The sequence below is a fragment of the Escherichia sp. E13S3 genome, from assembly GCF_004212325.1.
Lineage (GTDB): Bacteria > Pseudomonadota > Gammaproteobacteria > Enterobacterales > Enterobacteriaceae > Escherichia.
Map to the genome: position 1 here is coordinate 57,672 of NZ_RHJR01000023.1, position 57,671 is coordinate 115,342.

The 57,671-nt window shown below is 43.5% G+C and carries 54 protein-coding genes (2 of these 54 cut by a window edge); 32 read left to right on the forward strand and 22 right to left on the reverse strand.

The features are described from left to right. The 4 genes in view from flgE to flgB are tightly spaced (at most 44 nt apart) and all read right to left on the reverse strand, a layout consistent with a single transcriptional unit that may run on beyond the window. Nucleotides 1-156 carry the 5' end (the start) of a flagellar hook protein FlgE gene (flgE, locus tag D9597_RS21020; protein WP_130224454.1) on the reverse strand. The gene continues 1,053 nt to the left of window position 1, outside the view, so only the first 156 of its 1,209 coding nucleotides appear in the window; the start codon lies at nt 154-156; its stop codon lies off the left edge, out of view. A gap of 44 nt (nt 157-200) precedes the next feature. Beyond that, nucleotides 201-914 (reverse strand): flagellar hook capping FlgD N-terminal domain-containing protein, encoded by a 714-nt coding sequence (locus D9597_RS21025; RefSeq protein ID WP_130224456.1) that lies wholly within the window; start codon nt 912-914, stop codon nt 201-203. 10 nt (nt 915-924) lie between these two features. Beyond that, entirely contained in the window at nt 925-1,329 is a 405-nt protein-coding gene (gene flgC / locus D9597_RS21030; RefSeq protein ID WP_130209545.1) for a flagellar basal body rod protein FlgC, read from the reverse strand. An 8-nt stretch (nt 1,330-1,337) separates the two neighbouring features. Beyond that, nucleotides 1,338-1,751, reverse strand: a complete 414-nt coding sequence (gene flgB / locus D9597_RS21035) for a flagellar basal body rod protein FlgB (RefSeq protein WP_130224617.1) — start codon at nt 1,749-1,751, stop codon at nt 1,338-1,340. A gap of 277 nt (nt 1,752-2,028) precedes the next feature. On the opposite strand from flgB, the gene flgA reads away from it, so the two are divergent. The 3 genes from flgA (at nt 2,029) to flgN (ending at nt 3,551) form a co-directional block, all read left to right on the forward strand. Continuing rightward, nucleotides 2,029-2,727 (forward strand): flagellar basal body P-ring formation chaperone FlgA, encoded by a 699-nt coding sequence (gene flgA, locus D9597_RS21040; protein ID WP_130224458.1) that lies wholly within the window; start codon nt 2,029-2,031, stop codon nt 2,725-2,727. A gap of 68 nt (nt 2,728-2,795) precedes the next feature. Continuing rightward, nucleotides 2,796-3,089: a flagellar biosynthesis anti-sigma factor FlgM gene (gene flgM, locus D9597_RS21045; protein WP_130224460.1), complete on the forward strand. Its 294-nt coding sequence runs from the start codon at nt 2,796-2,798 to the stop codon at nt 3,087-3,089. Nucleotides 3,090-3,104: 15 nt separating this feature from the next. Further along, nucleotides 3,105-3,551, forward strand: coding sequence for a flagellar export chaperone FlgN (gene flgN, locus D9597_RS21050; protein ID WP_130224462.1), 447 nt, complete (start codon nt 3,105-3,107; stop codon nt 3,549-3,551). 122 nt (nt 3,552-3,673) lie between these two features. Here the strand turns inward: flgN and flhC are convergent, their stop codons facing one another. The 3 genes from flhC to D9597_RS21065 form a co-directional block, all read right to left on the reverse strand. Next, entirely contained in the window at nt 3,674-4,225 is a 552-nt protein-coding gene (flhC, locus tag D9597_RS21055; protein WP_130224464.1) for a flagellar transcriptional regulator FlhC, read from the reverse strand. Nucleotides 4,226-4,235: 10 nt separating this feature from the next. Further along, a complete protein-coding gene (gene flhD / locus D9597_RS21060) occupies nt 4,236-4,583 on the reverse strand; it encodes a flagellar transcriptional regulator FlhD (protein WP_130209555.1) in 348 nt (115 codons plus the stop codon). Between the two features lie 1,146 nt (nt 4,584-5,729). Further along, nucleotides 5,730-6,362: a response regulator transcription factor gene (locus tag D9597_RS21065; protein ID WP_130224466.1), complete on the reverse strand. Its 633-nt coding sequence runs from the start codon at nt 6,360-6,362 to the stop codon at nt 5,730-5,732. A gap of 1,315 nt (nt 6,363-7,677) precedes the next feature. On the opposite strand from D9597_RS21065, the gene D9597_RS21070 reads away from it, so the two are divergent. The 4 genes from D9597_RS21070 to D9597_RS21085 all read left to right on the forward strand — a co-directional run bounded on the left by D9597_RS21070 (nt 7,678) and on the right by D9597_RS21085 (nt 13,610). Continuing rightward, nucleotides 7,678-8,649, forward strand: coding sequence for a RepB family plasmid replication initiator protein (locus tag D9597_RS21070; protein ID WP_130224619.1), 972 nt, complete (start codon nt 7,678-7,680; stop codon nt 8,647-8,649). A 2,335-nt stretch (nt 8,650-10,984) separates the two neighbouring features. Beyond that, nucleotides 10,985-12,424: a hypothetical protein gene (locus D9597_RS21075; protein ID WP_130224468.1), complete on the forward strand. Its 1,440-nt coding sequence runs from the start codon at nt 10,985-10,987 to the stop codon at nt 12,422-12,424. A gap of 296 nt (nt 12,425-12,720) precedes the next feature. Further along, nucleotides 12,721-12,903: a hypothetical protein gene (locus D9597_RS21080; protein WP_130224470.1), complete on the forward strand. Its 183-nt coding sequence runs from the start codon at nt 12,721-12,723 to the stop codon at nt 12,901-12,903. Between the two features lie 185 nt (nt 12,904-13,088). After that, nucleotides 13,089-13,610 (forward strand): polymer-forming cytoskeletal protein, encoded by a 522-nt coding sequence (locus D9597_RS21085; RefSeq protein WP_165383557.1) that lies wholly within the window; start codon nt 13,089-13,091, stop codon nt 13,608-13,610. 110 nt (nt 13,611-13,720) lie between these two features. Here D9597_RS21085 and D9597_RS21090 read toward each other — a convergent pair whose 3' ends face one another. Next, nucleotides 13,721-14,272 (reverse strand): C40 family peptidase, encoded by a 552-nt coding sequence (locus D9597_RS21090; protein WP_130224474.1) that lies wholly within the window; start codon nt 14,270-14,272, stop codon nt 13,721-13,723. Between the two features lie 843 nt (nt 14,273-15,115). Here D9597_RS21090 and D9597_RS21095 point away from each other — a divergent pair. Next, nucleotides 15,116-16,327: a conjugal transfer protein TraF gene (locus D9597_RS21095; RefSeq protein ID WP_130224476.1), complete on the forward strand. Its 1,212-nt coding sequence runs from the start codon at nt 15,116-15,118 to the stop codon at nt 16,325-16,327. 432 nt (nt 16,328-16,759) lie between these two features. Here D9597_RS21095 and D9597_RS21100 read toward each other — a convergent pair whose 3' ends face one another. The 3 genes from D9597_RS21100 to D9597_RS21110 form a co-directional block, all read right to left on the reverse strand. Then, the gene (locus D9597_RS21100; protein WP_130224478.1) at nt 16,760-17,104 is read right to left on the reverse strand and encodes a hypothetical protein; all 345 of its coding nucleotides are present in this window, start codon (nt 17,102-17,104) and stop codon (nt 16,760-16,762) included. Nucleotides 17,105-17,623: 519 nt separating this feature from the next. Beyond that, the gene (locus D9597_RS21105) at nt 17,624-18,067 is read right to left on the reverse strand and encodes a hypothetical protein (RefSeq protein ID WP_130224480.1); all 444 of its coding nucleotides are present in this window, start codon (nt 18,065-18,067) and stop codon (nt 17,624-17,626) included. Nucleotides 18,068-18,707: 640 nt separating this feature from the next. Continuing rightward, complete coding sequence (locus D9597_RS21110; protein WP_130224482.1) at nt 18,708-19,079, reverse strand: winged helix-turn-helix domain-containing protein; 372 nt, start codon at nt 19,077-19,079, stop codon at nt 18,708-18,710. Between the two features lie 1,116 nt (nt 19,080-20,195). On the opposite strand from D9597_RS21110, the gene D9597_RS21115 reads away from it, so the two are divergent. The 9 genes from D9597_RS21115 (at nt 20,196) to D9597_RS21155 (ending at nt 31,676) form a co-directional block, all read left to right on the forward strand. Beyond that, nucleotides 20,196-20,795: a type 1 fimbrial protein gene (locus D9597_RS21115; protein WP_130224484.1), complete on the forward strand. Its 600-nt coding sequence runs from the start codon at nt 20,196-20,198 to the stop codon at nt 20,793-20,795. Between the two features lie 20 nt (nt 20,796-20,815). Beyond that, the gene (locus D9597_RS21120; protein WP_130224486.1) at nt 20,816-21,541 is read left to right on the forward strand and encodes a molecular chaperone; all 726 of its coding nucleotides are present in this window, start codon (nt 20,816-20,818) and stop codon (nt 21,539-21,541) included. Further along, nucleotides 21,522-22,256: a molecular chaperone gene (locus D9597_RS21125; RefSeq protein ID WP_130224488.1), complete on the forward strand. Its 735-nt coding sequence runs from the start codon at nt 21,522-21,524 to the stop codon at nt 22,254-22,256. Before D9597_RS21120 ends, D9597_RS21125 begins: the two co-directional genes overlap by 20 nt. 12 nt (nt 22,257-22,268) lie before the next feature. Further along, nucleotides 22,269-22,997 carry a fimbria/pilus periplasmic chaperone gene (locus D9597_RS21130; RefSeq protein WP_130224490.1) on the forward strand — a complete coding sequence of 243 codons (729 nt, stop codon included), beginning with the start codon at nt 22,269-22,271 and terminating at the stop codon, nt 22,995-22,997. Nucleotides 22,998-23,008: 11 nt separating this feature from the next. Continuing rightward, nucleotides 23,009-23,635 (forward strand): hypothetical protein, encoded by a 627-nt coding sequence (locus tag D9597_RS21135; protein WP_130224492.1) that lies wholly within the window; start codon nt 23,009-23,011, stop codon nt 23,633-23,635. 77 nt (nt 23,636-23,712) lie between these two features. Then, nucleotides 23,713-26,241: a fimbria/pilus outer membrane usher protein gene (locus tag D9597_RS21140; protein WP_276320031.1), complete on the forward strand. Its 2,529-nt coding sequence runs from the start codon at nt 23,713-23,715 to the stop codon at nt 26,239-26,241. 4 nt (nt 26,242-26,245) lie between these two features. After that, nucleotides 26,246-27,181 carry a hypothetical protein gene (locus D9597_RS21145; protein WP_130224496.1) on the forward strand — a complete coding sequence of 312 codons (936 nt, stop codon included), beginning with the start codon at nt 26,246-26,248 and terminating at the stop codon, nt 27,179-27,181. Nucleotides 27,182-27,480: 299 nt separating this feature from the next. After that, nucleotides 27,481-29,874 carry a hypothetical protein gene (locus D9597_RS21150; protein ID WP_130224498.1) on the forward strand — a complete coding sequence of 798 codons (2,394 nt, stop codon included), beginning with the start codon at nt 27,481-27,483 and terminating at the stop codon, nt 29,872-29,874. Nucleotides 29,875-29,897: 23 nt separating this feature from the next. Further along, nucleotides 29,898-31,676, forward strand: a complete 1,779-nt coding sequence (locus D9597_RS21155; protein WP_130224500.1) for a hypothetical protein — start codon at nt 29,898-29,900, stop codon at nt 31,674-31,676. 332 nt (nt 31,677-32,008) lie between these two features. Here D9597_RS21155 and D9597_RS21160 read toward each other — a convergent pair whose 3' ends face one another. Both D9597_RS21160 and D9597_RS21165 read right to left on the reverse strand, forming a co-directional pair. Next, on the reverse strand, nt 32,009-32,722 hold the full coding sequence (locus tag D9597_RS21160) for a ZirU family protein (RefSeq protein WP_130224502.1): 714 nt from the start codon (nt 32,720-32,722) through the stop codon (nt 32,009-32,011). Between the two features lie 75 nt (nt 32,723-32,797). Further along, nucleotides 32,798-35,086 (reverse strand): inverse autotransporter beta domain-containing protein, encoded by a 2,289-nt coding sequence (locus tag D9597_RS21165; protein WP_130224504.1) that lies wholly within the window; start codon nt 35,084-35,086, stop codon nt 32,798-32,800. 1,334 nt (nt 35,087-36,420) lie between these two features. Between D9597_RS21165 and D9597_RS21170 the strand changes: the two genes are divergently transcribed. Next, nucleotides 36,421-37,764 (forward strand): hypothetical protein, encoded by a 1,344-nt coding sequence (locus D9597_RS21170; RefSeq protein WP_130224506.1) that lies wholly within the window; start codon nt 36,421-36,423, stop codon nt 37,762-37,764. Nucleotides 37,765-38,149: 385 nt separating this feature from the next. Then, on the forward strand, nt 38,150-38,773 hold the full coding sequence (locus D9597_RS21175) for a winged helix-turn-helix domain-containing protein (protein ID WP_130224508.1): 624 nt from the start codon (nt 38,150-38,152) through the stop codon (nt 38,771-38,773). 68 nt (nt 38,774-38,841) lie between these two features. Here the strand turns inward: D9597_RS21175 and D9597_RS21180 are convergent, their stop codons facing one another. The 8 genes from D9597_RS21180 to fliE all read right to left on the reverse strand — a co-directional run bounded on the left by D9597_RS21180 (nt 38,842) and on the right by fliE (nt 46,042). Next, nucleotides 38,842-39,258 carry a flagellar protein FlhE gene (locus D9597_RS21180; RefSeq protein ID WP_130224510.1) on the reverse strand — a complete coding sequence of 139 codons (417 nt, stop codon included), beginning with the start codon at nt 39,256-39,258 and terminating at the stop codon, nt 38,842-38,844. Continuing rightward, nucleotides 39,258-41,354, reverse strand: a complete 2,097-nt coding sequence (gene flhA, locus D9597_RS21185; protein WP_130224512.1) for a flagellar biosynthesis protein FlhA — start codon at nt 41,352-41,354, stop codon at nt 39,258-39,260. The genes D9597_RS21180 and flhA overlap by 1 nt, the downstream gene beginning before the upstream one ends. Continuing rightward, complete coding sequence (gene flhB / locus D9597_RS21190) at nt 41,347-42,495, reverse strand: flagellar biosynthesis protein FlhB (protein WP_130224514.1); 1,149 nt, start codon at nt 42,493-42,495, stop codon at nt 41,347-41,349. The genes flhA and flhB overlap by 8 nt, the downstream gene beginning before the upstream one ends. A 72-nt stretch (nt 42,496-42,567) precedes the next feature. Then, nucleotides 42,568-43,209, reverse strand: coding sequence for a protein phosphatase CheZ (gene cheZ / locus D9597_RS21195; protein WP_130224516.1), 642 nt, complete (start codon nt 43,207-43,209; stop codon nt 42,568-42,570). A 2-nt stretch (nt 43,210-43,211) separates the two neighbouring features. Continuing rightward, on the reverse strand, nt 43,212-43,601 hold the full coding sequence (gene cheY, locus D9597_RS21200; RefSeq protein ID WP_130209609.1) for a chemotaxis response regulator CheY: 390 nt from the start codon (nt 43,599-43,601) through the stop codon (nt 43,212-43,214). 38 nt (nt 43,602-43,639) lie between these two features. Continuing rightward, the gene (locus tag D9597_RS21205; RefSeq protein WP_130224518.1) at nt 43,640-44,677 is read right to left on the reverse strand and encodes a chemotaxis response regulator protein-glutamate methylesterase; all 1,038 of its coding nucleotides are present in this window, start codon (nt 44,675-44,677) and stop codon (nt 43,640-43,642) included. A 3-nt stretch (nt 44,678-44,680) separates the two neighbouring features. Continuing rightward, nucleotides 44,681-45,520 carry a CheR family methyltransferase gene (locus D9597_RS21210; protein ID WP_130224520.1) on the reverse strand — a complete coding sequence of 280 codons (840 nt, stop codon included), beginning with the start codon at nt 45,518-45,520 and terminating at the stop codon, nt 44,681-44,683. Nucleotides 45,521-45,706: 186 nt separating this feature from the next. Further along, nucleotides 45,707-46,042, reverse strand: coding sequence for a flagellar hook-basal body complex protein FliE (gene fliE, locus D9597_RS21215; RefSeq protein ID WP_130224522.1), 336 nt, complete (start codon nt 46,040-46,042; stop codon nt 45,707-45,709). Between the two features lie 301 nt (nt 46,043-46,343). On the opposite strand from fliE, the gene fliF reads away from it, so the two are divergent. The 13 genes from fliF to fliR all read left to right on the forward strand — a co-directional run bounded on the left by fliF (nt 46,344) and on the right by fliR (nt 57,290). Continuing rightward, on the forward strand, nt 46,344-48,026 hold the full coding sequence (gene fliF / locus D9597_RS21220; protein ID WP_130224524.1) for a flagellar basal-body MS-ring/collar protein FliF: 1,683 nt from the start codon (nt 46,344-46,346) through the stop codon (nt 48,024-48,026). Beyond that, nucleotides 48,023-49,009 carry a flagellar motor switch protein FliG gene (gene fliG, locus D9597_RS21225; protein WP_130224526.1) on the forward strand — a complete coding sequence of 329 codons (987 nt, stop codon included), beginning with the start codon at nt 48,023-48,025 and terminating at the stop codon, nt 49,007-49,009. The genes fliF and fliG overlap by 4 nt, the downstream gene beginning before the upstream one ends. After that, nucleotides 48,996-49,712: a flagellar assembly protein FliH gene (locus tag D9597_RS21230; protein WP_130224528.1), complete on the forward strand. Its 717-nt coding sequence runs from the start codon at nt 48,996-48,998 to the stop codon at nt 49,710-49,712. The genes fliG and D9597_RS21230 overlap by 14 nt, the downstream gene beginning before the upstream one ends. Then, nucleotides 49,709-51,097, forward strand: coding sequence for a flagellar protein export ATPase FliI (gene fliI, locus D9597_RS21235; RefSeq protein WP_130224530.1), 1,389 nt, complete (start codon nt 49,709-49,711; stop codon nt 51,095-51,097). Before D9597_RS21230 ends, fliI begins: the two co-directional genes overlap by 4 nt. Before the next feature lie 2 nt (nt 51,098-51,099). After that, a complete protein-coding gene (fliJ, locus tag D9597_RS21240; RefSeq protein WP_130224532.1) occupies nt 51,100-51,543 on the forward strand; it encodes a flagellar export protein FliJ in 444 nt (147 codons plus the stop codon). Between the two features lie 205 nt (nt 51,544-51,748). Continuing rightward, nucleotides 51,749-52,771, forward strand: coding sequence for a flagellar hook-length control protein FliK (locus D9597_RS21245; RefSeq protein ID WP_165383559.1), 1,023 nt, complete (start codon nt 51,749-51,751; stop codon nt 52,769-52,771). A 341-nt stretch (nt 52,772-53,112) separates the two neighbouring features. Continuing rightward, nucleotides 53,113-53,649: a flagellar basal body-associated protein FliL gene (gene fliL, locus D9597_RS21250; protein WP_240780453.1), complete on the forward strand. Its 537-nt coding sequence runs from the start codon at nt 53,113-53,115 to the stop codon at nt 53,647-53,649. A 5-nt stretch (nt 53,650-53,654) separates the two neighbouring features. Continuing rightward, nucleotides 53,655-54,671 (forward strand): flagellar motor switch protein FliM, encoded by a 1,017-nt coding sequence (gene fliM / locus D9597_RS21255; protein ID WP_130224536.1) that lies wholly within the window; start codon nt 53,655-53,657, stop codon nt 54,669-54,671. Further along, complete coding sequence (gene fliN / locus D9597_RS21260; RefSeq protein ID WP_130224538.1) at nt 54,658-55,044, forward strand: flagellar motor switch protein FliN; 387 nt, start codon at nt 54,658-54,660, stop codon at nt 55,042-55,044. Before fliM ends, fliN begins: the two co-directional genes overlap by 14 nt. Continuing rightward, complete coding sequence (gene fliO, locus D9597_RS21265; protein WP_130224540.1) at nt 55,044-55,463, forward strand: flagellar biosynthetic protein FliO; 420 nt, start codon at nt 55,044-55,046, stop codon at nt 55,461-55,463. The genes fliN and fliO overlap by 1 nt, the downstream gene beginning before the upstream one ends. A 49-nt stretch (nt 55,464-55,512) precedes the next feature. Then, complete coding sequence (fliP, locus tag D9597_RS21270; protein ID WP_130224623.1) at nt 55,513-56,226, forward strand: flagellar type III secretion system pore protein FliP; 714 nt, start codon at nt 55,513-55,515, stop codon at nt 56,224-56,226. A gap of 12 nt (nt 56,227-56,238) precedes the next feature. Continuing rightward, complete coding sequence (fliQ, locus tag D9597_RS21275) at nt 56,239-56,508, forward strand: flagellar biosynthesis protein FliQ (protein ID WP_130224542.1); 270 nt, start codon at nt 56,239-56,241, stop codon at nt 56,506-56,508. Nucleotides 56,509-56,510: 2 nt separating this feature from the next. Beyond that, the gene (gene fliR / locus D9597_RS21280) at nt 56,511-57,290 is read left to right on the forward strand and encodes a flagellar biosynthetic protein FliR (RefSeq protein WP_130224544.1); all 780 of its coding nucleotides are present in this window, start codon (nt 56,511-56,513) and stop codon (nt 57,288-57,290) included. A gap of 33 nt (nt 57,291-57,323) precedes the next feature. Here the strand turns inward: fliR and D9597_RS21285 are convergent, their stop codons facing one another. Then, on the reverse strand, nt 57,324-57,671 hold the 3' portion of the coding sequence (locus tag D9597_RS21285; protein ID WP_130224546.1) for a hypothetical protein. The gene runs 318 nt beyond the window's last position; 348 of the gene's 666 nt are visible here — the last part of the coding sequence; the start codon falls outside the window, past its right edge; it ends in the stop codon at nt 57,324-57,326.

Here is a 57,671-nt window from a genome sequence, read left to right on the forward strand (position 1 = left end):
AACGCCCATACCGATTTGCGAACCTGCAAACACATCGGCAAATGAAATAGAGCCGGACTTAAACCCGACAGTTTGCGAGTTGGCAATATTGTTGCCGACGACGTCCAGCGCCTGTGATGCGGCGTTTAACCCGCTAAGACCTTGTGAAAAACTCATTTTATTTCCCGAAAAACAACGTAGTAAAAGTTGTGTGAAATTGATTATTCAATGAGATAGACATTGGCCAGAGTGGCCGTCTCATCATTACCTAACTGCAGAACAGCCCCTGTCTGGGTGAAAGAAACACTGTCTACTTTTGATTTTTTCAGCGACACGATGTCAGGAGTACTGCCGTCCGGATTGGTCGCGGAATACGAAACGGTAAAATTCGTATCGCTTACTTTGCGTGGATCGGAAGGCTCGAAATCACTGAGATCGTCCAGGGTATATTCATGCACGCCGGCTTTAACATCTTTCAGTTTTCCGGTGTAAGCATTTCCTGCATCATCAGTCAGCGTGACAGTGACGTCGCTCGCATCCTGATTGACAGAGAGCGCAAACTGATTATTGCCACCCTGTGCGGTAGAAACAGTGGTATCACCTTCTACCAATACCTGGCGCCCTACCCATTCGGCAGCATTCATCTGCTGCATACTGGTAACCAGCATCCCGACACTATTCACAGTGCCATTCAACTGCTGTACACCCGCCGCCGTATTAAACTGCGCCAGTTGGGTCGTAAGCTGGTTGTTATCCATCGGATTGGTGGGGTCCTGATTCTGCATTTGCGCAACCAGCAACTGCATGAAGTTGTTCATAATATCTTCGGCGCTGCTGCCATTGGTGGCGGAGGCCGCGCTATTACTGGTTGCTGCTTCACTGGCTTTATTTGCTGCGGCAGAACTGCGTTGTGTCATGACGGGTAAAACCGACATTACTATTTCCTTACTGACCCAAAGTCAGTGTTTTGAGCATCATGGTTTTGGCGGTGTTCATTACGTCGACATTGGCCTGATAACTGCGGGAAGCTGAGATGGTATTAACCATTTCGCCCACCACATCGACATTCGGCATATGGAGATAGCCTTTGTTATCTGACTGAGGGTTGTCAGGGTCATAGACCAGACGATCCGGCGCATCGCTTTCCACCACATCACTGACTTTCACTCCACCGATCTCCTGATCCGCAGCATGATCAACGCTAAAAATGACCTGTTTGGCTTTATACGGTTTACCGTCCGGCCCCGCGATACTGTCGGCATTGGCCATATTACTGGCGCTGACGTTCAGACGCTGAGACTGAGCGGCCATCGCTGAACCGGAAATATCAAAAATACTTAGAAGTGACATAATTTTATTTATCCCTGACTAACAACAGTCATCATGTTTTTAATCTGTGATGTCAGAAACGTTAAACTGGACTGATATTTCACTGAGTTATCTGCAAAATTAACACGCTCGCGATCCATATCTACGGTATTACCATCAGCGCTGGGTTGATCGGGTATACGATAAAGAGGTCGCGGATCACTCATTAAATGCGTACTGTCAGCAATATGTCTTTCAGAGGTGACCGTCAGACTCATATTATTGTCAGCAGCCTGACTGCGGTTAACGGCTTCCTTTAACTGTTGCGAAAAATCGATATCCCGTGCGAGATATCCTGGTGTATCAGCATTCGCGATATTAGAAGCAAGGATGCCCTGGCGTTGCGTCAGCAGACTCAACGCATGCTGCTGAAACCGGAATTCACTGTCGAGTTTATCCAGCATGAGATAAAACCTTTCTTGTTTATTAACAATATTGCGGTGCATTTTATGGTGAGAGGTCGAAAAAACCATAACGCAAATATGCGACAGCAATGACGTCAATTAACCAGATTGTTCCCCAAAATCGCATACAAAAAACACTTTGATATATTTTGAAATGTCTATCCGGTAAACAAGCGCTTTTATGCCATCACATTAGCGAGTAAAAATTTTGTTTATCAGGATATATTATTGTGCATTTCTTAAGTCGAAAGCTTTTCTGACGAAAGGTCGATAACAAATGTTATTTAAACGTTTACCCCTGGTTTTATTACTTTTCCTGATCGTTTATCTTAATCTGACAATCCTGGCTCATGCCTCACAGTCAACCAATCAGTCGCTGCCGTCACGTATCGCATTGCTGCTGGCCCCCTATAGTCAGGGAATGCCACAATTACAGGTTACGATCCTGACGCCTGCCACTCAGATGGCATCATTGTGTGAGAATCCGGCATTGCGTTTGCCTGGCCATCCAACAAAACTAAGCGGTAATCACAGCGTTATTGCCTCTTGTGGAACACATCAGAAATTCATCCAGGTTTCTGTAAGCGCCACCGCGACATACTGGCTGGCAGCACATGAACTTACGCCAGGGCAAACGGTAAGTCAGAATGATATCCAGTCACAGCGAGGGAATATTGACCATCTTCCAGCCGATCTCATCCTCGACCCACAGAAGATTATTGGTGCGACACCAACCCGATGGATACAACCAAATCATCCTCTGACTTTCAGCGAACTACGCCAACAATGGGTGATCCACACAGGTGAAAAAGTTGATGTTATGACCAAAGGCGATGATTATGAGATTCATACCATCGGAAAAGCATTAGACAATGCAACCCTCAGAGAGTCATTTCGTGTACAAATGCACTCCGGGCAAACCCTGCTGGCGACAGCCGTAGGTAACGGTAAGGCATTTATCAGCCAGAACGACTGACTTCAGTTATTTCCCTGTACGCCGATATCCATAGTAACCATTCATTATTATTTCGAATCAGGATAACTATGAGTATCGAGCGTATTTGCCAGACCTCTCCTGTACAGGGAGCTGATATCCGACAATCAACGGATTCACGTCAGCCTCAACCGCAGGATGGATCACTGCGATCCGACGATCAAGATGCCAGTGTGCATGTTGAATTAAGTCATCTGTCTGACATGTTTACTTCAGATGATTCCAACGATGTAGACCACGCCCGCCTCGCCAAAATCTCTGCGCAAATAGCAGCCGGAGAATTAACCCTGGACAGTGATCATATCGCCGCCCGGTTGGTTGATGAGATTATTCGATTTTCATAAACCAGGAGCAACAAAGTGAAAGATCAGTTAGAAAAAAACCTTATTAAATTACAAACACTTCTTGATGAGCTGGAGGGGACCTTGCTGGAAGAAGTTTCCCAGCTCAGCCGCGCGAGAATAAATCCAGTCTCGCTTCAGGTTATCTCTGACAATAAAAGTCGTTTGTTGGCTGCAATTAATTTTTATGATGAAGAACGTAAGCATGCAGAAAAAAATGCACAGCTTTATATTCCTTATAAAAATAATGCCAGACTTGCCACTCGTTGGGAAGGAATTACGTTGGTGCTACGTCGTGCAAGTGATTTGAATCAAAAGAGCAATCAATTACTCGAAATCCATATGGAAAGAGTAACCACGCTGAGAAAATTAATAGTACAAACCGGAAGTATGCCATCACTTTATGGAGAAGACGGCGATCATTCTTATCATCATGTTGGAAATAGTTACCGGATTTCTGTATGAATCTGGCGATGATAGCAGCCAGAAAACCTCTGTCACTCCGCGCCTTTATAATCGCCACCATCCCTGCCATTCTGTGCATTTAAAATCCACAGATGGCAGGAAGATATGCGTATTAGTTTTCATTAAATCTCATTGCTTACATGTTCAAGTGATTGTTCTTTCATTTTCTTGCTTGCGCGAGAAGGTGGAAAACAAAGGCTACAGGTAAAGGTGTGTAAACTGTATCCTGGTGTTGTGACAAAACTGCCACCGCAACCGCAACAACGCGTCAATTCAACCATTCCGCAGTCAATAAAGCGTAACAGCGTCCAGGCTCTGGTTAAGCTCAGGATAGACTTTTCACCGGATTCCTTCTGGATCTGGTCCAGATACAGTCGGTAAGCTTTGAGCATGACTTCGACTGGACGGCCAAAGTTTTTCTTTTGCAAAAAGCGATAGATGTTATAGAAAATCGAAGAATGAATATTCTGTTCCCATGACATATACCAGTCAGCAGAAAATGGCAGCATACCTTTTGCAGGTGAACACCCTTTAATTTCCTTGTAAAGTCTTAATAACCACCGACGACTCAGATTAGTTTCACTTTCAAGAACCTGCATTCTGGCGCCAAGATTAATCAGTTCCATTGCAATTTGAGCATCCTTAACTTCATTAATAATGCTTTTATCACTCATAATCGTACCCTCAAATGGCAATGTTTTTCTGTTCGGACAAGGAATCCAGTAATTCTGTGGAAAGAATAATTCCAGTGTGAATACGTTGCAGAGCATCAATCCTTGAATCTCTGGTTAAACAATTAAGTATCATTTCACTGTCTATACGTAAACGACAAATTAATTGTCCGGTAGATGACAGTTTAATCAACTGGGGAAGAGATAAACCTACCAGAGATTCCATTGTCGCTTCATTTAGTCCCAGTCTGAACCCGGCAGATATTTTGTCCTCCAAAATTAATCGTTGTGCCAATAAAAGGTAAGTCAGATTCAAATCATGGATTGCTTGTGATTGTTCAGAAAGTTCAATCGCATTCATTACGTTATTTCTCCAGACAGACTCTTATCGAGTTCGTTTATTAATATTTAGACACAAAATAAAACATTATATTATCACCTGATTCTACTAAACACATCAGGTTGGCTTACTGATAAATATTTAAAGATGACTGCTTCAAAATAATATTCTGGCGTTGGGAAACCTATGTTTTTTGCTATTAAATGCAAAAAAGCCATCTAACATATTATTTTAAAAGAAAAATTTATACTGTATACGCAGACATGCCACTCTTATGGTAGTCACCATAAATGTCGATATGGCATCACAACACTGTGAGGATGATTTCAATTTTACATAAAAGGTCATAACTCTTATGAATGGTGATAACTATGGGTTATTTCCAGAAAAGCAAAATGCCGTTGAGTTATTTCATGAGTTAGATTTTAAACAAATGATCTCGCTATCAAAAGACCTTAGGAATCATTTCATGATAAAATGTTATTTCAATAAAAACAACATGTTACATGCGTAACATAAAAACATTCCTAATGATGTTTAAGTTATAATTAAGTATCTTGTACTGAGAAATGATACTTTACAGTAAATTCAACTGGCTTAGAGTGATTTCATTCTTAAAAGCTGTCATCCACCTTTCAATTGAGTTATCAGACAAATACTTATTTTTGTATGCATTGCTGCTTTTCGTTGATATCAGGTCATTCAAACAGGAAAGGTAGTGAAGTGAAAAACGTCGACAGGAGGCACAGCTACGCCATCTCAGACGAAAACGTCAGGAGTACTATGCCTTTAGCATCACCGGTAAGCAGGAAAATAGCAGGATGAAAAGCGCCGTGAAATGCTCTTCAGAGGTCTGAAAACAAAATGGGGACCAGTAAATGGTTAAGCCATTAAAGATAAGGTCTGACAGTAAAACAGCGGTTATGTAGTGAACGACGACTATAGTGCCGGCTCTCTCTTTTCCAACGATGGACTAGCGCGTGAAGGATCAGAGAGCCGTTATTGCTATTGCCGTAAAATAGTGGTCAATATTTATTATATGACCACTACAGTGACAGTGTTCTGACAGCACTTCCCGGAATGGGTTCGTACTCTTATGCAGCTAAAAACGCCCTAAATACGCAAAATTCATTCTGACTACCAGGCGCTATACCCTTCCCTTCTACACTATATGGTACAGACTCCCATTCTCAGACCTACTTTTAACAGTTCAATGCCACTATGCACATCCATTTTTTTCATCAGATTTAAGCGGTGTGTTTCAACTGTTTTATTACTGACGTCCAAAATCTTTGCGATATGTTTGTTTGTTTGCCCATCTGCAATAAGTTGCAGAATTTGTCTTTCACGCATAGTGAGAAAATTACAAGGGACGGGTTTTCTTGTGGTGGGCGATGTCTGAAGTAAACCATCATCAAAATAATGAGTATTATTATAAATATTATCAATCGCATGGTTTAAATTTTCAGGAGGGCTGGTCTTCCAGACAACGCCCATAGCACCGGCATCAATGAATTTGTTTGCATCTATATACGGTTTTTTTTCCATATATGATATTAATTTTGATTTTATTCTCATAGAGCGTATCCAGCGTATCAGTTCAATGCCCTCCAGACCATCAGAGAACTCACCAAGAATCAATACATCCGGTTGATATTGTGAACAATACTCAGCTGCACTCAGAGCATCAGTGAAGGTAGATGATATATCATAAAGAGATGGATACTTTGATAAGAATGTTACAATTCCATTTAACATCAGTGGATATTTATCAGCTACCACCACACTAATTTTCTTCATTGTTTTCTTCCTTTTCTGGCGAATCCCTGGATCACCCTACAAATTTTAGGTGATTAACCCTATTGATTGTAAAAAAAACAAATTATATAGTCATGATGAGAATATGATTTGTATTTCATAATAACTGTTATAATCCTGTGTAAACATCCGCTCATAAAAATATAATTATATTTAATAAGTGTTAGTCGTTTATCAGAACAACTATCTACCCTGATAATTGCTCAATGCTGTTGGACTCGCTATTAACAGAGTTACCTTGTTGTTTACACCATTAGATAGTGATTTATTTCATAAATATCATCGTCCAGTAACCTACCACTTGCATACCGTTATGTAGATTACGTCCCTTCCGCAGCACCTGATAATCCGCTGACCATATAGTCAGTTTCGGGCTTGCCTCCACTGCGTCATTTGCAGAGCATTACAGGACAGCAACACCATCATCCACGATGATATCCATCAGTGGATGCCTCAACACGGCCAAAAGTCGTTTACCTCCAACAGGTACAGTTAGTCTTCACTTGTACGTAATCATGTGATGACGTTCTGTTTTAGCAGGTTCTCCATTACTGCCAGACGATGCTTACAGTAGCTAACCAGGCTGTTTCTGGCGGAGTTTTCTCGTGCCTGAACTCTTTATACCATCGGGTTGTGTTGCCTGACGGAGAACATTGCACATAACGGTGTTGTAGTACTAACGGAACTGCTGTCGTGGTGTGGATAGGCAGGATCGAGTTCATGGCAGTAACCGCAACATCTGTGCGCTGCCGCGAAATCAGGGTAAGTGCTGTTACGGGGTATCCTGCTGGTTGATACTGTTCTGTTATGTGGAGTCACCTCTGGTTCAGAGTTTACTCACGTCGTAAGGAGTTGCGGGTAATTATTATGTTCGTTTAGATCATAAAAGTTGATCCTAAATAGATCCATTTAAGATCCTAAATAGATCCCCGATCGCTGTAGCCTGCGCCCACTCTGCCTTTCAGACGATATCGATAAGCTATAGTTTGTAAAATATAAGCTATAGTATGCACATATATAAGTTGTAGTGAGATAAACCCAGGCTGTAGTTTGCTATCTATATAAGCTATAGTGTGCATTCACTATAAAATGAAGCGATACATATAATGAAATTTTTCCTTATTTTATAATGAGATACATACAATAAGATAACGTTATACAATAGTATCAACAGGTTATGCACAGCTGTATCAACAGCGCATTTTTTTGTGCTATTAGCTCGGTTATATGGACTGGGTGCCCAAACTTGGAGCTGGTTTTGGAAAAAGATATTGATATTAAAAGCTTTTTTGATGAGGTGGATAAACGAACAGGAGAAGTCGTTTCTCTTACTCCAAATGCAAATAACACAGTACAACCTGTTGCTCTGATGCGTCTGGGGGTATTTGTGCCTACCCTCAAATCGCTCAAAAACAGTAAAAAAAATACACTCTCAACGACAGATGCTACTGAAGAGCTGACCAGGCTCTCACTTGCTAAGGCTGAAGGCTTTGACAAAGTGGAAATCATTGGTCCGCGACTGGATATGGATAATGATTTTAAAACCTGGGTTGGAATCATTCATTCCTTTGCAAAACATAAGGTTATAGGTGATAAGGTTCAACTTTCTTTTGTTGAATTTGTAAAGCTTTGCGGGATACCCTCAAGCAGATCCTCTAAAAAGCTTCGTGAACGCATCAGCCCTTCATTAAAACGAATTGCCGGGACAGTCATTTCTTTTACCAGCCAGACTAAAGAGTATACGACTCATCTGGTTCAATCCGCGTACTACGACACCGCTAAAGATATTGTCATACTTCAGGCCGATCCCCGGTTATTTGAACTTTATCAGTTTGATCGGAAAGTCCTTTTGCAACTGAAAGCGATAAACGCGCTGAAGAGACGGGAGTCTGCACAGGCGCTTTACACCTATATAGAAAGCCTGCCCAAAAATCCTGCGCCTATCTCAATAGCGCGTTTGCGTGCCCGACTAAATCTGAAATCGCCTGTTTTTTCGCAAAATCAGACGGTTCGCAGAGCTATGGAGCAGTTGAAAGAGATTGGATACCTCGATTACACGGAGCTGCAACGTGGCCGTAGCGTGTATTTTAACGTGCATTACCGTCGGCCTAAGTTAAAAGCGCCCCGCTCGGATAGCGATGCCTACGAGCAACCTGAGCATATAAATGATTCGGTTGACTCTTCGCTGATTGAAAAAGTTAAGCTGCTTGAAAAGCTGGGAATTGATCTCAAAGATTTGGAAGCGCTTCTGAATCTTCGTAAAACATAAGCTGTAGTCAGTAACATACTCATGGATGCTCACTATAGCTTATATTCAATGGGATAGTGCTTCTCAGATTTACAAAACTGGCATTTTTATATCTCATATAACTTATTGAAAATTATATATTATTCTTCACTTTCTTACATCAGCAGTGGTACAGGCCTGTATTGCTGTTGATGTCTTTTAAACTACGTTATGCATAGTCTGCTCTTCTCAATTGTGTTTGTATCGACGAGTTAAGCTGTACCGCTTTATATGCGATAAACAATAAAAATCATTTAAATCAATCAGTAATGGTAAATGTGTCAGGTTTGAGCGTCAGTATTAATACTGACTATAGCTTATATTTATCTTATAAATATCGACCCTGCATCCTCTCTATAGCTTATGTTACTAGCTATAGTTTATGTTACTGTCTATAGCTTATATTACTGCCTATAGTTTATTTAGGTGAAACTAACGTACTGATATCCCGGAAAAAGCTGATAGAGAAAGGTTTTGGATAACCGAGCTCAGAAGTGAAGGTTCGCGGCGTGGTTATCAGGTAAAGAGTGAGCGATAACTGATAAAGTGCTTATAGAGTGCTGTTACATTGATCGGGGGAGCATATTCATGGGGGGATTAGCTAAGGTATCTGTGATATCTGTATGATTTATCATGCATATTTTTGTGGCTGCTCGTTATTACAAAAAATGAAAGGTCACTCTGATGGTTTCCATAACATAATATCTACTCTCTATAGTTTATGCTGCTCGATATAGTTTAGATTGTAATAATATGCTTATCTCCAGCTTCGTTTGAGCCGACTCATCTTTGTATCATTCTAAATGAGTTTATTAATAAACCGTAAATAATTCATAGTGATAACTATCTTCTTGCATAACTGGTTTGGATAGCTATTGATTATGTAAATTTCTACTACCCTCATTTGTTAATGATGGCGTGTTACTCACTGTAGCTTATCATCCTGAACAGATGTGTTCTGTCTATAGTTTATAATAAGATGCAGAATTCTTTATTATCATCAGTAAGCATATAAATAATCGATTCAGGTATTAATACGGATCACTACAACCTACTAACAGTTTCCAATGTCTTTTTTCCTTTCAATCAGTTATTAGCAGGATTGTGTTCCTCATTTGCTTGTACCTGTCTGTAGTTAAACCACTTTTATAGTACTAATTTTTGTATGGGAATTAATCTTCTTTGCTTGCGATTTTTAGTTCGTTTCTGATACCTCATAGTCTGTTGTCTGAAGTGATGATAATAGCATCTGTATTCTTTCCTAAGCTTTTGCCTTTAGTTTAGTTCGCCACTTTGTGGAACTATGGCATTATTTTTCACTTCATATGCTACTTTCAATTATTAGTAACCATAATCAACCTTTTCTTCGCTCGATACGTGTTGTCGACGAACAAACATCAACTAATTGTTTTAGCTGAGTGTAACTGTGCCGATTTCACCGTGAAATTGATGTGTAAAAACAATATAAATCAATATGTTATTGATGGTTTTTCTATGGCGAAATCGTCAGAGACAACAGATGATGCGGTAGCCTGTCACTTTGTGATTTTTAGCACAACTAGCCAGATTTTTATTACCTGTGCATTGAATCCGGAGCTGAAGGCGAAATTCTTACGTCAAATTTGTGAACTACACAGTAGATCAATGAGCCGGTTAACTGAATAGCCAATGAATGACCTCGTAAAAATAAGAGACAATGAGTTGGTTTAAATCGTGCTCGCTTAAAAGGTTATTTATATTTAATGTTGTCATAAATGTGATGAGGTGCCCGAAGTAAGAGCTGATTCGACGTATGTTAAAGGGCTGACAAAAGTATGCTGATCCCGCATTACGCTGCATTTGACGATTTCACCCTGAAATTTTTTGAAAAAATGCAGTAAATCAATGGATTGCTCACATTTAAGATTGGCGAAAGTTCCTGAACGTTCACGACAAAGAATGGGGCTGTAAGCGCATAATTTTTCTGAGGGTAAAACTGCATTGCTAAAAGATAGATTATCGTAAGGCGATAACCTGATAGAAAAGATGCTTATTTCAGAATGTAATGGCTACTGTATACCACGAGTTCCGCATGTGACTTTTCAGGAAAGAGAGAAGAAGCGTACAGATAATTACTGAACTGTTTGCCTGTAAATGGTATTGCGCTATCGGATGTTTGAGCCTGTGGCGCCTTTATGAATATTGGTAAGTTTGAATAAAAGGGCTGAAAGGATTTGGCGCCGTGGGAGCCACTGATTATGTGTTCTGTGCTTGTTGAGTAGTTGTGCAGACATCTAAAGTTCAGTGTGCTGATCCTGTTGAAAGGAGGATATCGCATATGTCAGAAAAAGATGGCCAGAGATGCTCTTCTGTATGTGTGATGAGTTATTCAGACACCGTTGCATTGAATGGAACAGATGCGTATTCGACTAAATGCGGGATGGAAACTGCAGCGGCAAATGTAGATTGTGGCAGCGTTAATACTATTGCCGATTATGTAATTAATGCCGCCTCTAACATCATCATGCATGTCATTAACCAAAATTTTGGCAAGGGACAAAAAAGAGAAGCGCAGGTCATTACGGGTTTATTCATGGTATCGTCGCAAATAACAAAGATGCCTGAAAGCGTAGAAAAACAACGTGCTCAAAAAAACTATGCTGGAACATTGCGTTACTTAGTCTCTCAGAAGCATGTCAGTTTAACGTTATTTGTATCCGTAAATGATAAAGTTGATTGCATCAATCATCGACTATTAAACCGATTGCTTGATATTGCAAAAAACGCTGATTATCAACAGAACTTGCTGCAGACGTTTCAGCTCATCGATATCAACTTCTTTATGCATGGTGTTGATGATAAGGAGGCAAAAAAAACAGGGATTTGCGGGACATTAGTTTTTCGTAATGAGACTTCATCACACGATAGTAGTGACATACCAACATCTGTCCAGTTTCCCATTCAGGTAGACGATGTAAGTAAAAAAACTTACGTGCTGTCATTTATCAAAAAATATTACTATCCAGATCCTCATGAATGCACCATTGAAGGTGATTTTGTCGGTATCGCACGAATAGCAGAAAAATTAGATAAAGCACGTCAGCAAGCTTTAATCGGGGCAGAACGTTACCAGAAAGCTAATAATAAGCTTAATGAATCAATTACGAACTTATTGCACGATATAACGCAATGTATTTCTGGCGTATTTGAGCTGAATGACATAGAGGCGAATTTTAACAGGATTTATCAGTATATAGATGTTGTAAAAAAGGAACATGAGAACAGAAATGAAGAATATAAAAAATGGCAAAAGTGGTCATTACAGTACATAGATTATGCAAAAAAATTCTTAGATAACACACTGACTATACAGGACTATATAAGTGCTGTTTTGGCGATTGCTGCGGGGCTAAATGCTTTAGGTGATGACTATGCTGTTGTTGCCAGCAGGTATCTTGGTTCAAAAGGCTTTACCATGGATAGTCATGGTAAAATTAAAGCAAAATTTAGCATTCCTTCCATCTTAATAAATGGGAAATTGGCAGATTACAATTTTGAATCTGGTACAGAAATATCGATTCTTGCTGAGGCTGAACGTTGCTATTTAAGCTGTGAGAAAACTGAATTTATTTGTCAGAGTCATGATATTGTCCCTGCCGTTGACTCTTCTCTTGAGTTCGAAGTTAAACAAATCATTGAGCAAGTAATTTATTATAAGAATAGCGGTAATGAACTTATAAAGCGTGGCGCTGCCATTTTCATTGAAGGGTTAGGGTAGTTACAACGCCGTGTGACTCACTATCCCTGAGGCTGGGATTACCTGCTCAGGGCATTCCTCAGATATTTTTCACATAAGCATTTCATCGACTTTGTATCGGTTCATCCTCGATACAAACGCCTCCATCCACTATTGATATCCCCTGAGAACAGCCTTCCTGGCGCTTTCCGCTTAAGTTCGTGACTTTTACTCTTTAGAATTTTTCCCTTTGTGCCGATTTGTACAGTAAGTCAATGTTCGTGACGGCAACATTGCAGTCTGGCTTTATGCGTATACCCACAGAAGAAGAGTATGTTATGTCCCGAACCATGATTATCGAAAATCAGAGTCAGTATGTTGAGATGAAAAGCAACACATCGCCGTTATTCAGCGAAGATGCAGCGAGCACAATAGCGATGAAGAAGGCGCTATTCCTGGGGAGGGTGTATGGTCTTAATATCATCTGGCAGCCGGTGTTTCCCGAAGATATCGTTTACTGATGAATTTACCAATGAAATCTCTGGCTCATGATTACAGACCTGACTACAGGTTTCTCAACGCGGGAATAATGTTCTGGACCCTGGCATTAATTTTCTGGTATTCAGGAAAACTGTTTATCTCATCCATATTATTTTTCTTCATAATTTGCTCTTTCTCCACTCATTTTTTACAGAAAAGGATACTCATGATGTTTAATAAATCTAAAGCAGCAAAAGATAAATTAGAAATAGTGTCAGAAAAGGAAAGTGCAGACATCAGTAGTCCCTTAAAGAAAATTGAAAACAGAAATTCAACTAGTGAGAGTGGAACAGATAGTACGGTTATTGCCAGTGATGTCGTCTTTGATGGAAATATAAACTCTAATAAACAAATATATATCTATGGTTGTGTGAATGGGAATGTCCTTGCTAAGGATGGACTGGTTAAAATAATGCGTAATGGCGTGGTGGAAGGCAATATTACCAGTCGGGAATTAATTGTTGATGGCGTTATAAAAGGGCACTGTCAGTCTGATTCTGTCGATATTTATGAAAACGGACGACTTGATGGCACATTAGTTTATGTTTCTTTATCTATTAAAAAAGGCGGTGTTTTGACTGGTAAGGCTGAAGTATTAACCCCTAATCCAGCAAAGCAAAAAGTTGTTGATCTAAAGAGTGAGAAGGTCATTGCCGTTCCAGAGCAAGCTGCAGTACGTGGAAAGTGATAAACTGAGCTATCTATATTTTTCTTGGGAGATCTCCAGTCCATCCACGCATCGGATGTCCTGAAGTCCTCCCAATTTTTTGTGTTGTCCGCACACAGGGATTGAACGCCTCAGGAAATCATCAGACGCCTGGCTCCCAGATAATGGCGGCGGTAAAAATCTTTTTCCAGGCTGACAATTTTGACATTTTGCCCCGTATGCGGCGCTTCTATGAAATGACCATTTCCCACATAAACACCGACATGATCGACTCGTTCTCCATGCATTGAGAAAAACACCATGTCACCGGGTTGTAGAAGCATATAAGGCACATGGTGTGCCTGTGGCATGGAATACATACCGGCGGCGGTCCTGGGAAGGGTAATGTGAAAATTCTTACGCCACGCGTACCAGATAAGACCACTACAATCAAATCCGGTTTCAGGAGAAGCGCCTCCCCAGCGATAGGGTTTACCCAGCTGTGCCATCAGCGTATTAATGAAGACTGTATTGGGCGACAATTTATGCTGTTTTGTCGATTTTAATGTCGAGTGTGATGTTTTTGTTTTTCGATGATGATTGACGACAGGAGTGTGTCTGACGTGGTGGACCGGCGATGCCAGTGTTGAGGCATGGTAACCTAACATCAGTAAAAACAATAAAGAACGATGATGTCGATACATAATGTAGACCTCTCGTTAATTTGTAGAAATTCCGATGCTGTAAATTCACCCGATGATTTCTTTAAGATTTCTTTGAACCCGAGAATTGGCTCGATGTGTAAAACCGTTAACGCCGGACCGACTATTGAACGGGTAGAAAAGATCGGATTTTGTGCGTCTATCATTGCAAGGTGAGACAGGAATATCCTGATGGTGTCGTGATGAAATTCTGATGGGAAATCATAAAGCAGGACTTGTTACAATGAATCTACTTTGCTATTCGGTGATGGTCAGAACGTGAAATCTGGACTGTGTTTCCTTAAAGTAATTTACTCTTTGGTGTGGCCATTTAGATATATCACCAGTGATTTATTTGTTAATGAATTGTACACCTGATAGTGATTCTATTTTATTTAAGTATGGGTTTAGACATTTTATAAAGCAGTAGTAACTGAATGAAATTAAATAAATATAAATCAAATTACTTGTAAAATACGCAAAACATGCATGTTCTGGTTAACACAGGAATGACGTGCTTGTAAGTAGCGAATTAAACACAGATTGCCGATCATGTAATTTATACGCAATAAAATCAATGAGTAAGATTGTCCCGTGACGGCTATAGTGGTGATATATCAGCTTCGGAGTATTAAAAAACATTATTAGTTACTGCGATTAATATCTGTGAACTTACCGGTTGGTTAGGTGTCTTGAGTTATTGAAAACAAGCTATTTGGGCATCGATTAAATATAAGTGTCTTTCGTCGAGAAAACTGCATGCCTTTTTTGAGGGACGACACCTGTATATAGCTTCGATGGGATATTAATTAAAAACAATCTATTCTTTTAGCCAGGAAAATAAAAATGAAATTTACGCTAAGTCAGTATTCTCTGCTGACCTGTGCTTTTTTTATTGCGCTGTCTGGTAATACTCAGGCGGCTACGACCTATATGGAAGCCAGTAATGATGCTATGGGGGGAACGGGGGTTGCATCGTCGCATTATTGTGCGGCAGCACTCGCTAACCCGGCACTGATGACAAATGCCACTGCTTCCGATGATTTCAGCATGATTATGCCGTCAGTCGGAGTACAGGCATCCGATCCTGACCATCTGCAGGATGGCGTGGATGGTGTGAAAGATGCATGGGATCGCTATGAGGCAGAACTGTCTGCTACTGGGACACCTCTGGAGGCAGCGACCGATCTGCAACATCAACTGGAGAAATTTAAAAATACACAGGTGAATGTACAGGCCAGTGTGGGCATGGTCGCGGCTGTCCCTAACAGTCAATTGCCTTTTGCCCTGATGATGAAGTCATGGGGGACAGCAACGGTAGAGGGAAAAGTCAGCAATCATGATCTGCAATATCTGGATGATGTGACTAAGGGTAAAATTATTCCAACAGCGGATGACCTTGATACGTTGACATCGAGGGCTTACGGTCGAGCGGCGGCGGTAAGTGAAGTCGGAATTGCCTTTGCCAGGGCATTTGAGACTAACGGATTCAGATATTCCCTTGGCGTGACACCAAAATATCAGCGTGTGGATTTGTTTAATTACAATACCACGGTACAACATTACGACAGCCACGATTTCCGCAGCCGTGAATACCGTAACACGACTGGCGGGGCTAATGCCGACATTGGTTTTACCACAGAACTGAATGAACACTGGATGCTGGGGCTGGCTGGACAAAATATTGTTCCCCGCAGCATTGATACGAAAGAGGTTAATGGGCTGAAAGAAACCTTCAGAATTCGCCCGCAGGTGACTGCCGGGGGCTCATGGCATAACGGAATCGTGACGACTGCGCTGGATGTAGATCTGACGCCGGCCAGTGGTTTTATCCGTGATAAAAAGCGTCAGTTTGCGGGGCTGGGGGCTGAATTTAATGCCTGGAATTGGGTGCAATTACGTGCGGGGTATCGTCAGAATATCGCCTCTTCAGAGGGCAACGCATTTACTGCCGGTATCGGCATTTCTCCATTCAATGTGGTGCATCTTGATCTGGCTGGTCTGGTAGGTGCTGGCCGGACGTACGGTGCAGTAGCCCAGTTGAGCGAGACTTTCTGACAGAAACCAGAATCCGGGGCTTACAGTAACATATTGCTGTTTTAGTTTGGGCATATAGCGGCGCTGTGAAAAATATAGTGAAGCGTATGCCCGTAGTTTTTGTGGCAAGCTGTCGATGTATGATGTCAGTAGGGGGAGCTATATAGCAATACAATAATGTACCGGTAATGAACAGAGATATATGGAAGAATACAAAAAGCGCAATGACTAAAATTCTAACGATAAAGATAATCGAACGTAATCATATTTAGATGATATTTTTTAGATAAAAAAATACCCACCATGATACATGGTGGGGAAATCGAACAATGAGTAGGACGGTTGTAGCAGGAGTTACCTCACACAAGAATCATTATTAACAGGATTAAAAATTGTGTATATAGGGCCATTGCCTGACGAAATTTAGTTTGATAATTATTCTTATCACTTACCTTACATAAGTACTTTGACTTTGGATATCCATCCCCTTTGTTGCATACAAAGTTCCATCCACTCATAACGAGTATGTTCATTTACATCAATCACATAACTTCGTAAGGCTGGTGAGCTTTCATACTTTTTTTTGCAGTGCTTGTTGTTGCGACATTTTTCAACGTGTGTTTCATAAACTGTTCTTTCCGCGACTCTATTCTTAACGGGATATTTCTCTTCAGCCAATGTTCCGCATTCATATTGTGCAGTTGAAAGATCCTGGGCATCATAGCGAGTGCGTTGCCATTCTGTTGTACATCCTGATAATATGAATGAGAATAGTAGTAGTAAGTGTATTTTTTTCATATCATGTTCCTTATGTTCTGTTTGAGTATCGACTTCTTATATCACACACACTACGTTTGTCTAACTGAACAGTATCGTCGAAGCGAAAATTATCTTATTGACCTGTGTAATAAAAATAATGGAAAAATATAAAAATAGAAGATTTGTATCAGATATTCAATACAGTTGATTACTTATGTCTGTGATCATTGAAGGTGGTTAAATATGTCATAATCCTCAGGTGCTTAGACGCTAACTGGCATCAGACAGTTGTTATCACCCTTGTTACGAAATGATGACGAAAACCAGGATACGATAGTTCAGAACGTAAACTCAGTTATGGCTGAGTATGGAATGGTCATAGAAAAATAAGAGAAACAACAGGGGCATATACGGCGGAAAATCGTGGATGCGGGAAGCATGAAGTTACCGTAACAAAAAATAAGGATATCTTCTCAGTGAAGAACAGCAATAATACTCATTCCCGTCTGGTGACAGGAATGAATTATCAATGATAAATGTTAAGCTTGCGGGTTAGTTTTATTGTAAAACGGCATTTCTATGAGGAAACGGGGTATGGTGATCAATAACAAAACGGGTAACTTTGCCGGTTATAGAAGATAAATCGCAGCGGAAATAAAATGGAACCCATTTCTCCCCGGAAATAAGGTATTGGCCATTGCCAGTCAGTCTGATAGGACTATGTAATGTTAAAGTATTTTGTTCCCCGTCACTGAGAATGACTTTCTCGACGAGAGATTCCTGTCTTTGTATAACAGTCGTTGCAACGGGGCGGCATAAGAATTCTGCTATTTGATGTGCTTCAGTCCACTCGTTCTTGATCACCGTTCTATCTTGTTCATTACTGATTTGTGTTGTCATGATTTCTTCAAGATAATTTTTTTGCTGTGTAGTAAGAACTGAAGAAAAGGAAATTGTGGGAAGAATTAGTGCACCGGTAAAAAGCAATCTAGCTGTTATCATGTAATTCTCCATTAAAAACAATATAATCCATAATTATTGAACTATCAGATACATTCATTTTTACACGAAAAATAATAAAATCTTGATGATAATTATGAAATCTGGCATTACCTGTCATTTGATTACATCAATGAAGAATAACAAGTTGCTGGGGAATATTGTTTTGGTTATAACGTAATGAAATGCACATTATGATCGGAGACAAACGATATCAAGGAACATGTTTAAAATTCACCATGTAACTCTGGACGTAACCAAAGATACCGGGGGGAACTGAGGAATCATGCAAGGTGCGCCTCGTCAGTAACCCGAACTTGTTAACAGTCAAAGGTAAGGTCGTGATACAACCTTGCCATTAAAGAAGATGAAAGATGCAATAGAGTTGCATTTTCTGCTGAGAAATTAGTTAGAAAATGATTTACGTGTTAATTATATTGCCTGTAAATGTTTTGTCGGGAATGATACTGTGGTTGCTATATTGTAGTGCTAATAAAAATATTCCCCTGCCATCCGAATGCACAGAGGAACAATAGCTGAAGCATTGCGTAATATTGAAATTTAATTGTTTGAATATCATTAATAAGGGCCTAAACTATTAGGCTAAATAAATAATTATAGGTATAGGGTGTGTGGATTGAACTCAAATAAAATTTAATATTAGTGAAACAAAGCGAGTAATTAAATTACGTCTTATCGCATTTCCAGCTCCTTGTGCATGAATGGTCATTTTATAACCTCGCTTGTAAATATTTTCGATTATCACTGGTCCACCTACAGCATCAATTTTTCTACGAAGCTGAAGAATAAGCTGTTGAATGTTATTATTACTGATTACCTCCCAACGTTCTCCCCAAACAGATTGAGCTAGTTCATTTCGTGGTAGAATACTATCTGACTGCTGCTTGTGCATCAGCGACGAAAACAATGCCGCTTCTTTTGGGCTTAATCGGGTCGACTTTTTACCAAACATAAGTACACCGGTTTCATCATCAAAATTCAATTCAGAGTTCATATTATATCTCCTTGCCAAATATGTATTACCATATAAACATTAATCTATTATCAATACGTGAAACTGGTTAAAACAAAATAATTAATAACCACCTGATAACAGAATTCTGATACTGTCATAATTATTTTTATGTCCCTGGTGATTTTTTTGTGAATTTTGGCAGGCACTTATGTAAATCAAAAGTTTAATAAGCAAGATAAAAGTTACTTGACGAAATGAAGTATACACAAAGAACCTAAGGTGATTTTTTCACTATTTTAAAATTAGCAATAATTCTGGATGCTATCAGCATCGCTATTTCCAGAAAGGGGGTAAAAAACGACATCGAATCCCTGAATTCTTGCACACTGGCAAAATGCAGATTGTTGCAAGTATGCCCATTCATTAATTTCCATATTCACCGTATCGGATTCAGGTGAAGACTGTACAGTGATAAGACATGGGCTGATATTGATAATGTCAGTCAGATCTTTTTTACCTCATTGATAAAGCAGGGATACGAAACACATTGATGGTGCATACCAACCAATGACCCGCTGTTCTGGATGCTTCAGATTTCATCTCTCGCCATAACCGAATCTACGGCAGAACCACTATTTACAGCTGTATTCATCAACTCGTGGATAAGGTGACCAATCTGCGATGGTTTAATGCTGGCACTGAGCCTGGGCAATCATAATGGAGCTTCATCGTTCAGAAGTCGTCAATACAATCGCCAGCACATTGAACACACCTCCTGATGTTCAGGTGTTCCAGGCTCGACTTATCGTTGATGGATGTTGAAAACTTCAAGTTGCGTAGCATGATCCGCAGAAATGATAAAATCAAATAGCTCCAATGAGTACAGGTACAGTATTTTGTTTTTTTTAGTGAATAATTTTATTCCAGGAATTTAGCTAAAAGACGTAATTATTGTTTTGATATATATATTCTTTTTTTCTTTTTTTATTATGTTTCCGATACTATTTCTGATTTACAGAGCTGTATATACTCAACTACAAGAATTTTTGCTTGTGAACGATATATTTTCCTGAAAATGAGTTTAGTTTTGTAACTAGATTCAGGAATGACAGGGGGATTTATATATCGTTATAAATAATGAGTAAGGTAATTATTGTGAAATACTGGTATTCAGTTAATATTCTGATGGCCATAGTTACTATGGGAATGTGGAATAATGCTGTTGCAATCGGCAAGCCAGCGCATATAGACGTTTATGCAGAAATCTCGGAAACAACATGTGATATAAATGTATCAGATGAGAACATAATATTAGGCACTTTCTCTGCAAAAGATTTTGCAACAGCGAAAACAAATGTTGGCGGAAAATCTTTTTCCTTGAGTGCCTCTAATTGTGCCGAGTCTGGTAGCCCTACAGGGGTAACCAATAGTGCAGGCGGTGTTTATGCAGAAGTTTTATTTAGTCCAGGAATGGCTATTCCCGGTGAAACAACATTATGGAGTAACACAGGGAAGAATGATGTAGGTGTCGTTCTTAGAGGCAGTGTGTATGACTTTGCTACTAAAACATCAACTACTGCAGATATTAAAAACAATGATTATATTCAGTTAGCAGATGTCTCTGCAGGAACGAACGTAAGTACAATTGATGGAAAACAAGCAATTATAACCGCATCATTGCAGGCGACAACTGCTTATACTGCTGCTGCACAGCATATTAAAGTACCTGTAGATTTCATGATGGTCTACCAATAGACACGAGGTAAGAGGCTATAGTGCTTAATTTTTTGCAAAGGTATTTATTTTTGTTTTTGTTCCTGCTGCCATCTGCATGGGCAGATGGTATTGGGATTAATGCGCTAAGAATAATTTATCCAGCAGAAAAGAAGTCAGTTTCAGTAAGTTTGAGAAATAATACTGACAGTACCTGGTTGATGCAGAGTTATATTACTAGAGTGAGTGCTGGCAAACCAGACGGGCAGTATTTTAAGGTTCTTCCTGGAATTGAAAAAATTTCTCCAAGAAATAGCGCAACCATCAGGGTTATTGCGACAGAGGAAACTGATAAACTTCCTGGTGATAAAGAGTCAGTATTCTACTTTATTTCTCGAGGCATTGTCGCATCAAACCCATTAGAAGTAGAAATCTCAACGAAAACGCAGGCTGGGATTATATTTTCCTTATCCTCACAAATAAAGATGTTTTACCGCCCAGCTGGATTAACGGAAGAGGGGGCTGATCAAGCAGCCAAAGAAATCGTATTTAACCGAACTGTTACGGGCGTCAAAATCATGAATAATAGTCCGTATTATGTTTCGCTTCATGACCTCTTTTTTGATCACAATAGTATAGCGACTCTTGGTCTGAAAAATATGGGGATGATCTCCCCCTTTGAGTCTATAGAGTTAACTTCCACAAAAATAGCGAATAGCAGACAGGTGTCATGGGTGACTCTCAACGATCTTGGTATGGCAGAAATGCATGAGCGAAAAATTCATTAATATGCGTGCCCTTTACTTTTTGTTAATTATCTTATTTGTATCTGTAAAAAGTCATGCTGATGGGTTAAGTATTGATCATACAAGAGTTATTATGAGCTCTACATTGCACAGCACAGAGATAGTAATTAGCAATACCAGTAAATATACATGGCTTGTGCAGAGTAGAATTGTTAATTCTTCTGGCAGTGCAGAGAAACTAACGCCATCGGCAAATTTTTACATTTTACCGCCAATTTTCAAATTACCATCAGGTCAGTCGCAAACAGTACGGATAATTCGTCGACAACCTGTAGAACAACATAATCAAGAAACATTACAGTATATTGTTTTCAAGAGTATACCGGCGATTGATAAAACATTTTTTGAACTGAACAAGGTAAAACAGCAGCTATCGGTATCACTGAGTTTAATTATTAAGCTTCTTTCACGTCCTGCGGAACTTGATGTATCGTGGGAGAAGTCTGTTTCATTATTATCATTTACGAAAAATGTACATGCATTGACGATCAGCAATACCAGTCCTTACTTTCTGACGCTTAGCAGAGTTTTTGTCAATGGAACAGAAATAGCGTTAGAGGGTAAACAGAGAATGATTACCCCTTTTAGTAAAATTATTCTCGATAAGGTAATAACATCGCCAGGGGATGAAATAAAATGGACTATCATCAACGATCAGGGCGGTGAAACCAGGATGATGACTTGCAATTTATTATAACGAAGGATATATATGCCCTTTTTGCGCCAGATAGTTATGTTTCTGATAATAGTAATAACAAACAAAGGGCTGTGTGATGAGGGTACGCAGGGTATTTTCATTAATAAAACCAAACTGGTCTTCTCTTCGCATTTAAATAAAATTGTTCTCAGGGTGGTTAACAATACTGCCGATCATTATTTATTACAGGCAGTAATTCAAAGTTACGACCCTAAAACGGGGATGGCAGTTAATGATAATCAAGTTACACCCTTTATAGTTTCGCCTCCACTTCACGAACTACGTGCCGGTGATGATATTTTTTTGTCTTTACTTGTCGTGCCATCACGCGCAACGCTCTTACCATCAAATAGAGAGAGTTTATACTATTTGACGCTAAGGTTAATACCCTCTGAAATTAAAGTGTACAACTCAGCTAAATTACATTTAGTCACTGCCTATAACATCAGGGTTTACTGGCGCCCTATGCTTGATCCAATTAATGAAAAAAACATTTACTTTTCTTGCGATAATGGTGAGTTGAATATTTTCAATCGCTCAGGTTATTACAGGGAAGTGGCGCAGCTATTTATTGATAAGTTTAGGATCAAAAAGTCAATACTCATTAGACCCGTACCACCTTATGGTAAATTGGAAATAAATACTTCTGTTCAACATTGCTCACCAGGTGTGCATCAGGTTTCATGGCGTTTTCGGAATGACTCTGGTATGCCATCTGACTTATATCAAATGGATTTTTAGCGAGTTAGGGTATGAATGTTCTGATAAGAAAATTTTCCTTTATTTTTTGTGGCATTCAGATGTTTGTTGTCCCTGTTTTTGAGCAGGCAACTCTGGCATCTACTCCTTTACAGGAATACGCATATTTAAACTTTCATGCAATTGTTGAAGCTACAACATGCGATATCTCTTTGGATAAAACGGAGGTTGAAACGTCGATAAACAAATCAATACTGACTACTATAGGTCCTAATAATGTTTATCCACTTGAGATTCTCGAACTAACGTTGAATAACTGCACAGGCCTTATTGATGCGGGAAAGAATGTGATGGTTGGTTTTAGTGGGCAGGAGGCCGATACCGACTATACTTTCCGTGCAGCAGATTCGAAAAATGTTAAGCTATCCGCTGTTTTTAATTTTACCGATCAATTAACGACACCCAACATTGCACATTGCAGCCAGGCTAATGTAATTGATTATAATAATCTTACTGCAAATTTACTTCCCTGGCCTGTAAAGCCTGCACCTTCTGGTGAACTCCACTCATTGAATAATAGTAAGGCAAAACTATTCACAGGTATTTGCATTCCTCCTGATGGTGATTCAGGAAATGGTCAATTTCACGCTGCATTAGATATCTCATTATTCTTCATCTAATCATGAATCATAAGAAAATTATTGATCTACTCTTATTCAGAGTCGAAATAAACCTTCTTAGATTATCATTAATATTAATGATTGTTGGGCCTTTTCTTTTCCAGAAATCGAGCCACGCTGAAGATTATTTCGATCCTGACCTACTGATGACCGACCAGCAGGGAAGCATAGAAAAAATAGATCTTAGTCAGTTTGAAAAGGAATCATCACTTGCTGAAGGAACATATCTTGTTGATGTTATTGTTAATACTGTATGGATATCCTCAGAAATGGTTAAGTTTAAAGTATCTCCTCGCGGAGGAAAACTAACCGCACAGTTAAACCGCGAACAACTTAGCCGTTGGGGAGTTAATACTAATAGTAATGATGCCCTTGCAGCTTTAAAAAACGGTGAATATGTTGATGATTTGTCACGTGTTATTCCCGGCGCAACGATTCGTTTTGAACAGCAGAAACTAAAACTTAATGTTGAGATTCCACAAATAGTAATGAAACCATCCGAATCTTCTCAGCTTCCTGCAGTCGACAAATGGGATGACGGCATACCAGCTCTGATGTTTAATTATATGTTCAGTGGTATGCAAAGTGATGCTGATTTCTCCAACAGACATGCAAGAATGCGTTCACTTTTTCTTTCATCGCAAGGCGGTGCAAATTGGGGGCCATGGCGGTTACGCAGTTCCATTACGTGGTCGCAACAGGCAAATTCACCGATATTCTCTAACCGATATATTGCGAGAGATCTAAAAAAACTAAAGAGTGAACTTACTCTGGGTGAAACATGGACACAAAATGACATACTGGACAGTGTTAATTTTACAGGTCTTAAGTTGAAATCCAGTGATGGCATGAAACCTGACAATCAACGTGGTTTTGCGCCTGTTATTTCTGGTATTGCCAGCTCGCGTGCGCAAGTTAGTATCTATCAGAACCATAATCTCATCTATCAGACATCCGTTGCCGCTGGAGATTTCCGCTTAACAGATATTCCACAGACAATGAATAGCGGTGAGTTGACGGTAATTGTCAGGGAAGCGAATGGTAATACCCAGCAGTGGGTTCAGCCCTACACCGGACTCCCCATCATGCAGCGAAATGGCCATGCTGAATATGAGTTTGAGATAGGGAAGGCAATATTTAACTCTTATCATAAGGATGTTCAACCTACATTCGGCCAGGGAACTCTTATTTATGGTTTACCTGCAAACACTACTGGCTATGGAGGATTTTTGCTTTCTCGAAAATATATAGCCATGACGGCAGGTGCTGGCGTTTCACTGGGAGAGTTGGGGGCTGTATCGATTGATAATACCTGGTCGCATGCAAGCCAGCCTCAGAGTTCTACGATATCGGGTAATGCATGGCGACTTAAGTACTCAAAAAATCTTATTACTACGGGTACAACTATTGATATCTATGATTTTCGTTATGCGTCGCGTGGTTATATATCCTTTATGGATAGTCAGACTTTACCGGTTATGAGCTCTTTAACGGGGAGTCAGGTATCAGGCGAATTATACAGAAACAGAAGGCGTCAGCGGAATTCGCAGCAAATCATTTTGCGACAAAATTTTAGTCATTGGGGAAGTATGAATCTTAGCGCAATTCATGAGGATTACTGGAATTCAAGTGAAACTGATAACCGTTTTAGTTTTGGATATGGATTGTCTGTTAGTGCAGTTTCTATGTCGATTAACATTTCCGTTAATAAAAATCAGCTCACCATGCCAGGGCAGAAAAAGAATTGTGAGGTTTCTTTCAACCTTTCAGTACCGCTTGATGCCTTCTCATCCAATTCAAATTCCCGTTATGGTGATCTCAGTTACCAGGCAATTCGCGACCCTCGGGGGAATTTCAGTCAAATGGCCAGCCTTTCCGGAATGTTAAATGACAACTGGAATTATGAGTTTGGACAGTCATCGTCACAAGGTCAGGACGCGATGACAATGTTAAACATGGGATATGACGGAAGTACGGGTAATGCGCAATTTGCTTATGACTGGAGTCATCATCAGAAGACAGCGAGCGCCAGTGCTACTGGCGGCGTTGTCATCCATTCCTGGGGAGTGACGCTTGCACCTGTTTTAGGGGAAAGTATTGCTCTGATCCGCGCCCCCGGCGCTTCCGGGGTTCATATCGTAAATACTCACGAAAATACCGATTGGCAAGGTTATGCCGTGGTTCCGTCACTCACTAATTATCGCTATAACGCGATTAATCTCGATCCTGATGGTCTGGATAGCCATGTTATGTTAACGGAAACCGGAAGACGCGTTGTGCCGACAAAAGGGGCTGTTGTTGTTGCAGAATATCCTGTACGCACCGGAAGGCAGGCCATTATAACGTTGCATTATCAGCGAGGTGTTGTTCCTTTTGGTGCGATGGTAAGTTTAGCGACGGATCATAATAAAGGGAATGCGGGGATTGTCGGCGAAAATGGTGAAGTTTACTTATCAGGATTAACTGATGAAGGAGACTTAAAGGTTATATGGGGTAATGAAATAAATAAACAGTGCAGTGCATCTTTCAATCTCCCGCATGATTCCGGGCGTTATTTAGATGAATTAACCCTGACTTGTCATCAACACCCTTTTTCCTCGAGGTAAACTTATGTTCAGATTTATGCTTCTGCTGTTCCTTATAGTCTGTTCTTGTTCCTATGCATCATCATTCTTAGCAAAATCTGTCTCTGATGGAAGTCAGGCACAATGCGAAATTACTGGTATAAGTCATACACAAGGTGCTACTTCTCCTGCTGAACTTGGTGTTCTCTGTCGTTACCACACACAAAATAATCGAATATTTGCCCTGACTCTGGGGTGGTCTGGTCCTGCTCCTGCTCCTGGTGCTGTTTCTGTGAACTGTAATGGATCCCAGAATTTGCAATCTTCACCATTGGGAACAGTGATTAACACTACGTCCCCCACTGCAGAACAGGATGTAAGCGCTCTATACTCTTCGGGGTATTTGTTTAATGTGGGGGCAGGGCAAGTTTTATGTCAGATATCTTTTAATAATTCCGACCTAATGAAATACCCCGGGTTATACATTGCTGGATTATTCAGTAATTTTAAAAACCAGCCTGATGTATGGGAATTGCCTAGTTATGTCGTAATCAATTATAAGACCGTACCAGCAGAGACTGGTTCTGTTTTCTGTTATCTTATTACTCCTCCAGACACCACTGATATGGGGATTATAAAACCAAATAGTGAGTCGAAACAGGTGATCATTAATATTGGGGTTAGTTGTTCTGGGGCAGCCACCAGTACGAAGGGAACTATACTGGGCTATTCTGTGCGATTTAGTCAATTCAATTGTTCTACTGATTGTTCGTTACTGGGTGAATATCATTCTTATTTTGGTTGTGTTGCTGATCCCGGCGATGACCCGCAAACCGGTTTTACTATGAGTGATGTTATGTGGTTTAATAAGGGGGAGACAGTGAAGACAAAAACCTACATCACGCGATGGAAAATCAGGGATAACAGCGGGAACCCCAGAGATATTACTGCCAAAGCATATGTGGATATATATTATTATTAAGATTTGGTTATTTTTATATCGACAATATCTTCAGGATTAAATTCATAGCATTATGCATATGCACGGCTGATACTATAATTATATATCCATTGTTTCAATCAAGACTCTTCCCCCTTTTAAGTACCATTTCTAACCAGTTTATATGGGGTATTTTTTTATTATATTTTTGATAATTAATTTAAACGATAGCCTGTAATGCTTATTGCTGTTAATTATAACTGTTTTATGGTTTTTTGTTTATTTTGATTTTTATTAATCTTGTTGAATCTATCAGAGAAGAAAGGGTTCAAGGTTTTGATATGACTTCAACAGTATATGAAAAAAAAACTACGTATGATGGACTAACAGTGACATTAAGCATGCGTAAAGGTGTTTATAGAGGAGGAGTATACTTCGACAATGCTGAACTGGAGGTTCTGGGGGATATCGAAAAATATCATATTTATTATCTTCTTAAGATAAATGACAAATATGGTAATCCCGTCTCTGGAAAACAAATAAAGCTACGCGTAGATGCTATTACATTTCATACAGTCTCTGATTATAACGGTTTTGAATCAGTAATAGACTACTCTGGAGATTTAAAGAAAAGTAACCCTGAGGTTGGTGTCTGGACTAATGTAAATATTGACAGTAATGGTGAATATCTCGCTGGCTTGCTCCCTTGTCTGATAAAAAAAGGGAACAATCAAACTAAAAGTAATACAGATGGGCCATATACTTATGCAGTAGTTGAATTGATTTTTATAGTTGATGATGTTGATGTTCGAGCTGTAATAAATGTTGATGATACTTTTGACCCACTAAATCTTTCGTCTCTGGATGACTATCCAGTGGTGAATAATTCTACAGGTAACTATAGAGATATTACTGATACAGTAATTTACTCTCCATCAGTTTATGATCTTGAGTACCCACAGTTAAGTAAAAAAGTGTATTTTGGTTTTCGTGAAGATGCCGATTACATATATGAGGATAAAGATTTGGTCGGGGTTCCGGTAGATAAAAATAATCGAGCCAAAATGCCATTTACTGAGAGTGAAATTAATAATCGAGCCGTCTGGGCCTATGGAGCTAATACATCTGGTTTTTTATCTTCACCGTTACGTTGTCGGGAAGTTAATTCTCAACCCCAATCCAAAATTATAATCATCCCGCAAAACAACAGCAATATCTTTCCGGGGCAGACGGTTTATGCCACTTTCCAGTATGCACTGAAAGCCGGTGAAGTTTTTTCCGGAACCGAATGTCCATTTAAATTAAACCGGGGGGCTTTTTATCCTCCTGAGATTTCCTGGTGGAAGGACGGGAATACCTTATATGGCGGCTGCTTACTGACTGTGGATGACAGCCTGAAGAAAGGCGACCGGCTGTCGTGGACGGTTTCCTGCTGCCTTAATAATACCGGAGTTCCGGTAGCCTCTGAAACGGTGAACTGGAATGTGGCCTGGGATGCCGATATCGATGTTGACGTCACTTTTGCCGCTGATACATCCGCGTTAATTGATTACAGTAATGACAGTTCGCGACCGTTATCCTCACGTCCCACCATGACCTGGCGGCTGACCGTACCGGGACTGAGAAACACCCAGGCCTGTTTTTATCCCCTCGTGACCCGCATTACCGAAGACGCCATCATCAGCGACGAGTCGTTCAGTGAAATTGTCCCCTGTGCGGTGGACAGAATCAGTGGTGATTATTTTTACGTCATGCTGGACGACCAGGGGAGCGCTGTCATTAACGTGCAGCCCCGGGCAAACCGCACGCTGCTTACCGCGTTTAGCGCCGGGATTTATGGCGTCGGGACGATGATTAACACCGCGAACTTTTTTATCAACAGTGCCTGGGAAACCGCGAGTGTTCCAGCTGTCAGCGTGACGGAAGGACAGAACCCTCAGGCCCGTCCGGGTGATGACAGCTATGCCCTGGCGACATTTCCGCTGCTTTCTAACTGGGAGGCGGTCAAGGCGCACGATCTGCTGGGCGGTGCAGTCTATCTGTTTGCCGGAAAAGAGATACAGAAAAAGAACCACTACACCCCGTTGATGTTGCTGGGAAAAACGCAGATCCCGCTTAAAGCCGATGGTGGCGCGCCCGATATCGCCCTGTATTTTACCGAATCTAACTTTGAGGCCGGAAAGACCTATTACATCCACGCCTGTCTTGTTGAAAACGCTTATCTGCACAAGGGAGTGAATTACCTTCGTCTGCAGGATATCAAATTTGAAATTCCGCAGGAGCAGCCCGCCGTACCGGAAGGGGTGAAGCGGACATACCGGGCGCCGGAATTTGTTTGTAAAGACGGCGCGGTGATTGATGAAGATGATGTCCTGCTCGGGCGCAATGAAATCGGTTATCAGGGGCTGGAATACCGCATTCCGTTATCCGGCGGGCAAAAACACCTGGTGGCGGGCGACCAGATAATGGCCACGGCATATCTGCACGCGTGGAATAAACAGACGCAGGAAATGGAAAACAGTAACCCGCTGTTGAAATTAAATCAGCTCTACACAGTGACAGAGGCTGATATCAACCAGGGCTATCTGACGGATATTATTTCCGCAGAAGATCTGGCGGGCTGTGATATGCCGCCGCAGGGCGTGGATCAGAGCACGCTGAGAATGGAATACTTCTGCCAGAATAAGCAGGAATACTCTTATCTGCGAGAAGTATTCATTGATATAACAATGTAATTAATAAAGTTAAAGGTGATGTCATGTTAAATATGCGAAAAATTAAATCTGTAGAGAAGTTTAAATCTGAACAATATCTCAGAGATGTTCATCCGGTGACTTCTCATGTTAACGCCCTCACTCCAGGAGCATTAACATGCAGCTTCCCTTCCCAGAAAGGGATAGTGCGAGGGCAGACTGTTTATCTGGAATTTTATTATAAATACCAGACCGGAGAAACTGCCCTGGATCCTAACGCAACAAAACTGGATGTGGTGAGCAACAATATTTCTGCAGACCTACAAGGTCAGGGAGAATTTACGGATACTGATGGTGGCAAAGCTTATATGTACAAGTATTCGTTCAAGGTAACTAGCAAGGTCGCTCTGGGCGATAACGCGATCGACTTGACATTTACTGTACAAGCCCAGGGAGCAGGTGCGCCAGTAACATGTAACTGCCAATATTATGTACTGGAGTCAAATACTGATCTCGATGATGAGATTACTATCTCTTTTGATAACACTCAGGTTATTGATTTGAATGCCCCCGAAACTCTTAATGATAGTTATTCAAATCTGTCTGGTGTCACCTGTATTACAGGTACGGTAACGTATAAACGTAATTTAAAGAAATATCCTGGCGATGAAAAACACCAGGATATCCAACTGTATCTGCGACCTGTAAGTATGGCACAGGCGGTATTCGAAAACGTATTTTTTATGATGTCTGATACTAATCAGGGGGTAGCTAAATCATATCCTGATATGCAATATCATTATGTTAGTAATTTATCTTCGAGTAAACTTGATGGTTTTGTTATTAACCTTGAAAATGATTCAGTATCGCAAACTGGCGTGGCAAAGTTCCGTATTTATCCCTGTGCTAAAGATGCCGGTTTCCTGGTGATGACAGTAAGTTCAGGTTCCCAGGATATTGATACTTCTGACTCTAAAGGACTATTTATTGAAGGCCTTACACCAGAGTATATGGGATATTCAATGTACTTTGAAAATACTGATGGTGATGTTCTTGATGAAGACCAACAGAAAGTGAATTTGCATTTCAAATCTCTGGAGGATGCGGAATCCGAACTTGATTATGGCGGTTTCATAAACGATACTATTCTTGTGTTTAATGAGCCAACTTATGTTGATCTTATGGGAACAGAAGTTATTGGTAATCGAACCTTTTTGGGGCGTTATGAGGTTCCTTCAAAACCGCAGAAAACAATTTATCCTTTTGAGTTTGATACCACAGCGTTACTCGTTCAGGATAACGTAAATAAAGCCAAAAACAGGCTTTCATACATTGTTGCTGAACGTAGTGGCAACGTAGGGCTCTCTGAACATAAAAGACTTATTGTCACGAAGGCAGTTCCAGTGACGCCGCCGAAAAAAGGAACGTTAAAATCACCAACCTTTATTGATGTTAGTGGCACGGAAATGGTATCAGGAGGGATCATAAATAAGCATCGTATTGGCAACGGCCTGCCTGGTGAGCATATGTACTATCGTATTCCGGTTGCTGGAAACCTTACTGCAGGAGATGTTATTAATTCTAAAATTGAATTATCGTATTACGATGATGATAATTATATTTATTCAAATTTACCCAGTCGGTTGCTTCACTCCTACGAAATTACGCCAGCAGATGTTACGCTAGGTTACCTACAGGTTGAGGTTATGTATGAAGATCTTTGTAATTGCAACAGTGATCCTTTAGGCACAGTCAGTAGCAAATTAATTATCTGGTATGAGACTGAAGGGAACATTGAAGCTGTGTCTTCTACACTAATTCTTTATATCGATACAGTAATGTAAGTCCAAAATGGATACCAGTAATAATGCTGGTACCCATATTTATATTTTATTACAATAGTGTTTTGGTATTAATATGTCAAAGTATAAATTATTAATCATTGGCGGCATATTATCTTCATTGGCAGGGTGTGCTTATGTTGTGCATCCTCACTGGGATAAATGTGGTAATTCAGCGTGTACAGTACAAGCGATAAATGTAGCAAAATAACAGATTGATGAATCATAAGGCAGTCTATTCATTATTATTTTACACAACATAGGGAAATAGCCTAAGTTTGTCAGAAAACCACCAATACCGAGTGGTATGGTGGTTTTCTGGCTTTACAAGGGAATTAAGGATTAGATACAACTACCTGAACTTTTCGTTTCTGAGTCTCTTTAGTGACTTTCCAGGTGCTGTTTGTCGCGCCTGTTATATCAACATAATTACCGCTATTTGCAGAGTCCTCGACCTGCCACTGGTAGTTCAATACACCGCACGCTTTTGTACAGGTTGGTGTTGCTGTCAGAGTGTCATTAACGACGGGGGAGCCAGAAACACCGGTGCCGCCGCTAATTACCACTTTAATGACATCGTCGCTTCCAGAAATCTGTAGTCCACCTGCGGTTCCGTTTACTAAAGCCTGAACAGGTTTTCCCTGGAATGGTTCAGTAATATTTTTGTCAGTTTGTGGAGTAACAAATAGTGTAATTGTTTGTCCTAAATCTTTGTCCTGAATAGTGTAAGTTTCGGTCGCCGCCACTTCAGTAGAACCAATCTTCCAGCTATAGACTCGGGGAGTCGTTGTATCGGGTTTATCTCCATCAACATCGGCAAATACAAAGTCATGACCAGGATCGATTTTTACGACATCTCCATGGTCAAGAATACCGTTCGTATTTGTATCTTCAAAAGTAATCTCACCTGCAGTCAACGTTGGCTCATGACCGGTAATGGGCGCCGTTGCGGAAGAGGTGATTATTGCTGCGACGGCATTAACACTCATACTGAGTAAAAAGCCCATTGTAATGCTGGCGGCAGTCTTTTTTTTCAAGCTTAGTTTCATATTCTCTTGTCTTATCATTTAATAACAAACACCCAATAAAGATATGGGGTAATGACTTTCTGATTCAGCAGTAGGTCATTTGCTAATTTGTACCCGTACTTTTCGTTTTTGATCTGCGGCGGAAGGAACATATGTCATCGTCGTGGCACCTGGAATATCGACATAATTATTACTACCTGCTTGATCTTCTCTCTGCCATTGGTAACTCAACGCATTGCAGTCCGTACTGCAAGGCATTGTTATTGTCAGCGTATTTCCCACTACAGGCACACCAGAAACCGTTGCGACAGGAGCCGCTATAAGGTTAAAGATCAGGCGTTTGCCGGTATCCTTGCCATTAATGTTGACGCCAACAGGTAACTTTGGGTTTTCCAGAAGACCAGTAAATGTTGTGGTGTAATGTCCAGGGCTGCTTTCCTGAACGGTATCGAAGGAATATTTCGATGTATCTACAGTACTGTCAGCAATAAAGAATGTTATGCGTTCTTTTTCGTTGCTAATTGGCTGGCCTCTTCTGTTTTGCAAGGTAAGGGTCAGAGTCGACTTGTCAGTGCCTCCGACAGAAAACGTTGACTTGTCAGCAGTAAGCGTACTTTGCTCAAGTGTGGCTGAGGTATCCGTAAAAATGATGTCAGCGGATGCCAGCGTTGTATCTTCCAGACTTGCAGTAATAGTAAATTTTCCTGCGTTTTCACCGGCAGTTACCGTTGTTGTGTAAATGCCATTACCAGACTCTTTGAGTTTTCCCAGTTGTGGCAAAACCGGAGCCTGAGTTTTTGATGTGACGGTTCCTTTCGCCAAAGCCATACCGTCTACCAGCGAGTTGATTGGAGTAAATGCACCATTGAGAATTATCTGCTCTGCTTTGCCGCTTATCGGTTTTTTCTCATTATCCAGTAGAGAAATTGTCAAAGTGGTTTGTGTTTTTGTATCTGCCAGCAGATGCGCCACGGCGATGCTAAGACTGGAATATTTCTTACTTACTATCGGTGGCGTAAGAACAACCTGCATTTCGGCGGGTTGCGATGCATTACCACGGGTATCATGCGCAATAGCGGAGATTCCCCATGCATTGATCGCGTCATCTTTCCATTCCGGCAACACCATCTGCCAGCGAACTCCCTGACCGATTAACTTACCGCCAGCGGCTAAAAATGAGGCGTCATCCCATTCAACATCTTGCAAACCATGTTTCGCCTTCACCTCAAGTAATAATGGAATGACCTGTTTTGATTTTCCTGTTACTCGTTCAGGGAGATGTAATTTGATAACGTTCTGTTTGCGGTACTCAAGAACGATGTCGTTATTACGATTAACAAGATCATAGCGACTGCCATTCAGAGTACGGATGCCTTCTACCGCATCGGTATTTAATTGCTGGCGAAGCGGGGTGCCAATGCGCCAGTTCACATCCGCTTTTAGCTGAGTGTCATGTTTCCCACTCTCGCCAGTGCGATGTTCCGCGCTTAATGTCAGCAACGGAAATGGTGTGAAATTTACGCCGACAGTCAGAGCCCGGGGGTTTTTCTGCCGGTTTTCTTTGCCAAACAGCGCGACTTCCCGACCGAAATACTGCTCATACGTTAGCCTGGTCCCCAGTTGCGGGAGAGCGGGAAGGTATCCTTCCAGGCGTAAATCCCAACCATTAGCAGGACGTTCTTCATAATCTTCAACATCCGGGGATGCTTTCCATCCGGTTAGCCCGATGTAGCCATTGGCAGAGAATTTAACAAAATTACGCCAGTATTCGGCGCCAATCCCCGCCCGGGCATGATCACCAGATAAATCGTAATCGATAAAGGTATTGAGGCCATACATCGTTTGCTGGTTGAAGTGGCGATAACCAATGCCCTGGTTCACAATCCCTCGCCCGTCCACACGGTGGACGCCGCTTTGAGTAAACAGCAGGTTGTTCGGTACGTCGTACCACGGATGAAGCAATATAAAAGAGGAGTCTTTTAGCGATAAGTTATCGTCGGCGCTGATTTCTATTTGTGCTGTTCCGTAATGTTGCAGCCATTCAGCGGCGCTTTGATTTGCCTTACCCAGCACAAAGCCTTTGGCCATCGCTTTTGCCATGTCGCTATTGGTATGGCCAGAAAGCAAATCTCCAGTCTGAGAAGCGAAAGCGGCTAACTGAGTTAGTTCAGCATTTTCTTGTTGTTTTTCATCATTATTTTCAGCATCTGAATCCACTCGAGAACTGTCTCGTTGTGTCTCGTAAGGCGTGCTTTTTTGATCTGCGAGCGAAGCGATATCGTCTCCGGCAATCGCCGGAAACATGACCTGGCAAATCGAGGTGAGCACGACCGTTAGACTTTTAATAACAAAACTGGGGTTCATAATTTTGCTGGTGTTGTACATATTCTCGAGATCAGTAGTTTTAAGTTAATAAATAATTTAGGTTTGGTAATTATGGATAATAGAATAAATGTATTTATTATTTTATAGGCGGAACTCATTAAGTTAAATTCTGAATAAATGCCATGAACAGATGGTTATTCTTGCATTGATGTAACTTTTTGTTAATGTGGCGTCAGTGTTGTAATTAGTACAGTGGTGTGTTTTTGGTGTTGTATAACTTAAAGATTCATCCGGGAGTTATAAATCAGCATGCGCTTGCAGATTCAGTTGAAGGGGGAGGTAATATGATGTGTTATCTTTTTTAGAGAGAAGAAAAATAATGCTCGCAAGGTTTTTTATAACGATGACCAAAAAGCGAATGTTCTCTGATAACAGAATGTTTGGTTAAAATCCTATTAAATCACCTGCTATATCACCATTTATCCTGTGCGACAGGGAAAGCGAACCTATGGATTAACGCCAACACGTTTTGGATATGTCAGCACTTTCTGGCTTATCTAAATCTGCTTTGGGCCGATGTTTTATTAAACAACCTAAGTAATCTGTGAGGTGATGCTATGAACGATCATGAAGCACTAGAGAATATGATGAAAGAGATTCAGCAAATCGTCTCGTTTCATGCCGGAGCCGAAACGAGAGTCCAGACCAGAGTGACTATCAGGAGTAACGATGATAAGCACATTTTAATAAACATAGGTGAAATTTCAGACATAGATATTCATTTTAAAAGTCCTGCTATGAAATAGAGCTACATCACATTTTGTTCGTCAAAATGTCTGGTTTGCATATCATACGCTTTCTCGTGATGGAACAGACATAATTGCGATAATGCTTCATGTGGTACATTTTTAGCTTTTATGTCTGAAGTTAATATATTTATAGGTTGTGTTTTATGTTTTCTTCTGGCAACCAAACCAGGAATGCTGATATATCCTTTTTATAATGAGTTGTTTTATCAACATAATTTTCATTGGCTTAATAAATATCCTGGTTGTTAGATTTGTTATTATCCCATTTTTTATTCTTCAACTTCTATTGTTTCTGTCGTAAAACGAATGTTTTCTTACGCCAGGGCAATTAAACGAATTTGCTGTTATTGATAATCTCTAAACAGGGAGTAGCATTTCTTTATGTGCTCATATCGCAGCATTAGCTTTATTCTCACCTGTTGTACAATACGATAACTTATTTTGTGCCTGACCTGGCTTTGTAAAGTATCAAGAGAAGCTAAGTAATCACCTGGGATTATCCGAAACTACTCTGCTACAAGAGATGTGGACAGTAATGTTCATACACCTTTTCTACGTTGATGTAGTGCAATGAAAAGATTATCGATGATTATTAATACACGGCAAATATTGGCACTGTCGGTGCTTGCCGCGGTTGCCCTGACAACCTCAATACCCGTTTATGCGGCGACAGTACAAGCGCAAACACTGGTGATTACTGGACATAAACCCGTGGCTACACCTGTGCTTACCCTGGGGGATACATTAACGCTGGATCCCAAATTCAGCGATCCCGATGGGGATACTGAAGATAATTCACTGTCAGGAACGACGTATCAGTGGCAGGTGGAAACGACTCCCGGGCAGTGGAAGGATATTCCAGGACAGACCACGACCCAATACACACCCTCTTCACCAAGTGAAGGTCATGTACTGCGAGCGCAAGTTACTGTGCGGACAGACAGTAATAATACTATTCCCTTTGAGGGCGATGCGGTTGCCTCCGCGTCTGTTGATACCTACAGCGTAATCAGCAGTACAAAGTCATCATTGCCAGATTGTGTTGGGCTGGCCGATACAGATATTGAATGCAGCGTGAAGTTGATCAATAGCCTCGGCGAACCGGTCAGTAATGCGATAGTTGATATTAAGCCAGGCTATTCTGCAAAAACAACCCCGGGGACTACGGACAGTAGTGGTCAAACGACCGTTATTGTGCACCCGGATAAAGTCGTTGATGCTGCGGAGGATAATGACGCGAAATCTGTAATAACCGTGAATAATGTTAAGGTTTTACCCCAGATAAAAGTCAAGGTTACACCGATAGTCGAGCTGTACGATAAAGTAAATAATACAGCCAGAGACTGGTCTGGAATTAGTCAATATGGCGCTTTTTTACCGATTAACAGTACCGTGGGTTTCGCAAGCACAAATGGAAAAAAACTGGATACTAATCGTTGGATAGTTGAAGGTGTGACCCCTGCAGGCAAACAAAAAATAGAATTAGATGCAACAAGTACGGAAATTCAGGTTACTAATAAACCCGGTGTCGGTATAGAAGGTTCAATGAAATTTACTGATAAAAAGACGAACATTGTACAAACATCTCAATCATTTCATTTTATGAGTTATATTAAGTTTTCTAATGTACCCGTATCATCATATGGTGGTATTGAATCCGTTTGTAAATCTTCAGCGGATGCAATAGCCGCAGGTTCTCACGAGGGCCTGCAAAGAAATGCTGCGCTCGCTTGGGGTTACCAGGGGTTACATGAAGGAGCGCTTTGGGCTGGGGTTACCTATAAGAATAATACGCTCGACGGTGCTTATGGTTATCCAAGAGGTTCCGGCAAGTATTCCTTTGTTGAAATAATTCAAGGGGAATGGGCACAGTCGCCACCAACACGAGTAGGTGGTGTGTCTGTGCCAACTGATGTTTTATGTCGTTAATATTAATTATTCTATTTTTGAGTGACCGCTTATGCGGTCATTTCTTTCAATTAAACCGGCAAGTGTAAAATATATGTTTCGGTTAATATTAAACTGAATCGTGTTTCAGAACTTTGTCTTTCCTCTCATGCATTTCAGTCGTTATCATTCATGTCACTTGTTGCGACGAAACCAGAATGCAGCGTAATTTATCGTTTCGAATCCCTGCCCCCCTCTTGAACAGATGTGTATTTGTACGCGATTAAACAAATAATCGTTTTAAAACAATCAATTACATCTTAATTTTGTGATTTAAAATAATATCACATCAAAATTGGATAATTCTGTCATAAAGTTCAGTGATGCAAGTGAGGTGCGGCGACTTTCAGGGTTCGGCAGACAAAGAATGAACGACCCGATTGTGAAAGCGCAGAACAGAACTAACCGTGGGGATACCCATCTCTACAATGATTCACATAAGGGAGCTATGGTGAATATGATTAATGCACAAGAACGTCATGCCACTTTTCAGTTTGGTGATTTCTCTTTTACAGATGATGGTTTTTTGTGTTGCGGAGCGGAGGAAGTCTATCTGCCGCCTAAAGAAGCTGGCGTGCTTAAGGTTTTATTAGCGAATGCAAAACGTGTAGTCAGTAAACATAAAATTATTAATGATGTCTGGTCTTCTGCGGTGAGTGACGAGTCCCTGACCCGAAGCATTTATCGTATTCGTAATGCTCTTGGTCAGAACAAAGAAAATATCTTTATTGAAACTGTTTACGGCAAAGGATACAGATTCGTCATAGACGTTAACACCACAGTATCAGACACCACTAAAAATAGTGAATATCATACATCCTGCCACGCTGTACAGTTAATGGAAGAAAAACGCACATTAGCTGGTTATGAATTTGCGGCTTCAGATGCGGTCTATTACGCAGCGTCGAAAACAAAACGCAACTGCAACCAATGTGATTTTCTGAAAGAGTTAATCTCTGCGCTTAATAATGATTTTCCGCTGAGAGGATAATTTGACTATGCATACCCATCGACGTGTTTGACGGTGGGTTATTGCCACGCAAATTTACATCTTCACTCTCATGATTGTGAGTCGTAGCCAATCGTTAATTGGTTTTTCACCACCGTCATGGCCGGTATTAACTGCCCTTTATAGCGCACGTTGTAAATAAAGTGAAAAACGCCTCCCGCCGATAAATGGCGGACAGGTGCTAAATGACCGGCGAGAGCAGGCAGGGGCTGACACCAGGTCGTACTGCATAAATTAATCTCCAGTCCCTGCGGCGCAGGAGTGAGAAGGTTTATTTTCCACGCAATATATTTCACTGGCGCGTTACGCGGTACGGCGGTGGGGGCGTGAATGACACGCCCAACCAGTAATTCTTCCCCAGTCGTCAGCGTGCCGCCGCTGCTCTGTTGGCTCCAGCTTCCTGCGGAAGCCAGGCACAATGATGAATGGAGCGTCAGCAACAGAAGTGCTGTCTTAATGGCTTTCATTATTTTTGTCCGCCGATACAGGTCGACATATGTAAAATTCGGTCGTGTGCAATTTCCTGCGTGGACAACACCACCAACTGTGGGTAAATCCGGCGCAGAAAACGGGAAAGCATGGTTCTGAGCGGCGGCGCGACAAGCAGTACCGGCGGAATATTACGCGCGTTTTGCTCAAGGATTGCCTGTTCTGTCTGGCGAATCAGGTTGTCGGCAATACCCGGTTCAATGATGCTGTTATTCTGGATCGCCTGCAGGAGAATCTTCTCAAGGTTACTGTCGAGGCCAATCACGTCGATATCTTTATTATTACGGAACCAATGTTGGGTAATTGCCCGACCGAGGCGGCTACGGATTTGAGCGGTTAAATCATCAGGATCGGTGATTGTCGGCGCAAATTCAGCCATCGTATCGATAATAGTGCGCATATCACGGATAGAAACTTGTTCCACCAGGAGATTTTGCAGCACTTTATGGAACAGCGTTAAAGAGATCACGCCAGGAATCAAGCCATCTACCAGTCGTGGCATATCTTTTTCAAGGCGATCGAGCAGCAGTTGGGCTTCATTGCGGCCAAACAGTTCGCCAGTGTGCTGGGTAATCAGATGGTTCAGATGCGTTGCCACCACGGAGGCCGGGTCAACCACGGTATAACCCTGTACCTGAGCCTGCTCACGCTGCACTTCATCAATCCACCATGCCGGGAAACCAAATGCCGGATCTTTACACGGCGTACCGTCCAGCTCACCTTCGGCGCAGCCTGGGTTAATCGCCATCCAGCGTTCAGGATGAATCGTGCCATGGCCAATTTCCACGCCTTTCAGCAGGATCCGATAACTGCCTGGTTCGAGACTCAGGTTGTCACAGATGTGCACCGACGGCGGGAGAAACCCCATTTCATGCGCAAAGTTTTTACGCAGGCCACGGATACGCGTCAGTAGCTGACCGTTTTGATCGCTATCAACCAGCGGAATTAAACGGTAGCCCACTTCCAGTCCCAGTACGTCCTCAATCTGTACGTCTGCCCAGGAGGCTTCGGCTGTGGCGTGAGCGGCTTCAGCGTGGATTTCGTCACGCGTTTTATCTTCTTTGCTGGCCGACTGGTTATTCTCCTGACGACCGCGTAACCACCAGGCTAACCCCAGCAGTGCAGCGGTAAAGAGCAGAAATACCAGATTAGGCATTCCAGGAATTAGGCCAAGCAGACCGATTACGCCCGCCGCCAGCAGCATCACCTGAGGATTGTGGAACAACTGTCCCACCATTTGCTCCCCGACATCCTGTTCGGTCGCTACGCGCGTCACAATAACACCGGCAGCGGTGGAGATTATCAGGGCAGGGATCTGGGAAACCAGACCGTCGCCAATGGTTAACAGGGTATACGTTTCACCGGCTTGTCCGATCGCCATGCCGTGTTGCAGAACACCGATAGCGAGGCCGCCGATAATGTTAATGGCCATAATCATCAGGCCCGCGATGGCATCGCCGCGCACGAACTTACTGGCACCGTCCATTGAGCCGTAAAAGTCGGATTCCTGGGTCACTTCGTTACGACGGCGCTTGGCTTCGGCTTCACCGATCAGACCGGCGTTAAGGTCTGCATCAATGGCCATCTGCTTACCTGGCATCCCGTCGAGAACGAAGCGAGCGCCCACTTCGGCAATACGTCCGGCACCTTTGGTGATAACCATAAAGTTAATGATGATCAGAATCGCAAACACCACGATGCCGATAGCGAAGTTACCGCCTACCAGAAAATGACCAAACGCTTCCACGACGCGACCCGCCGCCGCAGCGCCGGTGTGGCCTTCCATCAGGATGATACGCGTCGAGGCAATGTTCAGCGCCAGTCGAAGCAAGGTGGCAAACAGGAGGACCGTCGGGAATGCCGAGAACTCCAGCGTGTTTTTGGTGAACATGGATACGAGCAGGATCATCAATGAAAGGACGATATTGAACGTAAACAGGGTGTCCAGAAGAAACGCCGGGAGCGGCAGGACCATCATGGCGAGGATCATCATGATCAGCACCGGGCCGGCCAGTATTCGCCACTGGGTATCTTTCAACTGTGGTAAACGTAATTTAGTGGCGATATCAGACATCGGTATTCATCTCGTGGTTAAAATCCAGTTTTTCCGGTACAGGAAGGTTCCGGGGTGGTACGGGTTTGGTTTCGCCGGTGTGGCGCCAGCGACGCAGGCTGTAGACCCACGCGAGCACTTCAGCCACCGCGCTATAAAGTTCTGTTGGGATCGGTCTGCCAATCTCGCTGTGTCGGTAAAGCGCACGCGCCAGCGGTGGCGCTTCCAGCATCGGGATCTTATGTTCTTTCCCCAGCTCTCTGATGCGCAGTGCGACTTCCCCTGCGCCTTTGGCCAGCACGATGGGTGCGCTCATACTGTTTTCTTTGTATGACAGGGCGACGGAGTAGTGCGTTGGGTTATTGACAATCACATCAGCTTCAGGCACATCGGACATCATGCGGTTTCTGGCGATAGCGCGCTGCATCTGCTTGATTCTGTTCTTGATGTGCGGATCGCCTTCCTGCTGTTTAAATTCATCGCGTATTTCCTGGCGGGTCATACGCAGCTTTTTCAGGTTGCTGAAGATCTGGTTAAAAATGTCATAGCCAACCATCGGGATAATGCACAGTAGTACCATCATCAGGCAGTGCAGAATCAGGTCCATCGCGCGGCCAATCGCTTCAGGCAGTGGAGCACTCACTAACTGGATGAAATGCTCTTTATTATTAATAAGATACAAAGTGCAGCCTGTTCCTACTAAAGTAACTTTCAGACATCCTTTTAATAATTCAGCGACCATTTGCCCTGAAACCATCCGTTTCATTCCTGAAAGTGGATTTAAGCGTTTTAAATCTACTTTCAGGCCACCGCCCAGGTGAAGCCCACCAATCAGTAATGGCGAGGCAATCCCCACGACAAACAGCCCAAGCAGAAAGGGCATCAATGCCTGAATCATCATGACCAGCATGTCGTAAAGCTGGTGAATCATGCTTAACGGGTCCTCAATTTGATTTCTGTTGAGGGTTAACCCGGAATGCAATAACTGTAATAACGTGCGGGCAAGGTTTTCTCCGCTACCCGTCATCAGCGACCAGCCTGCTAACAGAATCAGCAGGGAGGTGAGTTCTCTGGAACGAGGAATCTGCCCTTTTTTCCGAGCTTCTTCTTTTCGGTGAGCTGTGGGTTCTTCTGTTTTTTCCTGATCGCTTTCTTCTGACATACGCCTGCCTGGATTTATTTCCTCTGATAGCCATTAAAGCCCTGGTTATCAGAGGAAATGACATTACATAGATTAAAAGCCGAGACTCTGGAGAAGGTCATCAACCTGGCCCTGGGATGTCATCACACCTGCCTGGGTGTTATCGATTTGCGGACCATTGATTAATGAATTAGCGACTTCTTTCGTCGGTACAGTCTCTTCAGGAATGTTCTCTACGAGAACCCGGATCAACTCTTTTTCGACAACTTCAATAATGGTCATCATGCGCTGGATAACCTGACCGGTCAGATCCTGAAAGTCCTGCGCCATCATGATTTCCATGAGTTGATTATTAGTTTTGCCAGCCAGACTGGTCGCCTGTTTCAGGTAATGTCGGGTATCCTTTACCAACTCACGCGCTTCAGGCAGTTCAACAGGCGCATCAAACCAGGCATCCCAGCGTTGCGTTAACTGCTCAGCTTCGCTGGTGATATAGTCCTGCATTGGTCTTGTTTCTTCTACACAGCTCAGAACACGCTCCGCAGCCTGCGATGTTTTCTTTGCCACATAATTCAGGCGTTCGCGGGCATCAGGGATCGCTTCAGCCGCATCCATGATGGTTCGCTCAAGGCCAAGACTGACCAGACTATCCCTTAGCATCCGTGTGATATTACCAATACGGGTAAAGACGTCTGGATCGTGATTCTTTGGTGGCAGTTGCGCAGACGCGGTCATGATTATCCCCCGAGCTTCTCAAAGATTTTGTTCAGCTTTTCTTCAAGAGTGGCTGCGGTAAAAGGTTTAACCACATAACCGCTGGCACCGGCCTGCGCTGCCGCGATAATGTTTTCTTTCTTCGCTTCTGCGGTAACCATCAGCACAGGCAGCGCTTTAAGCGCGCTATCCTGGCGAATTTCATTCAATAGCTGCAAACCGTCCATGTTCGGCATGTTCCAGTCACTAATGACAAAATCGAATGGTTCTTTTTTCAAACGCGTCAGTGCGTCATGACCATCTTCCGCTTCGTCAACATTGTTGAAGCCGAGATCTTTAAGGAGATTGCGGACAATGCGACGCATGGTGGCAAAGTCATCAACAACGAGGAAACGTAAATTCTTATCTGTCATGGTATATCCTGAAATGTTTCTAAGTACGAAACAGGCTGTTAAATACGGCGAGACTGCCCGGTTATGTTATTGAGAATTTGTTGGCTCATTTCATCCAGGTCGGCGACTTCTGTTACTGCCTCTAATGCCAGTGCTTCACGGGGCATACCGAATACCACACATGAGCGTTCGCTCTGGGCGAGAGTTCGGGCGCCAGTGTTACGCATCGCCAGCAGGCCTTTCGCACCATCGTTACCCATCCCGGTCAGGATCACCCCGACGGCATTTCGTCCTGCGACGCGGGCAACGGATTCAAACAGCGTATCTACCGACGGACGATGGCGGTTAACAGGCGGCGTGTCGCTAAGTTTGATATGGTAGTTAGCCCCGCTACGTACCAACTCCATATGTCTGCCACCTGGTGCAATATAAGCATGACCCGGCAGCACGCGGTCATCATGCTCTGCTTCCTTTACTGACAGCAGGCAGGCTTTATCAAGTCTCTGGGCAAAAGAACGGGTAAAACCTGGCGGCATATGTTGTGCAATGACGATCCCCGGACATGTCGGAGGCATTGGCAACAGGACATGGCTTAATGCTTCCGTACCACCGGTCGATGCGCCAATGGCAATAATTTTTTCACTGCCAATAAGCGGTGCGCGAATTACTGGGGGAACCGTTCTTTTCTGGAAAGTACGAACGCTCGCCGCGATACGAATTTTGTCGGCGATCATATCGCTGTATTTTTCCATGCCTTCCTGAAGTCCTTGCTGAGGTTTAGTAATAAAATCTACCGCTCCCAGTTCCAGCGCCGCGAGAGTGATATCTGATCCTTTGCTGGTCAGTGACGAAAGCATTAATACCGGCATTGGGCGCAGACGCATTAAGCGCTCAAGAAAATCCAGACCATCCATGCGCGGCATTTCAACATCCAGCGTCAGCACATCCGGGTTATGTTGTTTAATCAAATCACGGGCCATGATGGGGTCATGCGCCGTGGCGACCATTTCCATATCCGGTTGTTGATTAACAATTCGCGTCATGATGTTGCGGATTAACGCCGAATCGTCCACGCACAACACTTTTATCTTTTTCATTTGTTACTCCTTTGCCAGGCAGTAAACAGATTGGCCGCGCAGGCGGAAATGACTATTTGCGGTATTAAAATGTTCTGAATGACCTGCAAACAAAATTCCACCTGGTTTCAGTATTTCTGCAAAACGGCGCATAAGAATATTCTGTGTATTCCTGTCAAAATAAATCATTACGTTGCGACAAAAAATAGCATCAAAAGGTGCAGGAATATCCCACTGCGGATCCACGAGATTAAGCTGTTGGTAATGAATCGACGACAACAGCTCTCTTTTTACTTTTACTTTATCTCCGTGATTTCCGGTTCCCCGTAAAAACCAGTCTTTTTTCTGTTTTTCATTCAGACTAGCTAAATCGGATAATTGATAAATTCCTTTTTTGGCATGACGCAGAACATCGGTATCAATATCGGTTGCCAGTATACGAGGCCCCGTAATACTACGACCCAATGTTTCTTCCAGCGTCATTGCAATTGACAGCGGTTCTTCGCCGGTGGATGCCGCAGCGCACCAGACGTTATACATACCGCGTCGACTCCGCGCATGTTCTGCAAGAATAGGGAAATGGTACGCTTCACGAAAAAAAGATGTCAGGTTAGTGGTCAGCGAGTTGACAAATGCCTGCCATTCCGGCGCCTCTGAACTGCTTTCAAGCAGCGCCATATACTCGCTGAAACTGTTCATCCCTAGCTGAGTGATTCGGCGGGATAAACGATTATAAACCATATCTTTCTTTTGGCCATTCAGGACAATACCTGCCCTACGGTAAATTAACTCGCTGACGCGTGTTAAATCCTTATCCGTGAGAGTGTTCAGACCTTGCGCGGGGAATTCAGTGTGATTAGCCATATTGCGGAATTTTATTTCTCAGTGTTTCCGCCTTTAGCGGGGAATTGAGAGTTATTTTCAACATGCGCTCAGGATTTCAATGCATATCACCCGATCATAAACACCGCCAGGCGGTGATCAGGTGATACGGGAAAACAGAAAATAACAATCAGGATTAACGGAGTGACTAAACCGAAAAATCGACAATCAGACACCCATATTCATGATGTCCTGATACGCGCTAACCATTTTATTGCGTACCTGAACACCAAGGTTAAGTGCTACAGATGACTTCTGCATCGAAACCATAACATCATTTAAGCCAACCCCCGGCACGCCTGCCAGATAGTCTTCAGAGCCTTGTTTGGCCTGATTCTGGAGCTGGCTGATATTATTGAGGCTGTTAAATAATACATCAGAAAATTGTGTTTTATTTTCTGTGTCATTTGTTCCTGTCGGAGTAAGCTGATTCTGCATTGCAGAAACCTGGCCTGCCTGACGCTGAATCTGATTTACTACCCCATTGATTGTATTTAGGGACATATCGTTATTTCACCTTACTGACGCTTAACAACAGATAGTTGATACTAATGTCTTATCAGTTCTGTTTAATTTAGGCGTACTTTATCATGGCGGAAGTTCAGCAGCATTGTGGGAAAAGTCAGCACAAACCTGTTCTTATTGCAGATTAGGTTTAGGGCAGTTTCAGGCGATAATTCTTATCTGGCAAATTTTCTGAAATGAAAAATTGTCGCGAATAATACTCATCACCAGTTTGTTCATCTGCATCTGCAATATGACACCTGCGTTGAAGTCGTACCATTTAACTTTACAGGAATATGGCATGAATGCCACAACCCAGGGTAATAAAAAAAATAGTCCCTTTGATTTTAAGGCACTACTGGAACGAATTCGGGCAAATCCCAGAATTATTTTTATGATCGCAGCGGCGGCGGCAATTTCAATTGTTGTCGCCTTGCTATTCTGGATGCAAGGGCCAGTTTATCGCGTTCTCTACAGTAATATTAGCGAACAGGACGGCGGAGCGATTGTTACTCAGCTTAGCCAGATGCAGGTTCCTTATCGCTTTGCCGATCATAACGGCGCCATCATGATCCCGGAAGACCAGGTTTATGAGGTCCGACTTAAACTCGCGCAGCAGGGATTGCCGAAAGGTGGCTCTGTAGGATTTGAACTGCTCGACCAGGAAAAATTTGGTATTAGCCAGTTTAACGAGCAGGTTAATTTCCAGCGTGCGCTTGAAGGAGAACTGGCTCGCACTATTGAGACGCTGGGGCCAGTACAGAGCGCCCGTATCCACCTGGCAATACCGAAACCGTCACTGTTTGTCCGCGAACAAAAAGCGCCGACCGCTTCAGTGACTCTTACTTTACAAAATGGCAGAACACTGGATGAAGGCCAGGTCAACGCCATCAGTTACATGATAGCCAGCGCGGTTTCTGGCCTTGATGCCGCTCATGTCACCATTGTGGATCAGTCTGGCCATTTGCTTTCCGGCAGTGACACTCACAATACCCAGACAACACAGCTTAAATATATCCGCGAAGTTGAAGATGACTATCAAAACCGTATTCAGGCCATTCTGACGCCCGTTGTCGGCAGCGCCAACGTTCGCACACAAGTTACGGCACAAGTTGATTTCACGCAGAATGAGCAAACTGTTGAAGAATATGCTCCCAACACGTCGCCAGACAAGATGTCCATCCGCAGTCGCCACGTTGTTCATGATGAGCAAGGCGGGAAAAGCAGCGTTGGCGGTGTACCTGGCGCGTTAAGTAATCTACCGCCTACGGCAGCCAGCGCTCCGGTTACCACCTCAACGCCAGCGCGCGGTGCTAAAGATAGCGCTATCCGCCCGGCTTCTCAGGCGGTCAGTCCAAAGCTACAACCCTACAGTCAGAACCATGACGACATTACCAATTACGAGCTGGACAGAACGCTAAAACATATCACCCGTAACACGGGTAATGTGGAACGTTTATCGGTCGCGGTTGTTGTCAATTATCTGCCAGGAAAGGCCGGAGAACCGGCGGCTCTGACGCCAGCGCAGATGAAGCAAATTAACGATCTGGTTAAAGAGGCAATGGGCTATACCGCTTCCCGTGGGGATTCGGTAAATGTGGTTAACACACCATTTAGCCAGTCAGATAAAGACATCGCTCTTCCACTGTGGCAACAGCAGGATGTTATTCAGTTAGTTCTTACCGTACTGCGTTACCTTTTAGTCGCTCTGGTTGCCTGGATGCTGTGGCGTAAAGCCGTATGGCCATTCTGGGTGAAACATCAGGAAATGCTGCTCCAGCGTCTCGAGATGGAAAAAGAAGCACGTCAGGCCGAAGCAACGGCACAGCGGCAGAAAAAAGAACACAGCGAACTTGCCAGGGCGCAACAGCGCATGGATACCGAGCTTACTACTCAGCAACTGCGTGAAATGGCCGATGAGGCACCGCAGATTATTGCACTGGTTATTCGCCAGTGGATGAATAAGGAGCAGAAACCATCATGAATGCCGCCATGCGAAGCGCCATTATTATGCTAACGCTCGGCGATGACCGGGCAGCCGACGTCTTCCGCCATCTCAGTCCTCAGGAGGTGGCACAGATAAGCAGCGCCATTGTCAGCATTCACTCTTATACCCATGAGCAGATTGCCCAGGTGTTGAGTGAATTCAAACGCGATTCAGAAGAGTATGCGTCCATCAGCATCAATGCGGATGAGTATTTACGTAATGTTCTGGTGAAAGCGCTGGGTGAATCCCAGGCCGAAGCCTTGCTGGATAATTTGCTGGATGCCCATAGTGAAAACAACGGTATCGAGACGTTGGGTCTGATGGAGCCGTATATGGTTTATGACCTGATTCGGGAAGAGCATCCGCAGATTATTGCAACCATTCTGGTGCATCTGAAACGCGCTCAGGCAGCAAACGTACTGGCGAAATTCGAAGAACGCGAACGTAACGACATTATGTTGCGTATTGCCACCTTTAACGGCGTCCAGCCGGTGGCACTGCAAGAACTGACGGATGTCCTGAACAATCTGCTCCACGGTCAGTCACTGAAGCGCAACAATATGGGCGGTGTTCGTCCGGCGGCTGAAATTCTCAACCTGATGAAAACTCAGCAGGAAGAAGCGGCGCTTACTGCATTCCGCGAATTTGATCCTGAACTGGCGCAAAAAATCATTGATGAGATGTTCCTGTTCGAAAATCTGGTGGATATGGACGACCGCAGCATCCAGCGCCTGTTGCAGGATGTCGATGGCGAGTCTCTGTTGGTTGCGTTGAAAGGATCCGATCAGGTACTGCGTGAGAAATTCTTCAGCAACATGTCCAAACGCCAGGCCGAAATTATGCGTGATGATCTCAATTCACGTGGTCCGGTACGTATGACTCAGGTCGAAGCAGAACAGAAATCCATTCTGTTGGTGGTACGTCGTCTGGTGGAAGCCGGAGAGATGGTGATTGGTGGAGGTGAGGATGTCTACGTCTGAGACAACCTGGAAACCCTGGCGGCCTGATGATCTGCTCGGGCAGGGCAGTTCTTCATGGCCAAATCTGGAGTCTGAAAACCACGCAGATGTAGATCCAATGTCTGACCCGGACCGGCAGGCAGAGCTTGCCCGTGTTCGCCAACAGGAAGGGCAAAAAGGTTTTACGCAGGGTCTGGTAAAAGGCGAGGAAGAGGGACGTCGTCGCGGCTATGAAGAAGGATTACAGCAGGGAAAAACGGAAGGCATTAACCAGGGATTAGCGGAAGTTCATGCTCAACAGGCTTTGTTAACTTCGCAGTTTTCCCGCGTTATGGAAAGTTTTCAGATCTCGGTTGAAAACATGGACAGCGTCATCCCCGCCCGCCTGGTGCAACTGGCGCTGATGGCGGTGCGTACTCTGCTGGGCGAGCAGGGTGTTACGGATAAAATGCATACCGGCCTGATGAATCACATTCGCACGCTACTCAATGAAGATCGCTTACTGAAAGGTAAATTTCGCCTGACCATCAGCGCGGAAGAACCAGAAGAGGTTCGCCAGCAGCTTGAGACGTTGCTCTCATCCTATGACTGGGAATTGTGTGCTGATCCCCATCTTCTCCCCGGCGGTTGTCGGATCAGTACGGAAGAAGGGGAACTGGATGCATCGCTGGAAACCCGCTGGCAGTCATTGTGTCAACTGGTTCGCAACAGGGAAGGTGTATGACTTCGCATCTCAAAAACTGGCTGGGTGCTCTGGAACAGCAAGAAACGCGGATGACGACGTTACCCGCTTTTCGTCAGTACGGTAGGCTGATCCGCGCGACTGGACTGGTGATGGAAGCCACCGGACTAAAATTACCCATCGGAACGCTGTGCATTGTTGAACGTGACGGCCCGGATGGTATTCGTTGTGTAGAAAGTGAGGTTGTTGGTTTCAGTGGGCAAACGCTGTATCTGATGCCGCTGGAACATGTGGACGGCATCTTGCCTGGCGCCAGAGTCTGGGCGCCGGATAGCGGTGATAAGTTAACACAAGGCAAGCAGCTTCCTGTTGGGCCTGGATTATTGGGGCGTGTGCTGGATGCCAGTGCGCGACCACTGGATGGCCTTCCTCCTCCCAGTAATAGCGATCGGGCAACATTATTTACCGCTCCGTTTAACCCGTTACAACGCGACCCCATTCGCAATGTGCTTGATGTCGGCGTTCGGGCGATCAATGGATTACTGACCGTGGGGCGAGGCCAGCGCATGGGGCTGTTTGCAGGTTCCGGGGTCGGCAAAAGTGTCCTGTTAGGCATGATGGCGCGCTATACCACCGCAGATGTGGTGGTTGTGGGACTCATCGGCGAACGAGGTCGTGAAGTCAAAGATTTTATTGAAAATATCCTCGGAAAGGATGGCTTACAGCGTTCGGTGGTTATTGCTGCACCTGCCGATGTATCGCCGGTACTGCGTATGCAGGGGGCGGTATATGCAACCCGTATTGCGGAAGATTTCCGTGACCGTGGATTAAATGTGTTGCTGATCATGGATTCGCTGACGCGTTATGCGATGGCGCAACGTGAGATAGCGTTAGCCATTGGCGAACCGCCAGCAACCAAAGGCTATCCGCCTTCTGTTTTCGCCCGTTTACCGGCCCTGGTGGAGAGAGCCGGGAATGGTATCCGTGGCGGTGGATCAATCACTGCATTCTATACCGTATTGACGGAAGGCGACGATCAGCAGGACCCGATTGCGGACTCCGCTCGCGCCATTCTCGACGGACATATTGTTCTGTCACGCCGACTGGCGGAATCAGGCCACTATCCGGCCATCGATATTGAAGCGTCTATCAGCCGTGTGATGACGGAAATTACGCCACCCGCGCAATTTAAAAAGGTACAGCGTTTTAAACAACTTCTGTCCTCGTGGCAGCGGAACCGGGATTTGGTCAGCGTAGGGGCGTATGCCAGAGGCAGCGATCCTTTACTGGATCAGGCGATTACCTTATATCCAGAAATGGAGCGCTATCTGCAACAGGGCATCCATGAACGCCAGGAATATGATGTTTCATGTCGCCAGCTCGATGCGTTATTCCCGGATAACAGAGGCCCTGAAGCAGGTGAATAATCATGGCAACGTCAGCACCAATGGATGTTTTGCGGGATCTGGCCGAAAAGAAACTCAATGACACCACGGTGCGACTGGGGCGTGCGCGCCAGTCGCATGAGAATGAAATCTCCCGTTTACAACAATTACAGACATACGAATCTGAATATCGTCGACAACTGCAAAACACCATTGCCGATAAGGGAATGTCAGTGTCTACGCTCCAGTCATGGCAAAGTTTTATTGGTGCGCTGGAAAAGGTCGTTTTGCAGCAGGTAAACCAGGTGAACAACAGCCAACAGATTGTCGATGCCTCGCTCAACGACTGGCAAAAAGATCGTCAGCGGTTAAACGCATTTGAAACATTAAAAAGCCGGGCCGAAGCCCAGCGTCTATTGAAAGAAAACCGACAGGAACAAAAAATGATGGATGAATTTGCCCGCCGCGCCAGCCAGAGGGGAAAATAAAATGCAGGTAATTTCTTTACCTATGAATACTGGCAATTTGGGGCATGGGCCCTCTGCACCCCAGAATGATACAGATGCGCCATCATTTGCAGATGAACTCGGCAGTAAATTGCCTCCTGATTCCAGTACGAAGCTTCATCTTCCATCGGGAGGAACGGTAAATCTGTTACCGACTGAAGAAGAAAAAGGAAAGGAAACCTCTGATGTGGAACAGCCTGGCATAGTGGATGGTTTGTTGTACATGCTCCCGGCGCAAAGTGCTCCATTACCGGGGGCGGGGATCAATCAGGAAATGACACAATCACCGTTTTTTGAGGGCGCAGGACTGGTTTCTGCCGTGAAAAACCCGGCGGTGTCGCCAGAAAATGTGGCATCCCAAACGGAAAAAGCAGATTCAGGCGTGAGTGTGGCTGACACTGAACTGTTACCGGCTCCGAATGGGGATGAGTTACAAACTGGCACTTTCGAGAGTCGCTCTCAAAAGCTGAACAAAGCCGTTGCATATTCTGCGTTGGCGGGGAAAGTAGGCAAGCCGATTGCGCATCTACCTTCATCGCTCCCACAAAATCAGGGCTCCTTGCATCTCGAGTCGGCAACAAATACCGATAATGCACTGCCTCAGTCATCAGAACAGTTGGCAACGTCTCTTGATTCAGCAATAGCAGATAAATCGGCGGAACAGATGCCTGTACAGCATCAGGATAGCCATATGGCTGATGCTCTACATATCCCAACCATTGGGGATATGAGCATTCAAATCCGTGAGCCCGTGGGTGTATCCCCATCTGCGCAACCCTCGGTATTGACCGCATCTGTGGGGACTACGGAATGGCAGCAGAATTTGAGTCAGCAGTTGGCCTGCTTTACTCGTGAAGGGATTCATCATGCGGAACTGAGATTGCACCCTGAAGATCTTGGTAGTCTGCACATTAGCCTGCGGATAAATAACGATCAGGTGCAGCTTCATTTTGCCGCAGCCGACCACCAGGTTCGCAATGCGCTTGAAACGGCGATGCCGCATTTGCGAAATTCCCTTGCGGAATCTGGGATCTCACTGGGGCAAACCAACGTTGCCGCAGACTCCCGACCTTCATGGGAAAACGGTTCGCAAAATCAGGCAGCAGAGCAGGATATGCAATCTGAAGACGGTACGGAAATCGTGCCAGATGAGCCAGGCGTAATTCTGCATACGCTCAGTCGTTCCGGCGGAATAAATACTTTTGTCTGATACTTTAATTTTGTGATTTATCTGAAAGCCCGGTTTCCGGGCTTTGTGGTTTTATTTTGACGGTATTCCTGTCGGGTTTAGACAGGGGGGCGTTACGGGCTGTTGATTGCGTTTCTGGTCTTTAATTTTATTAATATTCAACTGGTTATGAATTTTACACAGGTAGTGATTTTTTATCATTTCTGCAACATTGATTTTTATTAACGATATGGGCAAACGTTTACAATGTTGTCTGAAGTCAAATCTATCTATCAATTTAATGCCAGCTGCGACATTTTTTTGCCGGATTATTAATACCAGGTTATGTAATAGAATACAGCTCCTGTCCCGGGTGTAACGGGGTGCAAATTACTGAGTATATTTTTGTGATGTCAAAAAAGAAGCTGGATACCACTCAGAGTGGCAAAAAAAGTAAAGGTCGCATAGCGCTGACCGTCCTGGCATTTATTATTGCCAGCGCCTGTTTCGGCTATACCTGGACAGAACTGGATAAAATAAAAAACAATATCAAAAGCAGCACTGTAGAACATGAAATTGAAGAAATAGAGGAGGCTATAGAGGAACCTATTTATACCCCTCTGGATACGTTTACTGTCAGTCTGAAACCAGACGCTGATGGGGGCGAACATGTTCTGTACGTCGGCTTGACGTTGCGTTTGAAGGATCCTCGTTCCCAGGAGCTGTTAAGACGTTTTATGCCCGTCGTTCGCAGTCGCCTTCTGATGTTATTTTCTCAACAGACGATGGAATCGCTGAGTACAAGCAAAGGTAAAAACCAACTTATCCAACAAATTGAACAAGAATTATCAAACCCACTATCCGGGAAACAGACGGTTAAAGTTACCGATGTTTTATTTAACGTCTTTATTTTACGGTAATCGCTATGTCTGACAATATTTTGTCACAGGATGAGGTGGATAGTCTTCTGAATGGCGATGGTAACGGCGCATCTGAAAACACTCTATCTGCCATGGCTCCTGAGGATGATATCCGTCCTTACGATCCGGTGACGCAACGACGCGTTGTTCATGAACGACTCAGCACACTGGAATTTATTAATGAACGTTTTGCCCGCCAGTTTCGTGTCGGCGCGTTCAACGTGTTGCACCGCAGTCTGGACGTCACTACCGGTAATATTCGGGTACAGCCATATCATGAATTTGCGCGTAATTTGCCCGTGATGACCAATCTTAATTTGATTCATCTGTCACCTTTGCGCGGGACGGCACTGTTCGTCTTTTCTCCCAATATGGTGTTTATGTTGGTGGAAAATTTATTTGGCGGTGGCGGACGTTTTAAAACAAAAGCGGATGGGCGGGAATTTACCCCCACTGAACAACGTATTATCCAGCGTATTTTGTCAATTGCCCTTGAGGCTTACGACTTTGCCTGGAGTACGGTTTATAGCCTTAAAACAGAATATATTCGCTCAGAAATGCAGGTGAAATTCACCAATATTACGTCGTCACCGAATGATATTGTGATTACAACGCCATTTTATATCGAACTGGGTTCCGAGTGTGTCCAGATGGATATCTGCATCCCGTTCAACGTTATTGAGCCAATACGTTCTTTGCTTACCAGTCCCCCACAGGAAAACGCCTGGCAGGAAGATCAAAACTGGCGTAATACGCTGGCTTCACAGGTCAAAAATACGGAACTGGAACTGGTAGTGAATTTATCCGATGTACAGATGCGACTGTCACAAATTATGAGCCTCAAGCAACACGATATTTTACCGTTAGATAAACCTGAAATCGCTGAAGCTTATGTTGATGGCGTGCGGGTACTGTCCGGGAAATATGGCAGCGCAAGCAATCAGTACGCCTTGCAGGTAGAAGAACTTTTTAATACAGCATTAGCACCTTTTTCTAAGGAGAGCTCGCATGAGCAAGAATGAACAGGCGGGCACTACCTCTACTCCCGCAGATACGGCCTGGGCAGACGCACTGGAAGAACAGCGCGAATCCGCAGGAACGACGGGCGTGACGGACGGGGCGAAAGCGATTGCCTCTGACCTGAATCTGGTTATGGATATTCCAGTCAGAATGACGGTAGAACTTGGCAGAACCCGTATGACCATCAAGGAACTTCTGGCACTGAGCCAGGGATCTGTGGTTGCGCTGGAAGGTCTGGCGGGTGAACCTCTGGATATTTTGATTAATGGTTATCTTATTGCACAGGGAGAAGTGGTTGTGGTGTCGGATAAATTCGGTATTCGTATTACCGATATTATTACGCCATCTGAACGTATTTATCGCCTGAGCAGATAATGATCAATAGTACCCATACAGTTTTACCCACCGCTTCAACAACCAGCATGTCGTCGGTATGGATGCATACCGGCGGTATCCTCTGCCTGATAATATTCGGGTTACTTCTTTTACTCTGGTATTTACGTCGTTCTGGCGGTATCTCAGGGAAAAAAAATGGCCGCAATGCGCTGTTAAATATTAAATTCAGCCAGTCTCTGGGGCCGCGTGAACGCCTGGTTCTTGTGGAAGTGGGAAATCAATGGTTACTGCTTGGCGTGACGGCAGAAAATATCTCCTGTCTGAGCGCCATCGACAAAAAAACAGTCGAAGAAAATTTTGCGGCTGTTGATCAACCGCAGTCCCGTACCTCGCTGGTTGACTGTTTTCAGACAGTGCTGGCAAACAGTCTGCGAGGGCGTTATGGCAATCAGCAATAAAATAAAACCGTCATGGCGGGTAATGCCGATTATCTGTGGCCTGTTGGTCATGGTGTTTGGCATCGGGTTTCCTGTACATAGCGCATTCGCTGCCAATAGCGATATTCTGTTAACTCGCCCGGCAGGTGGGGAAGGCTGGTCTTTACCAGTACAGACGCTGGTCCTGCTGACGTCGCTGACCTTTCTGCCCGCTATTTTGCTGATGATGACCGGTTTTACGCGCATCATCATTGTACTGGGATTGCTGCGTAACGCGTTGGGAACGTCATCAACACCACCAAACCAGGTGCTGTTAGGTCTGGCGCTGTTCCTCACTTTTTATGTTATGTCGCCCGTGTTTAATAAAATCTATGACGACGCGTGGATGCCTTTAAGTCAGGATAAAATCACCGCTCAGGTCGCCATCGATAAAGGCATTCAGCCGCTGCGGGAATTTATGCTGCAACAAACGCGTCAGGATGATCTGGCTTTGTATACCCGCATCGCTCATCAGCAAAACTTCGCCGGACCGGAAGATGTGCCGCTAAGCCTGCTGGTTCCGGCGTTTGTCACCAGTGAATTGAAAACAGGTTTCCAGATTGGCTTTACCATCTTTATTCCGTTTTTGATTATCGACCTTGTGGTCGCCAGTGTCCTGATGGCGCTGGGGATGATGATGGTGCCGCCTGCGACAATCTCATTACCGTTTAAATTGATGTTGTTTGTTCTGGTCGACGGCTGGCAGTTGCTGATTGGTTCACTGGCTCAAAGTTTTTTTAGCTGACGAGGAGAAGAGATGACAGAAGAACAAGTCATGGCGATGGGATTCCAGGCCATTAAAGTCGGTCTGATGATTGCTGCCCCGTTATTACTGGCGTCGTTGGTTGCCGGGTTGGTTATCAGTATTCTCCAGGCGTCCACGCAAATAAACGAGATGACATTATCGTTTATTCCCAAAATATTGCTGCTCGTGGTGGTCATTATTGCCCTTGGCCCCTGGATGTTAAGCGTCATGCTTGATTATATGCACGGGCTATTTAACAGCCTGCCTTATCTGATTCGCTAGTTATGCTCACACTCTCTCTGGCTGATCTTTACCTGCATATCGGTCAGTATTTCTTCCCGTTTTTGCGTATCCTGGCTCTTTTTACGTCAGCGCCGATCTTTAATGACAAATCGATCAATAAAAAGGTCAAAATTGCGCTGTCGGCACTCATAGCCTTTCAGATAGCCCCCATATTACCTGAAAGCAATATTCGTATTGTTTCGTATGAGGGATTTCTGACGGGGGCGGGGCAGCTCATTATTGGCCTTATCACCGGCTTAATCATTCAGTTGATTTTTGTGGCTGTCCGTCACGCAGGCGAACTTATTGGCCTGCAGATGGGACTTTCATTTGCCACCTTCTATGACCGTGCCGGTGGGCAGAATATGCCCGTGATTGCCCGCTTTCTTAATTTACTGGCTACGCTGATCTTTTTAATCGCCAACGGGCATCTTTACCTTCTGGAGATTATCGCCCGCAGCTTTGATATTTTGCCCGTTGCGGCCACGTTACCCAATGCGTCTGCTTATCTGGCTTTTGTAAAACTGGCGGGGCTTATTTTCAGTAGCGGCCTGATACTGGCGTTGCCTATTGTGGCGTTACTGCTCTGCATTAACCTGACGCTTGGTATTATTAACCGTCTGACGCCGCAGCTGTCGGTTTTTGTGATCGGTTTTCCTATTTCACTCAGCGTTGGCTTACTGGCGTTATCGCTGATGATGTACTCTTTTGGTCCGCTTTTTGAAAGCCTGATGGCTACCATCTTTGATAATCTTCTGCAAATTATGACTGCGATGAGATAGCCCTGCCTCGCAGTCGTTGTGAACCCGGAAGCCTCAGTATTTTTGTCTTAAAATTTTGTCGTTTTCCGTGCGGATCTCCCCGCTGATATACAGCTCGCAAAATTGCCGGTAGGAACTCAGGCCTAATTTTTTTAGCGCGCCGCGTCTGATCTGATACAGCGTCGGTTCCGGTATTTTCATGCAGCGGGACATTTCGCTTATTGATTCCCCGGCAAGGGGAAGCACCAGACAAATCCATTCTTTCAGGGAAAACCCATAACGTTCGTCCCGGTAGCGATTAATCGTATGCATAGGACGGAATGTTTTACCCCGTAGCCAGGTCTGGAAGTTACGCTGAAAAAGACCGGAGTGCAGGTTATGGGAGTTAAAAAAAGTGACCTT

Excerpts from the sequence above, each read along its gene's own strand:
- D9597_RS21230 (WP_130224528.1), top strand. The coding sequence starts at position 48,996 with ATGTCTACGTCTGAGACAACCTGGAAACCCTGGCGGCCTGATGATCTG.
- flgM (WP_130224460.1), top strand. The coding sequence starts at position 2,796 with ATGAGTATCGAGCGTATTTGCCAGACCTCTCCTGTACAGGGAGCTGAT.
- D9597_RS21065 (WP_130224466.1), bottom strand. The coding sequence starts at position 6,362 with ATGAAGAAAATTAGTGTGGTGGTAGCTGATAAATATCCACTGATGTTA.
- D9597_RS21075 (WP_130224468.1), top strand. The coding sequence starts at position 10,985 with ATGTCAGAAAAAGATGGCCAGAGATGCTCTTCTGTATGTGTGATGAGT.
- flhD (WP_130209555.1), bottom strand. The coding sequence starts at position 4,583 with ATGAATGCGATTGAACTTTCTGAACAATCACAAGCAATCCATGATTTG.
- flhA (WP_130224512.1), bottom strand. The coding sequence starts at position 41,354 with ATGTCTGATATCGCCACTAAATTACGTTTACCACAGTTGAAAGATACC.
- D9597_RS21175 (WP_130224508.1), top strand. The coding sequence starts at position 38,150 with ATGAACGACCCGATTGTGAAAGCGCAGAACAGAACTAACCGTGGGGAT.
- D9597_RS21130 (WP_130224490.1), top strand. The coding sequence starts at position 22,269 with ATGCCCTTTTTGCGCCAGATAGTTATGTTTCTGATAATAGTAATAACA.
- flgC (WP_130209545.1), bottom strand. The coding sequence starts at position 1,329 with ATGTCACTTCTAAGTATTTTTGATATTTCCGGTTCAGCGATGGCCGCT.
- D9597_RS21140 (WP_276320031.1), top strand. The coding sequence starts at position 23,713 with ATGATTGTTGGGCCTTTTCTTTTCCAGAAATCGAGCCACGCTGAAGAT.
- D9597_RS21160 (WP_130224502.1), bottom strand. The coding sequence starts at position 32,722 with ATGAAACTAAGCTTGAAAAAAAAGACTGCCGCCAGCATTACAATGGGC.
- flgA (WP_130224458.1), top strand. The coding sequence starts at position 2,029 with ATGTTATTTAAACGTTTACCCCTGGTTTTATTACTTTTCCTGATCGTT.
- D9597_RS21080 (WP_130224470.1), top strand. The coding sequence starts at position 12,721 with ATGTCCCGAACCATGATTATCGAAAATCAGAGTCAGTATGTTGAGATG.
- flgB (WP_130224617.1), bottom strand. The coding sequence starts at position 1,751 with ATGCTGGATAAACTCGACAGTGAATTCCGGTTTCAGCAGCATGCGTTG.
- fliE (WP_130224522.1), bottom strand. The coding sequence starts at position 46,042 with ATGTCCCTAAATACAATCAATGGGGTAGTAAATCAGATTCAGCGTCAG.
- fliR (WP_130224544.1), top strand. The coding sequence starts at position 56,511 with ATGCTCACACTCTCTCTGGCTGATCTTTACCTGCATATCGGTCAGTAT.
- D9597_RS21145 (WP_130224496.1), top strand. The coding sequence starts at position 26,246 with ATGTTCAGATTTATGCTTCTGCTGTTCCTTATAGTCTGTTCTTGTTCC.
- D9597_RS21090 (WP_130224474.1), bottom strand. The coding sequence starts at position 14,272 with ATGTATCGACATCATCGTTCTTTATTGTTTTTACTGATGTTAGGTTAC.
- D9597_RS21205 (WP_130224518.1), bottom strand. The coding sequence starts at position 44,677 with ATGAAAAAGATAAAAGTGTTGTGCGTGGACGATTCGGCGTTAATCCGC.
- flhC (WP_130224464.1), bottom strand. The coding sequence starts at position 4,225 with ATGAGTGATAAAAGCATTATTAATGAAGTTAAGGATGCTCAAATTGCA.
- D9597_RS21110 (WP_130224482.1), bottom strand. The coding sequence starts at position 19,079 with ATGAACTCTGAATTGAATTTTGATGATGAAACCGGTGTACTTATGTTT.
- D9597_RS21150 (WP_130224498.1), top strand. The coding sequence starts at position 27,481 with ATGACTTCAACAGTATATGAAAAAAAAACTACGTATGATGGACTAACA.
- D9597_RS21135 (WP_130224492.1), top strand. The coding sequence starts at position 23,009 with ATGAATGTTCTGATAAGAAAATTTTCCTTTATTTTTTGTGGCATTCAG.
- fliF (WP_130224524.1), top strand. The coding sequence starts at position 46,344 with ATGAATGCCACAACCCAGGGTAATAAAAAAAATAGTCCCTTTGATTTT.
- fliO (WP_130224540.1), top strand. The coding sequence starts at position 55,044 with ATGATCAATAGTACCCATACAGTTTTACCCACCGCTTCAACAACCAGC.
- D9597_RS21095 (WP_130224476.1), top strand. The coding sequence starts at position 15,116 with ATGAAATTTACGCTAAGTCAGTATTCTCTGCTGACCTGTGCTTTTTTT.
- fliP (WP_130224623.1), top strand. The coding sequence starts at position 55,513 with ATGGTGTTTGGCATCGGGTTTCCTGTACATAGCGCATTCGCTGCCAAT.
- D9597_RS21105 (WP_130224480.1), bottom strand. The coding sequence starts at position 18,067 with ATGATAACAGCTAGATTGCTTTTTACCGGTGCACTAATTCTTCCCACA.
- flhB (WP_130224514.1), bottom strand. The coding sequence starts at position 42,495 with ATGTCAGAAGAAAGCGATCAGGAAAAAACAGAAGAACCCACAGCTCAC.
- D9597_RS21210 (WP_130224520.1), bottom strand. The coding sequence starts at position 45,520 with ATGGCTAATCACACTGAATTCCCCGCGCAAGGTCTGAACACTCTCACG.
- fliG (WP_130224526.1), top strand. The coding sequence starts at position 48,023 with ATGAATGCCGCCATGCGAAGCGCCATTATTATGCTAACGCTCGGCGAT.
- cheZ (WP_130224516.1), bottom strand. The coding sequence starts at position 43,209 with ATGACCGCGTCTGCGCAACTGCCACCAAAGAATCACGATCCAGACGTC.
- fliI (WP_130224530.1), top strand. The coding sequence starts at position 49,709 with ATGACTTCGCATCTCAAAAACTGGCTGGGTGCTCTGGAACAGCAAGAA.
- fliQ (WP_130224542.1), top strand. The coding sequence starts at position 56,239 with ATGACAGAAGAACAAGTCATGGCGATGGGATTCCAGGCCATTAAAGTC.
- D9597_RS21085 (WP_165383557.1), top strand. The coding sequence starts at position 13,089 with ATGATGTTTAATAAATCTAAAGCAGCAAAAGATAAATTAGAAATAGTG.
- D9597_RS21180 (WP_130224510.1), bottom strand. The coding sequence starts at position 39,258 with ATGAAAGCCATTAAGACAGCACTTCTGTTGCTGACGCTCCATTCATCA.
- fliM (WP_130224536.1), top strand. The coding sequence starts at position 53,655 with ATGTCTGACAATATTTTGTCACAGGATGAGGTGGATAGTCTTCTGAAT.
- cheY (WP_130209609.1), bottom strand. The coding sequence starts at position 43,601 with ATGACAGATAAGAATTTACGTTTCCTCGTTGTTGATGACTTTGCCACC.
- fliJ (WP_130224532.1), top strand. The coding sequence starts at position 51,100 with ATGGCAACGTCAGCACCAATGGATGTTTTGCGGGATCTGGCCGAAAAG.
- D9597_RS21100 (WP_130224478.1), bottom strand. The coding sequence starts at position 17,104 with ATGAAAAAAATACACTTACTACTACTATTCTCATTCATATTATCAGGA.
- D9597_RS21155 (WP_130224500.1), top strand. The coding sequence starts at position 29,898 with ATGTTAAATATGCGAAAAATTAAATCTGTAGAGAAGTTTAAATCTGAA.
- D9597_RS21170 (WP_130224506.1), top strand. The coding sequence starts at position 36,421 with ATGATTATTAATACACGGCAAATATTGGCACTGTCGGTGCTTGCCGCG.
- D9597_RS21165 (WP_130224504.1), bottom strand. The coding sequence starts at position 35,086 with ATGTACAACACCAGCAAAATTATGAACCCCAGTTTTGTTATTAAAAGT.
- D9597_RS21125 (WP_130224488.1), top strand. The coding sequence starts at position 21,522 with ATGAGCGAAAAATTCATTAATATGCGTGCCCTTTACTTTTTGTTAATT.
- D9597_RS21025 (WP_130224456.1), bottom strand. The coding sequence starts at position 914 with ATGTCGGTTTTACCCGTCATGACACAACGCAGTTCTGCCGCAGCAAAT.
- fliN (WP_130224538.1), top strand. The coding sequence starts at position 54,658 with ATGAGCAAGAATGAACAGGCGGGCACTACCTCTACTCCCGCAGATACG.